At 70.7% G+C, this 47,826-nt stretch carries 55 protein-coding genes (1 of these 55 running past the window's edge); 32 read left to right on the forward strand and 23 right to left on the reverse strand.

Annotated features, from left to right (window positions below):
• The 7 genes from AB0M54_RS22580 to AB0M54_RS22610 all read left to right on the forward strand — a co-directional run.
• A protein-coding gene (locus AB0M54_RS22580; RefSeq protein WP_364473480.1) for an arginine repressor crosses the window boundary here: on the forward strand, positions 1 to 343 show its 3' portion. It extends 158 nt beyond the left edge of the window; 343 of the gene's 501 nt are visible here — the last part of the coding sequence; its start codon lies beyond the left edge, outside the window; its stop codon occupies positions 341 to 343.
• On the forward strand, positions 340 to 1,539 hold the full coding sequence (locus tag AB0M54_RS22585; protein WP_364323697.1) for an argininosuccinate synthase: 1,200 nt from the start codon (positions 340 to 342) through the stop codon (positions 1,537 to 1,539). Before AB0M54_RS22580 ends, AB0M54_RS22585 begins: the two co-directional genes overlap by 4 nt.
• Positions 1,536 to 2,957, forward strand: coding sequence for an argininosuccinate lyase (gene argH / locus AB0M54_RS22590; protein ID WP_364323698.1), 1,422 nt, complete (start codon positions 1,536 to 1,538; stop codon positions 2,955 to 2,957). The genes AB0M54_RS22585 and argH overlap by 4 nt, the downstream gene beginning before the upstream one ends.
• Positions 2,958 to 3,162: 205 nt before the next feature.
• Complete coding sequence (locus AB0M54_RS22595) at positions 3,163 to 3,354, forward strand: hypothetical protein (RefSeq protein ID WP_364323699.1); 192 nt, start codon at positions 3,163 to 3,165, stop codon at positions 3,352 to 3,354.
• Entirely contained in the window at positions 3,351 to 4,277 is a 927-nt protein-coding gene (locus AB0M54_RS22600; protein WP_364473482.1) for a hypothetical protein, read from the forward strand. The genes AB0M54_RS22595 and AB0M54_RS22600 overlap by 4 nt, the downstream gene beginning before the upstream one ends.
• A 15-nt stretch (positions 4,278 to 4,292) precedes the next feature.
• The gene (locus AB0M54_RS22605) at positions 4,293 to 4,817 is read left to right on the forward strand and encodes a sigma-70 family RNA polymerase sigma factor (protein ID WP_364473484.1); all 525 of its coding nucleotides are present in this window, start codon (positions 4,293 to 4,295) and stop codon (positions 4,815 to 4,817) included.
• The gene (locus AB0M54_RS22610) at positions 4,814 to 5,008 is read left to right on the forward strand and encodes a hypothetical protein (protein WP_364323704.1); all 195 of its coding nucleotides are present in this window, start codon (positions 4,814 to 4,816) and stop codon (positions 5,006 to 5,008) included. Before AB0M54_RS22605 ends, AB0M54_RS22610 begins: the two co-directional genes overlap by 4 nt.
• 90 nt (positions 5,009 to 5,098) lie before the next feature.
• On the opposite strand, the gene AB0M54_RS22615 is transcribed toward AB0M54_RS22610, so the two are convergent.
• The gene (locus AB0M54_RS22615) at positions 5,099 to 5,323 is read right to left on the reverse strand and encodes a hypothetical protein (protein WP_364323706.1); all 225 of its coding nucleotides are present in this window, start codon (positions 5,321 to 5,323) and stop codon (positions 5,099 to 5,101) included.
• Between the two features lie 70 nt (positions 5,324 to 5,393).
• Between AB0M54_RS22615 and AB0M54_RS22620 the strand changes: the two genes are divergently transcribed.
• The 3 genes from AB0M54_RS22620 to AB0M54_RS22630 all read left to right on the forward strand — a co-directional run bounded on the left by AB0M54_RS22620 (position 5,394) and on the right by AB0M54_RS22630 (position 8,642).
• The gene (locus tag AB0M54_RS22620; protein WP_364473486.1) at positions 5,394 to 6,026 is read left to right on the forward strand and encodes a TetR/AcrR family transcriptional regulator C-terminal domain-containing protein; all 633 of its coding nucleotides are present in this window, start codon (positions 5,394 to 5,396) and stop codon (positions 6,024 to 6,026) included.
• Between the two features lie 244 nt (positions 6,027 to 6,270).
• Positions 6,271 to 7,080, forward strand: a complete 810-nt coding sequence (locus AB0M54_RS22625; protein ID WP_364473488.1) for a tetratricopeptide repeat protein — start codon at positions 6,271 to 6,273, stop codon at positions 7,078 to 7,080.
• Positions 7,081 to 7,343: 263 nt separating this feature from the next.
• Positions 7,344 to 8,642 (forward strand): hypothetical protein, encoded by a 1,299-nt coding sequence (locus tag AB0M54_RS22630; protein WP_364473490.1) that lies wholly within the window; start codon positions 7,344 to 7,346, stop codon positions 8,640 to 8,642.
• A 20-nt stretch (positions 8,643 to 8,662) separates the two neighbouring features.
• Here AB0M54_RS22630 and AB0M54_RS22635 read toward each other — a convergent pair whose 3' ends face one another.
• Positions 8,663 to 9,208 (reverse strand): snapalysin family zinc-dependent metalloprotease, encoded by a 546-nt coding sequence (locus AB0M54_RS22635; RefSeq protein ID WP_364323714.1) that lies wholly within the window; start codon positions 9,206 to 9,208, stop codon positions 8,663 to 8,665.
• A 73-nt stretch (positions 9,209 to 9,281) separates the two neighbouring features.
• Between AB0M54_RS22635 and AB0M54_RS22640 the strand changes: the two genes are divergently transcribed.
• On the forward strand, positions 9,282 to 9,932 hold the full coding sequence (locus AB0M54_RS22640) for a hypothetical protein (RefSeq protein ID WP_364473492.1): 651 nt from the start codon (positions 9,282 to 9,284) through the stop codon (positions 9,930 to 9,932).
• A gap of 15 nt (positions 9,933 to 9,947) precedes the next feature.
• Here AB0M54_RS22640 and AB0M54_RS22645 read toward each other — a convergent pair whose 3' ends face one another.
• From AB0M54_RS22645 to AB0M54_RS22675, 7 genes are all read right to left on the reverse strand, one after another.
• Positions 9,948 to 10,805 (reverse strand): alpha/beta hydrolase, encoded by an 858-nt coding sequence (locus AB0M54_RS22645; protein WP_364473494.1) that lies wholly within the window; start codon positions 10,803 to 10,805, stop codon positions 9,948 to 9,950.
• A 60-nt stretch (positions 10,806 to 10,865) separates the two neighbouring features.
• A complete protein-coding gene (locus AB0M54_RS22650) occupies positions 10,866 to 11,111 on the reverse strand; it encodes a hypothetical protein (protein WP_364473496.1) in 246 nt (81 codons plus the stop codon).
• Positions 11,081 to 11,947, reverse strand: coding sequence for a ThiF family adenylyltransferase (locus AB0M54_RS22655; RefSeq protein ID WP_364473498.1), 867 nt, complete (start codon positions 11,945 to 11,947; stop codon positions 11,081 to 11,083). Before AB0M54_RS22655 ends, AB0M54_RS22650 begins: the two co-directional genes overlap by 31 nt.
• Positions 11,917 to 12,204 (reverse strand): hypothetical protein, encoded by a 288-nt coding sequence (locus AB0M54_RS22660; protein ID WP_364473500.1) that lies wholly within the window; start codon positions 12,202 to 12,204, stop codon positions 11,917 to 11,919. Before AB0M54_RS22660 ends, AB0M54_RS22655 begins: the two co-directional genes overlap by 31 nt.
• 3 nt (positions 12,205 to 12,207) lie before the next feature.
• Complete coding sequence (locus AB0M54_RS22665) at positions 12,208 to 12,471, reverse strand: hypothetical protein (RefSeq protein WP_364473502.1); 264 nt, start codon at positions 12,469 to 12,471, stop codon at positions 12,208 to 12,210.
• Between the two features lie 284 nt (positions 12,472 to 12,755).
• Positions 12,756 to 13,016 (reverse strand): hypothetical protein, encoded by a 261-nt coding sequence (locus AB0M54_RS22670; protein WP_364323723.1) that lies wholly within the window; start codon positions 13,014 to 13,016, stop codon positions 12,756 to 12,758.
• A complete protein-coding gene (locus AB0M54_RS22675) occupies positions 13,013 to 13,261 on the reverse strand; it encodes a hypothetical protein (RefSeq protein WP_364473504.1) in 249 nt (82 codons plus the stop codon). The genes AB0M54_RS22670 and AB0M54_RS22675 overlap by 4 nt, the downstream gene beginning before the upstream one ends.
• Before the next feature lie 52 nt (positions 13,262 to 13,313).
• Between AB0M54_RS22675 and ftsH the strand changes: the two genes are divergently transcribed.
• Together ftsH and AB0M54_RS22685 are read left to right on the forward strand one after the other, a co-directional pair.
• The gene (ftsH, locus tag AB0M54_RS22680) at positions 13,314 to 15,206 is read left to right on the forward strand and encodes an ATP-dependent zinc metalloprotease FtsH (RefSeq protein WP_364323727.1); all 1,893 of its coding nucleotides are present in this window, start codon (positions 13,314 to 13,316) and stop codon (positions 15,204 to 15,206) included.
• Between the two features lie 120 nt (positions 15,207 to 15,326).
• Entirely contained in the window at positions 15,327 to 16,328 is a 1,002-nt protein-coding gene (locus tag AB0M54_RS22685; protein WP_364473506.1) for a LysR substrate-binding domain-containing protein, read from the forward strand.
• A gap of 272 nt (positions 16,329 to 16,600) precedes the next feature.
• On the opposite strand, the gene AB0M54_RS22690 is transcribed toward AB0M54_RS22685, so the two are convergent.
• Together AB0M54_RS22690 and AB0M54_RS22695 are read right to left on the reverse strand one after the other, a co-directional pair.
• A complete protein-coding gene (locus tag AB0M54_RS22690; protein WP_364323731.1) occupies positions 16,601 to 16,957 on the reverse strand; it encodes a PRC-barrel domain-containing protein in 357 nt (118 codons plus the stop codon).
• 5 nt (positions 16,958 to 16,962) lie between these two features.
• Positions 16,963 to 17,433, reverse strand: coding sequence for a MarR family transcriptional regulator (locus tag AB0M54_RS22695; RefSeq protein WP_364323733.1), 471 nt, complete (start codon positions 17,431 to 17,433; stop codon positions 16,963 to 16,965).
• Between the two features lie 93 nt (positions 17,434 to 17,526).
• Here AB0M54_RS22695 and AB0M54_RS22700 point away from each other — a divergent pair, with 93 nt between their 5' ends.
• A complete protein-coding gene (locus tag AB0M54_RS22700) occupies positions 17,527 to 18,150 on the forward strand; it encodes an NAD(P)-binding domain-containing protein (RefSeq protein ID WP_364473508.1) in 624 nt (207 codons plus the stop codon).
• Positions 18,151 to 18,198: 48 nt separating this feature from the next.
• Here the strand turns inward: AB0M54_RS22700 and AB0M54_RS22705 are convergent, their stop codons facing one another.
• From AB0M54_RS22705 to AB0M54_RS22725, 5 genes are all read right to left on the reverse strand, one after another.
• On the reverse strand, positions 18,199 to 19,677 hold the full coding sequence (locus AB0M54_RS22705) for an alpha-N-arabinofuranosidase (RefSeq protein ID WP_364323736.1): 1,479 nt from the start codon (positions 19,675 to 19,677) through the stop codon (positions 18,199 to 18,201).
• Positions 19,678 to 19,680: 3 nt separating this feature from the next.
• On the reverse strand, positions 19,681 to 20,556 hold the full coding sequence (locus tag AB0M54_RS22710) for a carbohydrate ABC transporter permease (protein ID WP_364323738.1): 876 nt from the start codon (positions 20,554 to 20,556) through the stop codon (positions 19,681 to 19,683).
• A gap of 1 nt (position 20,557) precedes the next feature.
• Positions 20,558 to 21,496: a sugar ABC transporter permease gene (locus AB0M54_RS22715; protein ID WP_364473509.1), complete on the reverse strand. Its 939-nt coding sequence runs from the start codon at positions 21,494 to 21,496 to the stop codon at positions 20,558 to 20,560.
• Positions 21,497 to 21,522: 26 nt separating this feature from the next.
• On the reverse strand, positions 21,523 to 22,851 hold the full coding sequence (locus AB0M54_RS22720) for an extracellular solute-binding protein (protein ID WP_364323742.1): 1,329 nt from the start codon (positions 22,849 to 22,851) through the stop codon (positions 21,523 to 21,525).
• 84 nt (positions 22,852 to 22,935) lie between these two features.
• Positions 22,936 to 25,176 (reverse strand): bifunctional diguanylate cyclase/phosphodiesterase, encoded by a 2,241-nt coding sequence (locus AB0M54_RS22725; RefSeq protein WP_364323744.1) that lies wholly within the window; start codon positions 25,174 to 25,176, stop codon positions 22,936 to 22,938.
• Positions 25,177 to 25,259: 83 nt separating this feature from the next.
• Here AB0M54_RS22725 and AB0M54_RS22730 point away from each other — a divergent pair, with 83 nt between their 5' ends.
• The 3 genes from AB0M54_RS22730 to AB0M54_RS22740 are packed head-to-tail and all read left to right on the forward strand — an operon-like array spanning position 25,260 to position 27,157.
• A complete protein-coding gene (locus AB0M54_RS22730) occupies positions 25,260 to 26,462 on the forward strand; it encodes an MFS transporter (RefSeq protein ID WP_364473511.1) in 1,203 nt (400 codons plus the stop codon).
• 18 nt (positions 26,463 to 26,480) lie between these two features.
• Positions 26,481 to 26,768, forward strand: coding sequence for a metalloregulator ArsR/SmtB family transcription factor (locus AB0M54_RS22735; RefSeq protein WP_364473513.1), 288 nt, complete (start codon positions 26,481 to 26,483; stop codon positions 26,766 to 26,768).
• Entirely contained in the window at positions 26,768 to 27,157 is a 390-nt protein-coding gene (locus AB0M54_RS22740) for a VOC family protein (protein ID WP_364323750.1), read from the forward strand. The genes AB0M54_RS22735 and AB0M54_RS22740 overlap by 1 nt, the downstream gene beginning before the upstream one ends.
• A 30-nt stretch (positions 27,158 to 27,187) precedes the next feature.
• Here the strand turns inward: AB0M54_RS22740 and AB0M54_RS22745 are convergent, their stop codons facing one another.
• On the reverse strand, positions 27,188 to 27,907 hold the full coding sequence (locus AB0M54_RS22745; RefSeq protein ID WP_364473515.1) for a hypothetical protein: 720 nt from the start codon (positions 27,905 to 27,907) through the stop codon (positions 27,188 to 27,190).
• A 127-nt stretch (positions 27,908 to 28,034) separates the two neighbouring features.
• On the opposite strand from AB0M54_RS22745, the gene AB0M54_RS22750 reads away from it, so the two are divergent.
• Positions 28,035 to 28,664 (forward strand): DNA-3-methyladenine glycosylase, encoded by a 630-nt coding sequence (locus AB0M54_RS22750; protein WP_364323754.1) that lies wholly within the window; start codon positions 28,035 to 28,037, stop codon positions 28,662 to 28,664.
• On the opposite strand, the gene AB0M54_RS22755 is transcribed toward AB0M54_RS22750, so the two are convergent.
• Positions 28,612 to 29,415 (reverse strand): sugar nucleotide-binding protein, encoded by an 804-nt coding sequence (locus tag AB0M54_RS22755; protein WP_364323756.1) that lies wholly within the window; start codon positions 29,413 to 29,415, stop codon positions 28,612 to 28,614. The two genes, AB0M54_RS22750 and AB0M54_RS22755, sit on opposite strands and share 53 nt — an antisense overlap.
• Positions 29,416 to 29,507: 92 nt before the next feature.
• Here AB0M54_RS22755 and AB0M54_RS22760 point away from each other — a divergent pair, with 92 nt between their 5' ends.
• Together AB0M54_RS22760 and AB0M54_RS22765 are read left to right on the forward strand one after the other, a co-directional pair.
• Positions 29,508 to 32,600 (forward strand): GH92 family glycosyl hydrolase, encoded by a 3,093-nt coding sequence (locus AB0M54_RS22760; RefSeq protein WP_364473517.1) that lies wholly within the window; start codon positions 29,508 to 29,510, stop codon positions 32,598 to 32,600.
• A gap of 412 nt (positions 32,601 to 33,012) precedes the next feature.
• Positions 33,013 to 33,894 carry a phosphotransferase gene (locus tag AB0M54_RS22765; protein WP_364473519.1) on the forward strand — a complete coding sequence of 294 codons (882 nt, stop codon included), beginning with the start codon at positions 33,013 to 33,015 and terminating at the stop codon, positions 33,892 to 33,894.
• On the opposite strand, the gene bla is transcribed toward AB0M54_RS22765, so the two are convergent.
• The gene (bla, locus tag AB0M54_RS22770; protein WP_364473521.1) at positions 33,880 to 34,704 is read right to left on the reverse strand and encodes a class A beta-lactamase; all 825 of its coding nucleotides are present in this window, start codon (positions 34,702 to 34,704) and stop codon (positions 33,880 to 33,882) included. The two genes, AB0M54_RS22765 and bla, sit on opposite strands and share 15 nt — an antisense overlap.
• 83 nt (positions 34,705 to 34,787) lie before the next feature.
• Between bla and AB0M54_RS22775 the strand changes: the two genes are divergently transcribed.
• Both AB0M54_RS22775 and AB0M54_RS22780 read left to right on the forward strand, forming a co-directional pair.
• Positions 34,788 to 35,615, forward strand: coding sequence for a LysR family transcriptional regulator (locus AB0M54_RS22775; protein ID WP_364473523.1), 828 nt, complete (start codon positions 34,788 to 34,790; stop codon positions 35,613 to 35,615).
• On the forward strand, positions 35,612 to 36,514 hold the full coding sequence (locus AB0M54_RS22780) for a serine hydrolase (protein WP_364473525.1): 903 nt from the start codon (positions 35,612 to 35,614) through the stop codon (positions 36,512 to 36,514). The genes AB0M54_RS22775 and AB0M54_RS22780 overlap by 4 nt, the downstream gene beginning before the upstream one ends.
• Positions 36,515 to 36,567: 53 nt before the next feature.
• Here AB0M54_RS22780 and AB0M54_RS22785 read toward each other — a convergent pair whose 3' ends face one another.
• Complete coding sequence (locus AB0M54_RS22785; RefSeq protein ID WP_364323767.1) at positions 36,568 to 36,696, reverse strand: hypothetical protein; 129 nt, start codon at positions 36,694 to 36,696, stop codon at positions 36,568 to 36,570.
• Here AB0M54_RS22785 and AB0M54_RS22790 point away from each other — a divergent pair.
• Entirely contained in the window at positions 36,695 to 37,036 is a 342-nt protein-coding gene (locus tag AB0M54_RS22790; RefSeq protein ID WP_364323769.1) for a hypothetical protein, read from the forward strand. The two genes, AB0M54_RS22785 and AB0M54_RS22790, sit on opposite strands and share 2 nt — an antisense overlap.
• 1 nt (position 37,037) lies before the next feature.
• Here the strand turns inward: AB0M54_RS22790 and AB0M54_RS22795 are convergent, their stop codons facing one another.
• Together AB0M54_RS22795 and AB0M54_RS22800 are read right to left on the reverse strand one after the other, a co-directional pair.
• Positions 37,038 to 37,772, reverse strand: coding sequence for a Type 1 glutamine amidotransferase-like domain-containing protein (locus tag AB0M54_RS22795; protein WP_364473527.1), 735 nt, complete (start codon positions 37,770 to 37,772; stop codon positions 37,038 to 37,040).
• Between the two features lie 248 nt (positions 37,773 to 38,020).
• Positions 38,021 to 38,788: a CAP domain-containing protein gene (locus tag AB0M54_RS22800; RefSeq protein WP_364473529.1), complete on the reverse strand. Its 768-nt coding sequence runs from the start codon at positions 38,786 to 38,788 to the stop codon at positions 38,021 to 38,023.
• 272 nt (positions 38,789 to 39,060) lie between these two features.
• Between AB0M54_RS22800 and AB0M54_RS22805 the strand changes: the two genes are divergently transcribed.
• The 8 genes from AB0M54_RS22805 (at position 39,061) to AB0M54_RS22840 (ending at position 45,507) form a co-directional block, all read left to right on the forward strand.
• A complete protein-coding gene (locus tag AB0M54_RS22805) occupies positions 39,061 to 40,359 on the forward strand; it encodes an ABC transporter substrate-binding protein (RefSeq protein WP_364473531.1) in 1,299 nt (432 codons plus the stop codon).
• Positions 40,356 to 41,156, forward strand: coding sequence for a sugar ABC transporter permease (locus tag AB0M54_RS22810; RefSeq protein ID WP_364473533.1), 801 nt, complete (start codon positions 40,356 to 40,358; stop codon positions 41,154 to 41,156). The genes AB0M54_RS22805 and AB0M54_RS22810 overlap by 4 nt, the downstream gene beginning before the upstream one ends.
• Positions 41,146 to 41,949 carry a carbohydrate ABC transporter permease gene (locus AB0M54_RS22815; protein ID WP_364473535.1) on the forward strand — a complete coding sequence of 268 codons (804 nt, stop codon included), beginning with the start codon at positions 41,146 to 41,148 and terminating at the stop codon, positions 41,947 to 41,949. The genes AB0M54_RS22810 and AB0M54_RS22815 overlap by 11 nt, the downstream gene beginning before the upstream one ends.
• Positions 41,946 to 42,983: an ABC transporter ATP-binding protein gene (locus AB0M54_RS22820; RefSeq protein WP_364323783.1), complete on the forward strand. Its 1,038-nt coding sequence runs from the start codon at positions 41,946 to 41,948 to the stop codon at positions 42,981 to 42,983. The genes AB0M54_RS22815 and AB0M54_RS22820 overlap by 4 nt, the downstream gene beginning before the upstream one ends.
• A gap of 36 nt (positions 42,984 to 43,019) precedes the next feature.
• Complete coding sequence (locus tag AB0M54_RS22825) at positions 43,020 to 43,535, forward strand: hypothetical protein (protein WP_364473537.1); 516 nt, start codon at positions 43,020 to 43,022, stop codon at positions 43,533 to 43,535.
• Between the two features lie 289 nt (positions 43,536 to 43,824).
• A complete protein-coding gene (locus AB0M54_RS22830) occupies positions 43,825 to 44,286 on the forward strand; it encodes a type II toxin-antitoxin system PemK/MazF family toxin (protein WP_364323789.1) in 462 nt (153 codons plus the stop codon).
• A 29-nt stretch (positions 44,287 to 44,315) separates the two neighbouring features.
• Positions 44,316 to 44,882, forward strand: coding sequence for a hypothetical protein (locus AB0M54_RS22835; protein ID WP_364323791.1), 567 nt, complete (start codon positions 44,316 to 44,318; stop codon positions 44,880 to 44,882).
• Positions 44,875 to 45,507 carry a nucleoside monophosphate kinase gene (locus tag AB0M54_RS22840; protein WP_364323793.1) on the forward strand — a complete coding sequence of 211 codons (633 nt, stop codon included), beginning with the start codon at positions 44,875 to 44,877 and terminating at the stop codon, positions 45,505 to 45,507. The genes AB0M54_RS22835 and AB0M54_RS22840 overlap by 8 nt, the downstream gene beginning before the upstream one ends.
• On the opposite strand, the gene AB0M54_RS22845 is transcribed toward AB0M54_RS22840, so the two are convergent.
• Positions 45,481 to 46,227, reverse strand: a complete 747-nt coding sequence (locus tag AB0M54_RS22845; RefSeq protein WP_364473539.1) for a UDP-galactose-lipid carrier transferase — start codon at positions 46,225 to 46,227, stop codon at positions 45,481 to 45,483. The genes AB0M54_RS22840 and AB0M54_RS22845 overlap by 27 nt on opposite strands.
• Positions 46,228 to 46,286: 59 nt before the next feature.
• On the opposite strand from AB0M54_RS22845, the gene tyrS reads away from it, so the two are divergent.
• Positions 46,287 to 47,546: a tyrosine--tRNA ligase gene (tyrS, locus tag AB0M54_RS22850; RefSeq protein ID WP_364323797.1), complete on the forward strand. Its 1,260-nt coding sequence runs from the start codon at positions 46,287 to 46,289 to the stop codon at positions 47,544 to 47,546.
• The last annotated feature ends 280 nt before the right edge of the window (positions 47,547 to 47,826 follow it).

Consider the following 47,826-nt stretch of genomic DNA (forward strand, 5'->3'; position numbering starts at 1 on the left):
CGCGGTCAAGGTCAGCGGCGCCTACGTCATCCCGGAAGACGGCCGCCGCCCGCTGCGCGACGCCGAGCAGGCCCCGGCCCGGCTCATCCGCCTGCTGCGCGAGCTGCTCACCGGCGTCGACGCCAGCGGCAACCTGGCCATCCTCCGAACCCCGCCCGGTGCGGCCCAGTTCCTCGCCAGCGCGCTGGACCGCTCCGGGCTCTCCGACGTCGTCGGCACCATCGCCGGCGACGACACGATCCTCGTCGTGGCCCGCGACGTCACCGGTGGCAAGGCCCTGGCCGACAAGCTCGCCGACTGGGCCGGCCACGCCAACGACATCGTCGAAAGGAGCACCCCGTGAGCGAGCGGGTCGTACTTGCCTACTCCGGAGGTCTCGACACCTCCGTCGCCATTCCCTATCTCGCCGAGCAGGTGGGCGGCGAGGTGATCGCCGTCGCGCTCGACGTCGGGCAGGGCGGCGAAGACATGGAGGCCATCCGGCAGCGTGCCCTGGACTGCGGCGCGGTGGAGAGCGTCGTGGTGGACGCCCGCGAGGAGTTCGCGGCCGACTTCTGCCTGCCCGCGCTGCGCGCCAACGCCCTCTACATGGACCGCTACCCGCTGGTCTCGGCGCTGAGCCGGCCGCTGATCGTGCGGCACCTCGTCGAGGCGGCCCAGCAGCACGGCGGCACGGTCGTGTCGCACGGCTGCACCGGCAAGGGCAACGACCAGGTCCGCTTCGAGGTCGGCATCGGCGCGCTGGCGCCCGACCTGCGGGTGATCGCGCCGGCCCGCGACTTCGCGTGGACCCGGGACAAGGCGATCGCGCTGGCCGAGGAGAAGGGCCTGCCGATCGACGTGTCGCACAAGTCGCCCTACTCGATCGATCAGAACCTGTGGGGACGCGCGGTGGAGACCGGCTTCCTGGAGGACATCTGGAACGCGCCGATCGAGGAGCTGTACTCGTACACGTCGAACCCGGCCGAGCCACGCGACGCCGACGAGATCACCATCACCTTCGACCGCGGCAACCCGGTGGCGATCGACGGTGAGACGGTGACCCCGCTCGAGGCGATCACCGTGCTGAACCGCCGGGCCGGCGCCCAGGGGGTCGGCCGGCTCGACATGGTCGAGGACCGCCTCGTCGGGATCAAGAGCCGCGAGGTGTACGAAGCGCCTGGCGCGATCGCCCTGATCACCGCCCACCAGGAGCTCGAGAACGTGACCGTCGAGCGGGACGTGGCCCGGTTCAAGCGCACCGTCGACCAGCGCTGGGGCGAGCTCGTCTACGACGGTCTCTGGTTCTCGCCGCTGCGCGACGCGCTGGAGGCGTTCATCGCCGAGACGCAGGAACACGTGTCCGGCGAGGTGCGGATGACCCTGCACGGCGGCCGGGCGGTGGTCACCGGCCGGCGCTCCGAGGCCAGCCTCTACGATTTCGGGATGGCGACCTACGACACCGGGGACACGTTCGACCAGTCCCTCGCAAAGGGATTCGTGCAGCTCTGGGGGTTGCCGTCACGGATGGCGTCGGCGCGGAACAAGCGGCTCGCATGACTGATCGCACTTCTCTGTGGGGCGGCCGGTTCGCCGGTGGCCCGGCCGAGGCCCTCGCCCGGCTCTCCGTCAGCGTGCAGTTCGACTGGCGGCTGGCGCCCTACGACCTCGCCGGTTCCCGGGCCCACGCCCGGGTGCTGGCCGCCGCCGGGCTCCTCGATCCCGACGAGCTGGGCAAGATGCTCGCCGCCCTCGACGACCTCGAGGCGGCCTGCGCGTCCGGCGAGTTCCGGCCCACCGTCGACGACGAAGACGTGCACACCGCGCTGGAACGCGGCCTGCTCGAGCGGCTCGGGTCGCTCGGCGGCAAGCTGCGCGCCGGCCGGTCCCGTAACGACCAGGTCGCCACCGACCTCCGGCTCTACCTGCGCGACCACGCCCGCGGGGTGGCCGCCGCGGTGATCGAGCTGGCCGACGCGCTGACCGAGCAGGCGGCGCTGAACGTGGACACGCCGGCGGCCGGCATGACCCACCTCCAGCACGCCCAACCGGTCAGCTTCGGCCACTGGCTGCTGGCCCACGTCCATCCGCTGCTCCGCGACCTCGACCGGCTCGCCGACTGGGACCGGCGCGCGGCGATCTCCCCGCTCGGCAGCGGCGCGCTGGCCGGTTCGTCGCTGCCGCTCGACCCGGCGGCGGTGGCCAAGGAACTGGGCTTCACCGCCCCCGCGGCCAACTCGATGGACGCGGTGGCCGACCGCGACTTCGTGGCCGAGTTCCTCTTCGTCACGTCGCTGATCGGCGTGCACCTGTCCCGCCTCGGCGAAGAGGTGGTGCTCTGGACCTCGACCGAGTTCGGCTGGGTGGAACTGGACGACGCCTTCGCCACCGGGTCGTCGATCATGCCGCAGAAGAAGAACGCGGACATCGCCGAGCTCGCGCGGGGCAAGAGCGGCCGGCTGATCGGCGGGCTGGTCGCGGTGCTGACCATGCTCAAGGGGCTGCCGCTCACCTACGACCGCGACATGCAGGAGGACAAGGAGCCGGCCTTCGACGCCGTCGACACCCTCCAGCTGCTGCTGCCCGCGCTCGCCGGGATGATCTCGACGATGACCGTCCGGGTCGACCGTCTCGCCGCGTCCGCGCCGGTCGGCTTCTCGCTGGCCACCGAGGTCGCCGACTGGCTGGTCCGCAAGAACGTCCCGTTCCGTGACGCCCACGAGATCACCGGCCGGTTGGTGGCCCTGTGCGCGGCCCGGGAGTGTGAGCTGGAAGAGGTCACCGACGACGACCTGAAGACGGTCAGCGAACACCTCGACCCGTCGGTGCGCGAGGTCCTGTCGGTGCGTTCCGCGCTCGCGGCCCGCACGACGCCCGGCTCGACCGGCCCCGGCCCGGTGGCCGAGCAGCTGGCGATGGTGCAACACCGGCTGGACACCTGCCGGCAGTGGGCGATCGAGACGGTCGTCCCGCGGTGAGCAACGACGCCTCGGTCATCGCCCGGATGGCCGAGCAGGCCCGCGCCGAGGTGTCGGCCTAACCGCCGGGCGTGACCGTGCTGTCCGAGCCGAAGTAGTAGCTCGGGTCGGCCGGCTGGCGAACGGTGGGGTGGCGCCCGGGGACCCAACACTTCCGCCGGTCATCCGTCGTACCTGAGGAGACCGGAAAACAGAGGTGAGAGGGATGACGGACATGTACCTGCTCGCGGTGGTCCGGATGAAGGAACTGCGGCGCGAGGCCGAGCTGGCCCGGCGAGGAACTCCGGTCGCCCCACGGGCGAGCCGCTCACGGATCATGCTGGCACAGTGGCTGATGGCCATGGCGGCGCGGCTCTCGCCGGAGGTCGCCCGCAACGCGATGGGAGGCGCGCGATGACGGACGACGAGCGTGGCGTGATCGACGCGCAGGGGATGCTCGATCTGAGCCATCTGACCAGCCCCGATCAGCTGGCGGCGATCACCCGGATCAGCCGGGTCGGCGTGGTGGTCGTGCCCGAGTCCCTGGCCGGCGCGTACGCGGCCATCCCGGCCGAGGACGTGGGGTCGACGGTCTTCCTCCCGGACGGCGTGAAGCCCCGCGTGCACGTCGGCCCGCTGGTCGTCGGCGGGGACGGCATCGGCTCGCCCGACGAGATCCTGATCGTGGTCGGCGTGCTGGTCGTCATCGGCGCGGTGACCGGCGACCTGCCGCAGCGGATCAGCGTGGTCGGCTCGGTGTTCGCGCCCCGCGGCAGCGAGGCGGCGCTCGGCCGGGTGCTGGGCGGGGGAGTGGGGACGGTCAGCTACTACCGCCACCAGGAGGGTATCCGGGTCAAGACGCTGTCCGGCCAGATCCAGCTGTCCGGGTCGTCGCTGGCCAACCTGACCGGCGAGCCCACCGACATCCTGGTCGCGGCCGGCCAGTTGATCATCACCGGGGAGATCGGCGACGTCGGGTACGACCAGATCCTGATCGCCGGGCAGCTGATCGCCCCCGCGGCGGGCCAGGCCCAGCTCGAGGCCCGGATGGACGCCCAGGGCCAGGTGGTCTGGTACCGCTCGGCCGACCCGCGGGTCTTCCTGGAGGACGTCGAGCTCGGCCCCGGCTACTTCCGCCTGCTCGACCATCAGATCAGCATCATCGCGTTCGGCGCGGTGACGATCTCGGCCGGTGTCACGGCCGAGCTGCTGCGCGAGAAGGTGGCCGACGTGGTCCTGTTCGACGACGTCGTCGCGCCGGCCGAGGTCGTGCCGGCCCTGCAGGTGCTGACCACGATCGCCATGGGTCAGATCCGGGTGGCCGACGGACCGCGGCGCTGAGGTCCGGGTCGTCACATGGACCGCAGCGTGGAGTTCCGCAAGATCTACGACGCCCACCGGACCGCCGTGCACGCCTACTTCGTGGGCCGCACCGGCGACCGGTGGCGGGCGGCGGATCTGATGCAGGAGACGTTCCTGCGCGCCTGGCGGCGACTTCCCGAGCTGACCGGCCTCTCCGACGACGGGCAGCGGGCCTGGATCTTCACGGTGGCCCGCAACCTGTCGATCGACGAGCACCGCCAGTCCCGGACCCGCGCCGCGACCGACGCCGCCCTGCGCGCCGAGCCCGCCGACGCGGCGGCGCCGGCCAGCACTTCGGTGATCGCCGCCGAACGGGTGACGGTCGTGGCCGATTCCATCCGGCGGTTGCCCGAGCAGCAGCGCGTCACCCTGACCCTGGCCGCGGCCGGGGGCCTGACCAGCGCCGAGATGGCCACGGCCCTGGGCGTGCCGGCCGGCACGGTCCGCTACCGCCTGTCCGAGGCCCGCCGCGCCCTGGCCGAGGCCCTCCGCACCTACGACGACGTGGAGCAACCATGAACCTCGACGACGCCCTGCAGGCCTGGGCCACCCAGGAGGTCGCCCTGCCCGCCCCGGCCGCCGACGACATCTACCGCGCGATCGTGGCCACCCCTACCGGCCTGGACGCGCGCTGGTGGACAACGTTCTCGGCCCAGCTCGCCGCCAACGTGATGACCGGCACCCGCCCCCGCCGCCCGGTCCTCACCTGACGGCCGCCGGTCACGGCACCACGACGAGCCGGCCGCCCCCTGGATCTCTCCGCGCGAAGATCGAGATCTCGTGCGGCACCGCCGCCTTTACTACCGCTCCTGACCGAAGAACGCGGCGACCCGGCGCTGCCACGCGGCCAGAAACCGGGGAGGGCGGGCGGGCGAGTGGTTCCGCCTGCGGTTCAACGGGCGCTGCGAGCGGCCTTGGTCCGTAGTGCCCTGATGTCCGGCCGCCCGCTCGACATGCGCCGGAACCCCGGGAACGCGATGTGAGGCCCCGTGCAGCAGACCGCGGAACGAGTGCTTGGTTGCCATCGCCGACTCCTTCTCTATCAGTGATAGAGGGACTCTAGCACTGATAGAGTGACCCGCGGAGGTGGCACATTTGGCGCTGGATCGACAGCGGATCGTCGCCGAGGCCGTGGCGTTGCTGGACGCCGAGGGCCTGGACGGCGTGACCACGCGCAAGCTCGCCGCGCGGCTGGGGGTGCGGTCGCCGACCCTCTACTGGCACCTGCCGAACAAGGCGGCCCTGGTCACCGCGATCGCCGACGCGATCCTCGACCAGGAGTTCGGCGACCTGTCACCGCCCGACCCGGCTCAACCCTGGCCGGAGTGGTTGAGCGGCCTGGCCGAGCGGCTGCGCCGGGCGCTGCTGGCCCACCCCGACGGCGCCCGGGTCATCTCCGCCGCTCAGCTTTCCACCACCATGGCGGCGATCTCCGAGCAGGCAATGAGCACCCTGGTGGCGCGCGGCGTCTCCTTGCGCCAGGCCCGCGTGTCGGTCCTGACGGTCGAGCGCTTCACCGTCGGCCACGTCCTCGAGGAGCAGGCCCCCCGCCCCGACGCCGAGGCGCTGAAAGACTTCGACATGGCCGCCTTCACCGAGCAGCACCCCACCGTGATGGCCGCGCTGACCGAATACTTCCAACCTGCCCGCACCGTCGACGACGTGTTCCGCGACTGCCTGGACGTGGTCATCGCGGGCGCCGCGGCCAAGGCCGGTGCCACCGCCTGACGGGACATCCGCTCCGCGGCAACGAACCGGATGATCGTCCCTGTACCTGGTCGATCGTGGTCAGTACGGTCGAGGGGTGGACGACGCCGGTCCGAGGAATGCCGCTGATGCGCCGGCCGGATCGAGGTCTCCGGTTCCGGATGACTCGGAGCGCTGGGTGGACCGCTGGGCCGAGGTGCATCGGCTGGCGGTGGCCGGGCGGGAGCCGGTGATCGCGAGAAAGGCCGGGAACCGGGTGTCCCGGATGTGGCTGCCGCTGTCCCGGTTCGCGGCGGTCGAGGCCATCGCGTCGGCGACGCTGTCCTTCGGCCCGGACGCTGACGCCCTCTATTGCCTGGGGTGGGCCCAGCATGCGACCGGCCGGCGCCGGCCCGCCTTGGCCAGCTACGAGCAGGCTCTGCATCGGTACCGCAAGGCCGGCGACCGGGTCGGCGAGGCAGACACGTTGAACAACATCGGCATCGTCCACGACGGGCTCGGCGACCAGCAGCAGGCCCTGACCCACTACCGGCAGGCGTTGACGGCCGGAGGCGAGCGCGGCGACCACAGCTTCGAAGCGGCCGTCCTGAACAACATCGGCATGGTGCACTTCAGCCTCGGTGACCACCAGCAGGCCCTTTCCTACTTCCAGCAGTCGTTGCCCATCACCCGGGAACTCGGCGACCGCCTCGGCGAAGGCGCCGTCCTGAACAATGTCGGCCTGGTGCACGCCGGGCTCGGCGATGAGCAGCAGGCCCTGACCTACTTCCTGGAGGCCTTACGCATCAAGCGGGAGGGCGGCGACCGCGCCGGCGAAGCCACCGCCCTGGACAACATCGGCAGTGTCCACGCCGAGCTCGGCAACCAGCAGCAGGCCTTGACCTACTTCCTGCAGGCGTTGCCGATCCGGCTGGAGGTCGGTGACCGCGTCGGCGAAGCAACCACCCGGCGCAATCTGGCGACGACCTATGCGGCACTGGGGCTCTATTGGGCGACGTTACGCCAGCACGAAGTCGTCGCCGACCTCGACCGGCAGATCAGCGACCATGCTCGGCCGTCGGGCGCTGCCCCCTAGGTCAGGGGTCGTGGGTGGATCGGCTCCCGGTTGTCATGCCCGGTGAGCCGGTGGTGCTCGCCACTCAGACCGCCAACGTGGGCTCTGTGCGGCTCGCGGCGAAGCTGGGGTTTGGCGAGGTGGAGCGGTTTTGTGTCGGGGATGCCGAGCAGTGGCTCGGGATGTGGGCCCCGGGTAGTGAGAGCGTCAACAGACGCGGACGGTGACGGACGGGGTCGCGGATCGATAAGATCGTCGGACATCGATCGGAGGTCACCTTGATCATGTCTCGGAAGCTTGCCGCGGCCGCCATTGCTCTGGCCGGACCGTTTGTCGCCGCGCCGGCGGCGGAGGCCGCGCCGCCCGCCTGTTTCGACCGCACCGCCTCGACCACCTTCGAGGAGTCGCGGATCGACACGCCCGCGCTGCCCGGCGGTCAGCAGGTGCCGTCGGCGCTGGTGGAGGCGGGCGGGTTCACCTCCTATGTGGATGGTCTGCGGGCGGAGCTGTGCCGGGCCCGGTCGGTCGCCGCCGCCGAGCGGGTGCTCAACCAACGCGGCCGGGTCCTGTGGCACGACGCGGTGGAGCGGGCTCAGGGCCGGCTGTGGATGGGCACGATCGAGAGGTACGACGACCGTCCGCTCTACTGGGCCCGCCTGGTGGGTACGCGGGACCTGCGCCAGTGGCGGCCGTCGTTCGCCGTTTCCGATGGTGATCGCGCCGCTCTGTTGCGTACCTTCGAATATGCCTCGCGCGGAATCACCTCGAACGCCTTCCCGAACCGCGAAGCGGTGACGAAAGTCCTGGTCAGCGGCTTCGACCCGTACCAGCTGAACAATGAGATCCGGCGCTCCAACCCGTCCGGCGCGTCGGCGCTGCAACTGGACGGTGTGACGTTCAAGGCGGGGCGGAAGACGATCCAGATCCAGGCTGTGGCGCTGCCGGTGACCTGGTCCGGCTTCAACGCGGGGATCGTCGAGGACGCGTTCGGCCCGCATCTGGCCGGGGACAGCGGCGGGCAGCGGGCCGACCTGATCATGACGATCAGTCAGGGCAACCGCGGCACCATGAACATCGAGCAGTGGGCGGCGGCCTGGCGCGGCGGCAACCCGGACAACAACAACGAGGGCACGCCCGAGCCGATCCCGCCGGCCGCCGGCTGGCCGCAGCCCGACCCGCAGCCCGAGTTCATCGAGACGACGCTGCCCTACCAGGCGATGATCGACGCGCGGACCACCCCGTGGCCGACCCGCCTCAACCAGCAGATCTGCGAGTGGGCCGCGGCTGACCGCCCGACCGGGCCGGTGACCTGCAAGACCACCGGACCGACCCCGGGCGGGCAGGCCCAGTCCGGCGGTGGCGGCAACTACCTCTCGAACGAGAGCATGTACCGCTCCAACCGGCTGCGCCTGGCCCTGGGCGCGACCGACATCCCGGGCGGCCACCTGCACATCTCGGCGCTGGTCTACCCGGCCGACCCGCTGGTGGTCATCGACCAGGCCTTCGCGGCCGACCGGGCCCAGACCATCGAGCAGACGATCGCCCTGGTCAAGGCGGCGGGCGCCAGCCGCGCCGGGGCATGACCCTGCTCGCCGAGGCCGGGCTATCGGGCGAACCCGCCCCACCACGGGACCGGGTCGCCGACGTCGTGGGCGGCGAAGAAGTCGCTGACCTCGGCGACCTCCTCGGCGTCGGGCTGGTCGTTGACGCAGTCCGCGCCCGCCCAGGCGCCCGACATCACCTTGGCGCACGGGCTGCCCGGCCCCAGGTCGGGCAGCGACAGGATGTGGCCCAGCTCGTGCACGGCGATCCGGGACGGCCGGTAGACCTCGGCGTCGCCGACCTCCAGGTAGACCCAGCCGCGCCCGGCGCCGTTGATGTAGACGTGCGAGCTGGTGCCGTTGGCCGTCTTGTACTCCTTGACCCGCAGCGCCGCCGGCGTGTCCTGCTCGACGAACCGGATCGTCGGCACGCTCGTGTTCCAGACCTCCATCGCGTCCCGCACGGCATCGGTGTAGGAGCCGGCCAGCAGCAGGTCGATGGCGATGACCTCGGGCTCCGGTTCCGCCGCGCTCGCCGGGCCGCCGAACCCGACCAGCGCGGTGCAGGCCAGGACCACGGTCGACAACAGGTTCAGGGCTCGAGCCACGACGCCTCCTCAGGGATCGACCAACGTCGCTAGAGCGTAATGGTCATCACCAAATGGGGCCTAGGCTCGCGCCGTGGTCAAGACGCGGTTCGTGGACGAGGGGCGGTGGCTGAACGCGTTCGCCGGGGAGTTCCTGGTCGCCTGCCCGCGATGTGCGGCCGTGGCTTCGGTGCGGCGGGACTGGGACGACGAGCGGCGGCGCTGGTGCCCGGCGTCGGTGGTGTGCCCGGGGTGCGGGTTCGCCCGGCGGGAACCGGCGGAATGGGCCGGGCCGGTGTGCGTCCGGGCGCGGTGCCGGTGTGGCGGGTTCAGTCGTCCGCTGCGCGCCGGCCAGCACCTGCCGGCGGCGCCGCGAGCCCGGACGATGAACGTGACCTGCGACGACTGCGGTCACGTGACGACGGCGGCCGTCACGGTGCACTCCCGTGGGGTGCCCGGCGCGCTGGTCGACAGCTGCTTCGGCCTCCCGCTGGCGTTGCGGACGCCGTGCGCCGGCCTCACGCTGTGGGCGTTCAACGCGGCGCACCTGGCGTACCTGAAAAGCTTTCTGGGTGCCGATCTGCGCGAGCGCCAGAGCGGGGCCTACAGCCGCTCGGTGGTGGCCCGGCTCCCCGGCCGGCTCAAGCAGGCCAAGCACCGCGACGAGGCCCTGCGGGCGATCAGACGTCTCGAAGGCGTGGTTCTCGGCGCGGGTGGCCGGGGAAACCGCCTCGCGCTTGGCTGATGCACCCGACCCGACCTACGGCTGATCGAGCACACCGCGCAGCGTGGCGGCGAACTCGGGGGGCTTGCCCGCGTAGCCGAATTGGCCACCGAGGAAGCCGCCGTGGTGCGACGGGAAGACCACCGGCGCCAGGCCGAGCTCGGCGGCGATGGCCCGGGCCGTACGCGCGGTGTAGGTGTCGCCGGTCTCCTCGCCGACCGCGATCACGATCCGGGTCGGCGCGGCCGTGAGCGCCGGCACGTCGAGGCGGTAGTCGGTGACCGCCCACGAGTTCTTCGACAGCAGCGGGTCGTCGCGGTCGCCGTCGTCCTCGGCCGGCAGCCCGAACGCCGCCGGGTCGGGCACGGGCTGCGCGAAGTACTCCTCGGTGAACTCACCCGGCCACGACGTCATCGCGATGAACGCCGCCATCCCGGGGCCCCGGCCGCCGGCCTCGTACGCGTCGTTGAAGGCGGCCCGGCCGCGATCGGCGAGAGCGGCGTCGGGCAGCACGTTGTTGATCGGCGGCTCATGCGCCACCAGCGTCGCCACGTCCGACGGGTGCTTGGTGACCAGTTCCAGGGCGGTCACCGCGCCGCCGCTGCTGGCGAAGACGTCGACCGGTCCGAGGCCGAGCTCCGCCAGCAGCAGGTGCAGGTCGGCCGCCTGCTGCGCCGGCGTGTTGTCGAGCCGGCCGTCGGTGCGCTTGCTGCGGCCGAGACCGCGCGGGTCATAGGTGATCACCGTACGGTCGGTGAAGTGTTCGGCCAGCGCGCCGAAACCCTCCGCGGACATCGGCTGCCCGATCATCAGCAGCGGCCGGTGCGGGCCGTCGGCCGGGCGGACGTCATAGACCAGGTCGGCGCCGGGAACGGCGAGAGTATGCGTCTCCATGCCGAGACCCTACGGCCGATAGGCGCGTTCCCGCAGGTGGTAGAGCTCGGCAAGGCTCGGTCAGGTGTCCTCGGCGGAAACGCGTTGTCCCGGCGTCGCGGGGTGGCGGCGGATCGCGGTCATGGACGTCGGGTCGGGCGTCGCCGGCCGCCACGCCCGCTCGGCGTCACCGGTGATCAGGACCAGGCCGTGCTGTCCCTCGCCGTCCATCACCACGACGGCGCCGCCCGGACGTACGCCGATCGCCTCGCTCGTGATCGCGCCGACCCGGGCACTCACCTCGTCGTCCAGGGACAGCAGCTGCACGGCCTGCGGCGCCGTTCCCGCTTCGGCCCGCGGCCACGGGCCGTCACAGCCCTGGCAGAGCGGACGGGCCAGCCAGGCCGACTCGGTGGCCCGGACCCGGCACATCTCGTGGCACCGGGTGCAGGCGATGTCCGCCCGGCCCACTCCTGGTTGCCGATCAGGATCTGGATCACCTGCTCGGCCATCATCCCGCCGAGCACCGCGGCCGACGTCTGGATGGCCGGGATGATCGACACGCTCTCGGCCGTCCGGGCGTAGGCGCGGCAGGAGCCGGACGACTGCCGGCCCGGGTTCAGGCACCGGTAGCAGACCGCGCCGCTCGTCCCGAGGAAGGCGGAGAGGTTGAACTCGGCGGCGGCGAACCCGCCCTCGACCATCACCCGGCCGTGGATGCGGGACCGCTCGGCGAGCCAGGCCCGGGCCGACACACTGTCCACCGCGGACACGACCACGTCGGCCCAGCGGATCACCCCGTCGCCGGCGGTCTGCACGAGCGACTCGGCGTAGCGCACCGACGGGTCGGCCGCGGTCGCGCAGACCGCGGCCCGGTTGGCGACCACCGGCGCCTTGCCGAGCCCCAGCCGGGCGACCTCGTCGCCGGTCGGGAAGAACGGCGAGCGGGTGGCATTGCGCTCCTCGAACGCGTCGTAGTCGACGAGCAGCAGGTTGCCGACCCCGCTCAGAGCCAGGTTCTGCACCACGTTCTGGCCGAGCGCGCCCAGCCCGACGACGGCCACGCGCGCCGCGTTGAGACGGGCCGGGTCGTAGCCGGCCAGCATCGAGCGGCTGTGCCGATCGACGCCGGTTACTTGACCTTGTGCTTCTTGCACGTGCACGATCCGACCTCCATCCCGGTCAGGTAGCACCGGGCCTTGGGTTTGACGAGGGCTCCGGTGATCTCGAAGTCGACCGGGGGCGAGGACGGCCCGTCGAAGGGCTGCTGCGCCGGCCCGATCGGGTTCGGCTGATCGGTGCGGTGGAGAACGACAAACCCGCCCTCCACCTCGGCCGGGGGCCTGCTCCGCCGTCGCACCAGACCGGCCACGACAGCGACCGCCAGGAACAGCAGCAGCACCAGGAGCAAGACGTCCATGTGCTAGCGCCCGGTCTTCTTGTCCGGGGGCTTCGGCGGCTTGGTCGGTTCGGGTTCGGGACCGGACAGGCTGAAGGAGTCGACCTTGTACTGCTGGTCGCCGTCGGTCAGCCAGATCTCCATCGGCATGACCTCGCCGGGAGCCGGCCGGGGAACGCGCACCACGCCACCCAGCACGGGCTGACCGTCCAGGCGCCACAGCACCTCGGCCGGGGAGTCGGTCGAGACCGAGCACCGGTACTCCGCCTCGTCGGGGAGAGCGGACACGACCACGACAGCCGTGGCCGGCCGTCGGCCGGCAGCCGGTCATTGATCAGGGACACCAGGTTGAAGTAGCCGCAGAGGACCGATCCCACGATCACCGCGCCGACGACGATGAGAAAGATGGCCAGCCGCGAGGATCCCCCGGGCGACTCGGGGTCGCGGATCATCGTGCGCAGCCGGGCGAGCCGTTGCCGGGGAACGTCGAGGTCGGTCACCTCGGGGCCGTGCGACGCGGCCGGTGCCGGGCCCCTGATCGGAACTGAGGATCTCGAAGTCGAGGTCGCCCATCAGAAGAACTCGATCCGCTGATCCTGTCGCGGCTCGGACTGGGTGATGATCTCGAAGCCCGAGGACTCGGTGGTGTCGGTGGCGGTCAGCCAGAGCGGCAGCCGCGGATAGACGATCGACGGGTCGAGCGGGCGGTCGCCGTAGTGCTTGCGGTGGTATTTGATGGCCTCGCCGTTCCACCCGACGTAGCCGCCGCCGCGGCCCTTCTCGTCCCAGTTCAGCATCCGGGTGATGTGCATCACCAGGTGTCCCAGCGTCACGTAGCCGCGCTGGTCCTTCCACAGCGCGGCGTGAACCGGCCCGGACCGATCAGCGTGGGGATGCGGAACACCAGGTGGTAGGTGCTCGCCCGGCCGGCGTCGGTGGCGTTCTGGATCGGCCGCCGGCGGACGGCGAGGTCGTCGCCGGAGGCGTACGCCGTGGACGAGAACGTCGCGCACTGCATGTCGGCGAGGACGTCGAAGTCGAAACGACGCCGCTGGAGCATCTCGGCCGGCTTGGGCATCACACGGCTCCCTACGTTGGCGGCCGGGGTCGGAGCGGGGTAAACCGGGATCATGACTGCACCCGCGCCGGACGAGCCGAAACCCTGGCGCGTGGAGGGCGGGCCGCCCGAGCGGCCACGCCGGCCCTGGGTGCGGCTGGTGGTGATGCTGCTCGCGCTGCTGGCGCTCAACTGGATCGTGACGTCGGTGCTGCTGCGCCCCGAGCCGCGGGTCACGGTGTCGTACACGTTCTTCGTCACCCAGGCGCAGCGGGCGAACGTCGACGAGATCACCTCGACGGGTGACACCATCGAGGGCACGTTCCGCGAGAAGGTCGCGTACACGCCTTCGGGTCAGAAGAAGAGCGAGCAGGTCGACCGCTTCACCACCGAGCGGCCCACCTTCGCCGCCGACAACCTGTTCGCGCTGCTCCAGGCGCACGGCGTGGCGGTCAACGCGCACCCGCCGGACGCCCCCGCGCCGATCTGGCAGCAGCTCCTGCTCGGGTTCGGACCGGCCCTGCTGATCATCGGGCTGATGGTGTGGTTCTTCCGGCGGGCGGCGGCGGGCGCGGCCTCGGGCATCGGGGGATTCGGGCGGTCACGGGCCAGGCTGTTCTCGCCCGAGGGCGGGGCGCGGACCACCTTCGCCGACGTGGCCGGCATCGAGGAGGTCGAGCAGGAGGTCACCGAGATCGTCGACTTCCTGCGCGACCCTTCGCGATATCGCCGCCTCGGCGCGCGGATCCCGCACGGCGTGCTGCTCTCCGGGCCGCCGGGCACCGGCAAGACGCTGCTGGCCCGGGCGGTGGCCGGTGAGGCCCGGGTGCCGTTCTTCTCGATGTCCGCGTCCGAGTTCATCGAGATGATCGTCGGGGTCGGCGCGAGCCGCGTACGCGACCTGTTCGAGCAGGCCAAGAAGGTGGCGCCGGCGATCATCTTCATCGACGAGCTGGACGCGATCGGGCGGGCCCGCGGCGGCGCGCAGTCGCTCGGTGGCAACGACGAGCGCGAACAGACACTCAACCAGATCCTCACCGAGATGGACGGGTTCACCGGGAGCGAGGGCGTGGTGGTGCTCGCGGCCACCAACCGGGCCGAGATCCTCGATCCGGCGCTGCTGCGGCCCGGCCGCTTCGACCGCCGCGTCACGGTCAGCCCGCCCGACCTGGCCGGGCGGGAGCAGATCCTTCGCGTGCACACGCGAGGCGTACCGGTGGATCCTGATGTCGACCTTGCTTCGATCGCGTCGAGCACGCCCGGGATGGTCGGGGCGGATCTCCGCAATCTGGTCAACGAGGCGGCGCTGCTGGCGGCCCGGCGGCGGCACGAGACGGTCACCGCGGCCGACTTCGGCGACGCGCTGGAGAAGATCGTCCTGGGTACGGTGCGCGGCATCATGCTCACCCCGGACGAGAAGGAGCGCACCGCGTTCCACGAGGCCGGCCACGCTCTGCTCGGCATGCTGACGCCGGGCGCCGACCCGGTCCGCAAGATCTCGATCATCCCGCGCGGCCAGGCGCTCGGGGTGACCTTCCAGAGCCCCGACACCGACCGGTACGGGTATTCGCGTGCCTACCTGCGCGGCCGGATCGTCGGCGCGCTGGGCGGGCGGGCCGCCGAGGAGGTCGTCTTCGGTGAGGTGACGACCGGCGCCGAGAGCGACCTCGACCAGGTCAGCAACATCGCCCGGCAGATGGTCGGCCGGTGGGGCATGTCGGAGGCGATCGGCCCGGTGACCGTGCTGCCGCCGCCGGGGAGCGAGTCGCCCTTCGGTCTGGACGGTGTCGCGCCGGCCACCCGCGAGCTCGTCGACCGGGAAGTGCGCGCCCTGGTGGACGAATGTTACGACGATGCGGTCAGATTGTTACGCGAGCACCGGGACCAGCTCGATCGCCTGGCCCGGGCCCTGCTGGCGGCCGAGACCCTGGACATGACGGCCGCCTATCAGGCGGCCGGGTTGTGACCGCTAACAGGGGAGTCGTGTCCGGCAGGTTTCTCAGTTCTTACGCCTTGACTACAGAATTGTTAGCGATAACACTTCTTCGCAGCGGAGCCGATCGATGCTGTCGAGGAGGTCCCTCCCATGACCCACCGAAGCGGACACCTGACCAGTGCCGACCGGAACACGCCCGGCGTCGTCCGGGCCATGTCCGACGGGGTCGCGGCGGGACGCCTGGAACTGCGGCAACTACGGTTCTTCGTCACCGTCGCCGAGGAGCTCCACTTCGGGCGGGCGGCCACCCGTGAACACATCGCGCCGTCCGCGCTGACCACCCAGCTGCAGCGGCTCGAGCGCACCCTGGGCGTGCTGCTGGTCGATCGCACCGGCCGGCAGATCTCCCTGACCGCGGCCGGCGCCCGCTTCCTGATCGAGGCCCGGCAGATCCTGGAACACGTGGACCGGGCCGCGATGGTCGCGCTGGGCGCGGCCCTCACCCCGCCGACGCTGCGGATCGGGGTGCTCGACGAGGGCTACGACGCGATCCGCCCGGTGCTGCGCACGATCCGCGCCACCCACCCCGACCTGGAGATCCACCAGGTGACCGCCGGGGTGCCGGAGCAGTGCCGGCTGCTCGCCGACGGCCGCCTCGACGTGGGTGTCGGCCGGGTGACCGGGGCGACGCCCGCGCTGGCCTCCGAACTGTTCCGGCTCGACCCCCTGGGCGTCCTGGTCCGCGCCGACCACCCGCTGGCCGGCCGGTCCGCGGTGCCGGTCGCCTGCCTGCGCGACGAGACGCTGCTGCTGGCCGACGACGACCGCGCCCCCGAGTTCAACGAGTTCGTGGCCGACATCTGCCGGGCCGCCGGCTTCTTCCCGGCCATGTTCCCCGGCAGCGTGCAAAACGTCCGCGCCGCCGCCGACCTGGTCCTGCAGGGAACCTGCGTCGCCTGCGTCCCCGGCTCGGTGGCCGCCGGCGCCGGCGCCGACCTGGTCTGGCTGCCGCTGGAGCCGGCCGTTCCGCACTACCCGTGGTCCTTGCTGTGGCGCGCCCAGAACCCGTCCCGCCACGCGGTGGCCCTGGTAGCGACGGCCCGCCGCCTCTGCGACGAAAACGGCTGGCGCTCAGTAGGCCTAGCCAGCTGATTGTCTGTTCGCCGGGATCCAGGTCAAGGTCAAGGGCCTGATGTCGTAGCTGGGTGGATGGTGCAGACCGTCGCTCCCGCCGAGGCCGGGCGCGCGGCTCCAAGGCCGTGACCGGCCAGAACAGAGCCGCGCACCCTTCATTCTGCGTGCGTGGCCATCCTTCAGGCGCTACGCGCCCATCTCGGCCAACGTGCTCGCCGGATCGGCCGGGTGCTGTTCGGCGCCAGGCTGCAGGGGCCGCCGTCCGGCTCGGCGGGGAAGGTGGGTGGGGGTCAGCGGCGGGCCAGGCGGCGCTCGCCGCCGACGCCGGTCTGGTAGGGCAGGTCGTAATGGGCGAAGACCGCGGGCTCCTCGGTGGCGGTGAGTTCGCCGTCGAGGTCGATGCTGGGGGCGTCCCCGATGAGCTTCTTGCCGTACTGCACGCGGATGGCGGCCGGCTTGACCGTGGCGCCGGCCAGCGGGACGAAGACCAGGCGGTGCCGGCCGATGAAGCCGACCCGGACCGTGGCGAAGGCCGGCTCGTCGGTGCCCGTGTCGACGTACACCGCCTCGAGTTCGCCGATCTTGTTGTCGTCGGGGTCGATGACCTTCTCGCCGCGCCAGTCGCGCAGGTTTTCAGCGGGGAACATGCACGTCAGGTGCCCGACGGCGGGTCGAGGGAAACCAGGCGTTGGCGCACCTTGTCGCTGATCGTGGTCAGCGTCCGCAACTCGGCCTCGGTGAGGTGGTCGATGAACGCCTCGCGGACGTCGGCCACGTGTCTCGGGGCGGCGGCTTCGACCAGCTCGCGGCCTTTCGGGGTGATCGCGACGACCGTACCCCGCTGATCGGTTTCGCACTGCTCGCGCGTCACCAGGTCGCGCTTCTCCATCCGGCTCAGGTGCTGGGAGAGGCGGCTCTTCTCCCAGTGCAGCAGCCGGCCGAGCTGGAAGGGCCGCAGCCGGCCGTCGGGCTCCTCGGAGAGGTGGGCCAGCACCTGGTAGTCGGCGCTCGAGAGGCCGTGCCGGGTGCGTAGCTGCCGTTCGAGGTAGTCGGCCAGGTCGTCCTGCATTGTCATCAGGCCGCGCCAGGCTCGCTGTTCCCGATCGTCGAGCCATCGTGTCATGGGCCTCACTCTACCGAACTGGTTGACATGTTAACCAGCGGCGATCTAGCATCTAGTTCACACGTTAACCAGTTGCGGAGGCTGACCCACGTCATGACCACCATCAGCATCATCGGCTCGGGCAACATGGCCACCGCCATCGGCACCCGGGCGGCCAAGCACGGTCACACCGTCGAACTCATGAGCCGCGACGCCGCCAAGGCTCAGGCGCTCGCCGACCGGATCGGCAACGGAGCCATCGTCGGCGCGTTCGGCGCGAGGCCGGCGGGTGACATCGTCATCGTGGCCGTCCGGTACGCCGGCGCGGCCGACGTGGTCGCGCACTACGGCGATGCGCTGGCCGGCAAGATCCTCGTCGACATCACCAACCCCTTCAACGCCGACGCGACGGGCCTCGTGACCACCCCGGGCGACTCGATGTCCCAGCGGATCGCCGCGGTCGCCCCCGAGGGCGCACACGTCGTGAAGGCCTTCAATACGGTCTTCGGCGGCGTCCTGGCCGAGGAGAAGCCCTTGGACGGGTTCTTCGCCGGCGATAACGCCGAGGCCAAGGCACGGGTCTCGGCGTTTCTGGAGAGCCTGGACATCCGGCCCCTCGACGCGGGCGGGCTGGAGATGGCCCACGCCCTCGAATGGGCCGGCATCCTGCTGGTCGGCCTGGCCCGCAACGGCGCCGGCTTCGACATCGCCTTCGGCGCCGGGGTTCCTGGGCAGTGAGTGCCGGACGGCGGCCGCCCGTGATGCGCGGCCGCCGTCGCCGCGGGTTCAGCTGAGCTGGAACATGTTCCAGCTCAGGGGCGGGAGCACGGCCTGGAGGCGGCCGCCGTCGAGCTTCGGGTCCTCGCGGCGCTGGGGCGTGACCCGGTCGGGGGCGTCGATCGAGTTGATCGCGTCGGGGTCCTCGTCGGACAGTGCCGTGTGGGTCGCGGTGGCGACGGAAACGGCACGGAGGTCGACGTCCAGCTGCAACGACTCGGACTGCGAGCGGTTGACCGCGAAGATGACGATGCCCGAGCCCGAGTCGACCGCCACCGCGTCGAGCAGCGGCACCTCGCCCTGCTCGGCCGTCTCGTGCACCGGCGACGCCGGCTCGATCCGCAGCACCGTGCCCCGGCCGAAGCGCGCGGTCAGGGCGATCGGGTGGAAGCTGGCCTGCCGCCAGGCCGGCCCGCCGGGCTCGGTCATGATCGGGGCGATCACGTTGACCAGCTGGGCCAGGCAGGCGATCTTCACCCGGTCGGCGTGCCGCAGCAGGCTGATCAGCAGGTTGCCGACCACCACGGCGTCGGTCACCGAGTAGACGTCCTCGATCAGCCGCGGGGTCGTCTCGATGGCCAGGTTCTTCTCGCCGGCGAAGCGGCTCTGGTACCAGACGTTCCACTCGTCGAACGAGATGTTGATCTTCTTCTTGTGCCGCCCGACCGCCCGCACGTGGTCGGCCGTCGACACCACCGCGTCGATGAACCGGTCCATCCCGGCCGCGCAGGCCAGGAAGCTGTCCCGGTCGTCGCCGTGCTGCTGGTAGTACGCGTGCATGGAGACGTAGTCGACCGCGTCGTACGCCTCGGTCAGCACCGTGTTCTCCCACGAGCCGAAGGTCGGCATGCTCAGGTTCGAGCTGCCGCAGGCGACCAGTTCGATCGTGGGGTCGACCTGCCGCATCGCCTTGGCCGTCTCGTGCGCCAGCCGGGCGTACTCGTCGGCGGTCTTGTGTCCGATCTGCCAGGGTCCGTCCATCTCGTTGCCGAGACACCAGAGCTTGATGTTGTACGGATCCCCGCCGCGCCGGTCCGACCACGCCGTGCCGCCGGGCACGTTGCAGAACTCGACCAGGTCCCGGGCCGCGTCGATGCCCCGCGTGCCCAGGTTGACCGCCATCATCGGCTCCACGCCCACGGCGGACGCCCACGTCATGAACTCCTGGACGCCCACCTGATTCGTCTCGATCGAGCGCCAGGCGAGATCCAGCCGCGAGGGCCGATCGGCCTGCGGGCCGATGCCGTCCTCCCAGTTGTAGCCCGACACGAAGTTGCCACCGGGGTAGCGGACCAGCGGGACACCGAGCTCCCGCACGAGATCGGCCGTGTCCTGCCGGAACCCGTCGGCGTCGGCGGACGGGTGCCCGGGCTCGTAGATGCCGGTGTAGACGCAACGGCCCATGTGCTCCACGAACGATCCGTACAGGCGGGGGTCGACCTCACCCACCCGGAACGACGGGTCGACGGTGAAGGAGGCGTTGAGCATGGATCACCCTTTCAGGCCGGTGCCGGCGATGCCTTCGACGATGTTCTTCTGGAAGAGCAGGAAGACCGCGACGAGCGGGATGGCGCCGAGCACGGCCGAGGCCATCACGTCCGCGTACCGGATGCCGAACGAGCCCTGCACGGTGGCCAGACCGACCGGGATCGTCATGATGTCCGGATTGCTCAGCACGAGCAGCGGCCACAGCAGATCGTTCCACGACTGGACGAAGGCGAAGATGACAACCGCGGAAACGGCCGGCCGGGACAGCGGCATGATCACCCCGCGGTAGATCCGCCAGAAGCCGGCGCCGTCGACCCGGGCCACCTCGTCGAGCTCGCGCGGGAGGCCGTCGAAGAACTGCTTGAAGATGAACACCGCGATCGCGGTCGGGATCTGCGGCGCGCTGACCGCCCAGAAGGTGTTCAGGATGCCGAGCGAGTCCATCTCGCGGAACTGCGGGATGATCAGCACCTGGCCGGGGATCATGATGCCCGCCAGCACCAGGAAGAACACCGCGTTGCGGTACTTGAACCGCAGCCGGGACAACGCGAACCCGGCCATGCTGGCCACGATGACCACGCCGAGCGCGGTGATCGTGGAGATGATCAGGCTGGAGCCGAACCAGCGCAGGATGTCGGTGTCCCGCAGCACCCGGCCGAACGCGTCGAAGGTCGGGTTGTCGATCAGCCACCGGGTCGCGGTGGTCTCCTCGTTGGGCTTGAACGCGGTGTCCAGGGCCCAGGCGATCGGGATCAGCCAGATCAGCGCGAACGCGATCAGCACGCCGGCGCAGACCCGGTTGAAGATCTTGGTGCGGGAGTCGGCCCGCGCGATGTCGGCCCGGACGGCGGCGGGCCGCTCGGGAGCTTCGACGGCCATCTCAGGCCCCCTTCTGCTGGCGGCGGACGATCCCGAACCAGACGGCGGAGACCGCCAGGATGACGACGAAGAACAACATCGACGCCGCGGCCGCGTAACCGGTACGGAAGTTGGTGAAGCCCTCGTCGTAGATGTACTGGAGCACCGATCTGGTGGCGAAGTTCGGGCCACCCTGGGTCATGATGTACATCTGGTCGAAGACCTTGAGGGACGCGATCACCTGGAGCACCACCACCAGCGTGGTGGTGCGGCCGAGCAGCGGGACGGTGATCCGCCAGATCTGCTGCCACGGGGTGGCGCCGTCCATCGCCGACGCCTCGTAGAGGTCGCGCGGGATGTCCTGCAGGCCGGCCAGGTAGAGCACGAAGTTGAAGCCCAGCGTCCACCAGATCGTGGTGATGGCCAGCGACGGCATCGCCCAGTTGGGGTCGCCCAGCCAGTTCGGCGCGGTCATCCCCAGCTTGGCCAGGCCGGTGTCGAGCAGGCCCAGCTCCGGCGTGTAGAGGAAGATCCAGATCAGCGCGACCACGGCCGACGGCAGGATGTACGGCATGAAGAAGGCCAGCCGGAAGAACCAGCGCCCGTGCCTGGCCCGGTCGGCCAGCAGCGCGAACACGAAGGCCAGGATGATCAGCGGCGGCGTGGTCAGGATGGTGAACCAGACCGTGTGCCACAGCCCCGACCAGAAGTCCGAGCTCTGGAACGCCTCGGCGTAGTTGCCGAAGCCGGCGAACGTGCCCAGGCCGGGCTTGACCAGGCTGGTGTCGAAGAAGCTCATCACCAGGCCGTAGACGCCCGGCCCGATGATGAAGGCCAGGTACAGCACCAGGAAGGGCGCGAGGAAGCCGATGGCCGGCAGGCCGTTGCCCTTCGGCCGGGTCGATGGCTCGGACGCCGATGTGCCGCTTCGCGGGCGTACCGCGGTTTCGGTGGTGGACACCGTCGTACCCCCTTAGCTGGGCTTACTTAGATGGGCGAAGCCGTTTCGGCGAGGTTGGTGAGCGCCGAGCGCATCTGCGCGAGCGCGACGGCCGGCGGCTGCTGTCCGTTGAGGACGGTGGCGATGTTGGAGCCGGTGACGATCTCGAAGTTCGAGCCGGAGCCGGAGTACCAGCCGTCCGGGTCGTACACCGCGCCCTCGGCCGCGGCCGCGTAGTTGGCCTGGGGCTGGAGCGCCTTGAACTCGGCGCTGTCCCGGAACGGCAGCCAGGCCGGCACGTGCCCGCCCTCGGCCCAGGTCTTGCTCTGGTCCAGGAACGACTTGATCAGGCCCAGGGCGCGCAGCTTGCGCTCCGGGTCGGGCCGGTGCTGCTTGGGGATCACCAGCGTGTGCGAGTCGGCCTGCACCGCGTACTTGTCGCCGCCGTACAGGTTGGGGAAGAGCGTCATCGAGAACGGCGTCTTCGCGGTCTGGAAGGTGGAGATCTCCCACTCGCCCTGGAAGTAGAACCCGGCCTGGCCGGTGGCGAACGCGGCGACCGAGCCCGCGTAGTCCAGGGTCGGCGGGACGATGCCGCTGGAGGTGAGGCTCTGCATGAAGCTCAGCACCTGGGTGGCCTTGGCGTCGTCGATCACCACCCGGCGGCCCTCGTCGGCCAGCACCTCGCCGCCGAGCTGGCCGTACCAGGACTGGAACATCCGCCACGGCGTCGAGGTGTCGGCGGTGATCGCGACGACCCCGCCGTACGCCTTGGTGACGTCCTTGGCCTTGGTGAGGGCCTCGGTGAACTTCTCCGGGCTGTCCAGCGGGATCAGCGCCCCGGACGAGTCGAGCAGTCCGGCCTTCTCGCAGATGTCGGTGTTGTAGAACATCACGAACGGGTGGGTGTCCAGCGGGACCGTGTACGCCTTGCCGTTCACCAGCCCCGCGTTCCAGGCTGTCTGGTCGAGCTGGGCCGGGGTGATGCCGACCTGGGCCAGCTCGTCGAGCGTCAGCTCCTCGAGCAGATCGGAGGCGACCAGGGTCTTGGCCCGGGTGAGGTGGGCCACGGCCATGTCCGGCGGCTTCCCGCCCAGCGTGGCCAGCGACAGCTTCGTGTAATAGGGATTGCCCCAGGACAGGGTCACGGCCTTGAGATCGATCGCGGGGTTGGCCGCGCGGTACGCGTCGACCATCGACGTCATGCGGACGCCGTCGCCACCGCCGAAAAGATTCCAGTACGCGAGCGAGCCGGCCGCGTCACCGCCGGTGCCGAGCCCGCTGAGCACCGGCGTCGAACAGCCGGCCAGGGCCGCTCCCGCGCCCAGGCCGATCGCTCCGCGCAGCAGGGCGCGCCGGCTCAGATAGCTGGTCATGGCCAGACTGTGCCGCTGGTCTCACAAGGCACGCCAGACTAGGTGACTCTCGAAACAGAGAACGCGCGAACGCGATTCGAGAATTTACGACGATGTAGAGGACATTTGCCTCAGGAGGTCATCGATCCGGTCAGCTCTCATCGGCCGGGCGAAATGGAATCCTTGCGCATATCGATAGCCGACCTCGAACAACCGCGAGGCTTGTGAAGCCGTTTCCACGCCCTCGGCGATCGCGCGGACGCCCAGCCCGTCGGTGATCGCGATCAGCCCGTCCACCACCACCGCCTGCGGGCTCCGGTCGGTGACACCGGCGACGAACGACTTGTCCACCTTGAGCACGTCGACCGGGCAGGTGACCAGCAACGACAGTGACGACTGGCCGGTGCCGAAGTCGTCCAGGGCCACCCGCAGGCCCATCTCGTGCAGCTCGCGGACCGCGTCCAGCCCGGCGCCGGTGCCCAGCACCGCGGTCTCGGTGACCTCGGCCAGCAGGTGGCTCGGGGCCAGGCCGGCCGCGGTCAGCATCGCGGCGACCGAGGCGGCGAAGCCCGGTTCGTGCAGCTGCCGGGCCGAGATGTTGACGCTGACGGTCTCCGGCGCCGAGCAGCCGTGCCGCTCCTGCCAGATCGCGGCCTGCGCGATCACCCGCTCCAGGATCCAGCCGCCCAGCTCGATGATGAAGCCGTTGCGCTCGGCCAGCGGGATGAACACGTCGGGGGAGACCGGGCCGTGCTCGGGGTGATCCCATCGGACCAGCGCCTCGACGCCGGCCACCCGGCCGTGCGGCAGCTCGACGATGGGCTGGTAGGCCAGCGACACCTCGTTGCGCGCGATCGCCTGGCGCAGGTCGGCGGCGAGCCGGGCGTCCACGTCGGCGACCCGGTCCATGATCGGGTCGAACCAGGTCCACCGGCCGCCGCCGCTGCGCTTGGCGGCGTACATCGCCACGTCGGCCCGCCGGATCAGCTCCTCGGGGCTGTCGCCCGGCGCCGACTCGGTGGCGCCGACGCTGACCCGGGCGACCATCTCGTGCCCGTCCAGCAGCAACGGCCGCTGCACGTGCTCGACCAGCCGTTGCAGCAGCGCGGCCACCTCGCCGTTGCTCATGCCGGGCAGCAGCAGGGTGAACTCGTCGCCGCCGAGCCGGGCCACGGTGTCCGCGGCGCGCAGGCCCTCGTGCAGCCGCCGGGTGACCGCCCGCAGCAGCGCGTCGCCGGTGCCGTGCCCGAGCCGGTCGTTGACCTCCTTGAAGTCGTCGAGGTCGAGCAGCGCCAGGTGGAACCGTTCGCCGGTGGCCAGCCGGCCGGTGACCTTGGCGGCGAACATCGTCCGGTTGGCGGTGCCGGTGAGCGTGTCGGTGGTGAGCAGCCGGCTGTTCTCCCGCAGCACGGTGATCTGCCGGATCACCACCAGGGCGGTGCTCACCACGGTGGCCACCGTGATCAGCCGGCCCGGGGCGCCACCGTCCGAGGTGAGCAGCAGCGTGTCCATGGCGGCGATGGCGACGTACGGCAGCACGCTGAACCGGCGGGTGGACGGCAGCACCGCCGGGGTGCTCGGCGGTGTCGCGGCCAGCTGGCGGTGCGCGGCCAGGACCACGCCCAGCAGGGCGATCGGCACGGCCAGCAGGGTCGCGGTCAGGTGCGGGTGCCCGTTGACCAGCGGCAGCGCGCCGCCGCTGACGGTGCCCAGCGCCATCCCGATCGAGAGCAGGCGCAGCGCGTCCCGGTCCAGCCCGCCGTTCCCGGCGAACGCCACCTTGATGAACGCGATGATCGACACCGAGGCGGTGGCGAACACACACAGGAGGGGCACCACCGAGCCGGTCTGCTCCGACCAGGTGGACATGCTCCGGAGCGAGAAGTGCCACAGCGCCACGCCGCTGACCAGCACGACGATCCCGGCGTCGAGGCCGAACCGGGCCCACTCGCTGCCGCTGCGCCGACCGGCCGGCAGCCGCAGCAGCGCCCACATCGCGATGGCCAGGGCGCCCATGTACAGCAGCGAGCTCTGCGCCCCGATCTTCTGGGTCGGCGCGCCGTGGCCCAGCGCGTCGTACGCGTTGGAGATCACGCCCGCGAACAGCAGCCCGTTCGCCGACCCGATGTGCCGCCAGAAGCGGCGGACCGGTGCGGGCAGGGTGCTGCGCCGGGCCACCTTCAGGCAGGAGTACGCGGCCAGCGGCGTGATCGCCGCCGGTGGCAGCCAGCCGAGCAGCGGCGCCGACCACGCGTGGGCCAGGCCGATCCAGAACCAGGCCATCGCGAAGGCGAGCAGGACCGCGCCGGCCACCACCGGCGCCGGTGTCTTCCTGACCAGCCGCATGGTCCTCAGATCGGCAGCCCGGCCCGGTCAGGCAAGCAGAACGAGGATCGCTTCCCGGACCGCTTGCTGAGACGATCACGCCCGTGAGCACTTCGCCGTCCGTCGAGACGATCCAGCACCGCGCGATCTCGGTCGTGATGGCCTCCCAGGTGTTCAGCGGCGCCGGCCTGGCCGCCGGGGTGACCGTCGGCGGGCTGCTCGCCGCCGACATGCTGCACACCACCAGCCTGGCCGGCCTCCCGAGCGCGCTGTTCACCTTCGGCTCGGCCGGGACCGCGCTGGCCGTCGGCCGGCTGTCCCAGCGCCTCGGCCGCCGCGCCGGGCTGACCGCGGGCTATGCCGCCGCGGCGATCGGCGGCGCCGGGGTCGTGCTGGCCGCGGCGATCGACACCATTCCGCTGCTGCTGGTGTCGCTGCTGGTCTACGGGGCCGGCACGGCGACCAACCTGCAGGCCCGCTACGCCGGCACGGATCTGGCCGGCCCCGGGCGGCGCGGTCGCGCGGTCAGCTCGGTGCTCGTGGCGACCACGCTCGGGGCGGTCGCCGGGCCCAACCTGGTCGGGCCGACCGGCCGGTTCGCCGAGTCCCTGGGGATCCCCGCCCTGGCCGGCCCGTTCCTGCTGGCCGCGGTGGCGTACGCCGTCGCCGGTCTGATCCTGTTCGTGCTCCTGCGTCCGGATCCGCTGCTGGTCGCCCGGGCCCGGATCGCCGAGGCCGCGCCGCCCGGCCCGCGCTCGGCCACCGGGGTCATGGCCGGCGCCGCCACGATGGTCCTCACCCAGCTGGTCATGGTCGCGGTGATGACCATGACGCCGGTGCACATGCAGGCCCACGGCCACGGTCTGGAGGCCACCGGCCTGGTCATCGCGGTGCACATCGCCGCCATGTACCTTCCGTCGCCGATCACCGGCTTCCTGGTCGACCGCTTCGGGCGTACCCCCGTCGCCGTGGCCTCAGGAATCACCCTGCTCGCGGCCGGGGTGGTCAGCGCGACCGCCCCCTCGGACTCGGTGGCCCTCCTCACCCTGGCCCTGGCCCTGCTCGGGCTCGGCTGGAACCTGGGGCTGGTCGCCGGCACGGCCATGATCGCCGACGCCGCCTCACCGCGCGTCCAGGGCAACGTCGACCTGCTGATCGCCCTGTCCGGCGCCGGCGGCGGCATCACCAGCGGCTTCGTCATGGCGGCGACGTCGTACGCCACCCTCTCCATCGCCGGCGGCGTGCTGGCCCTGGCCGTGATCCCGTTCGTGGCCGTTTCCGGACGGGCCTTGATAGGCAAGCCGTGACTTGCCTATAGTGCTGGGGTGGACGACGCCCCCGACCTCTGGAAGGCGCTGGCCGACCCGACCCGGCGGAAGATCCTCGACGAGTTGGCCGACCGCGACGGCCAGACCCTGTTCGAGCTCTGCGGCCGGTTGACCATGAAACACCAGATGGGCTCCTCCCGGCAGGCCGTCTCCCAGCACCTCGACGTGCTGGCCGCGGTGGGCCTGATCAGCACCCGGCGCGAGGGCCGCTACAAGTTCCACCACCTGCACACCGAACCGCTCGAGCGCCTGACCGACCGCTGGCGCCCCGCTAAGGAGACCTGATGCGCATCACCGTCACCAGCATCCTCGTGCCCGACCAGGACGCGGCGCTGAAGTTCTACACCGAGAAACTCGGCTTCGTGAAGAAGACCGAGATCCCGCTCGGCGAGGCCAAATGGCTGACCGTCGTCTCACCGGACAACCCCGACGGCGTCGAGCTGGTCCTCGAGCCGGACGGCCACCCCGCCGCCAAGCCGTGGAAGGAGGCCCTGGTCAACGACGGCATCCCGTACACCTTCTTCGCCGTCGACGACGTCCGCGCCGAGCACGCCCGGCTGACCGCCCTGGGCGTCCGCTTCACCCAGGAGCCCACCGAGATGGGCCCGGTCACGACGGCCGTCTTCGACGACACCTGCGGCAACCTGATCCAGATCACCCAGATGTCGTCGTGACAATCCAATCCAAGATCAAGAGCCGAGGGCCTACTTCTTGAGCCGGCGGCTGCCGGCGTGCCAGTCCTCGACCTTGCCCGTCTCCTGCTCCGTGACACCCGACGACGGCAGCTGCAGCTGCTCGCGCAGGCTTCGCTTGAGCTCGGCGAACCCGGGGAACCGGGCCAGGCCGATGACGTGATCCCACAGCTCGGCGGCCTGCTTCTCGTCGGGCAGCCGGCTGATCACCGGGCCGAAGAACGCGACACCGCCGGGCGGCTCGAAGTGCACGATCGGCGTGCCCACATCCTTGCCCGTCAGCGACAGCGCCTCGTCCGACTCGGCCTGGATCTCCGCGTCCCGGGACGGGTCGTCGAGGAACTCGACCAGCGAGGCGGGCAGGCCGGCCTCGGCGAGCGCGGCCGCGGCGAGGTCGGGCGTGCCCTGCCAGCCGGGCGCCCGGCTCTCGTCGGGGCCGGTCTCGTGGATGCGGGCGCCGAACGCGGCGTACAGGGGTCCGATCGCCTCGCGACCGTGCTTCTCCCGCACCGCCGAGGCCACCCGCAACAACCGCAGCCCAGCCTGGTGCTGGGCCTCGTACTCCGGCGGGAAATGGCTGTCGTAGTCGAGGTGCGCGTTGATCAGGCGCAGCGAGATGAACCGCCAGTCGACCGTGTAGTCCCGTTGGGCCCGCACGATCCGGATCCACTTGCTCGTCATCCACGCGAACGGGCAGATCGGGTCGAAGTAGAAGTTGATGTCAGATCCCATGGCTGTCACCTTTCCACGCCGACCGGGCGCCGGCCCGGGACGGCGTGTGTGAATGCCGACCGGCTGCGCGCCGAGCGCACCGGATGGACTGGTGCCGCCGCCCTGGCCGCTGCGTAGGGTTCGGGGCATGTCGGAGATTGGTGCGGTGACCTACCCCTGGCTGGAAGCTCCCGCGTCCGCGGTCGCCGAGACGGCCCGTGAGTTGCTCGGGTGGCGGCTTGCCGCCCATGGCGTGACCGTGCGGCTGACCGAGGTCGAGGCGTACAGCGGGCTCGGTCTCGACCCGGCCTCGCACGCACATCGCGGGGTCACCGGGCGCAACCGGGTGATGTTCGGCCCGGCCGGCATCCTGTACGTCTACCAGATCTACGGCATGCACTTCTGCGCCAACGTGGTGTGCGGGCCGGAGGGCGACGCGGCGGCCGTGCTGCTGCGGGCCGGCGCCGTGGTCGACGGGCTGGAGACGGCACGGCAGCGCCGGCCCGCCGCCCGGGGCGATCACGATCTGGCTCGCGGTCCGGCCAAGCTGATGCAGGTGCTCGGGCTGGACAAGTCCGCGTACGGCACGTCGCTCATCGACGGCACCGGCCCGGCCCGGCTGACGCCACCCGAGTCGGCGGTGACGATCGAAGCCGGCCCGCGCGTCGGCGTGACCAGCGCGCATGACGTCCCGTGGCGCTTCTGGGTGAAGGACGACCCGACGGTCAGCGCGTACCGGCGGGCAGAAATTCGTCCACGCCGCGCAGCCGCGTCCTGAGCACCGATCGGGCCTTCGCGATGTCCAGCCGCACGTCGGTCGGCAGGCGCAGCTTCAGCGAGTCGATGGTGCCGGTGCGGAGCCGTGAAGGGTCGAGGCCGTCTCGCGAAGCGATGCGTACGCCCAGGTCGTAGCGATTGATCGGATCGGCCCCGGCCACGTTGAGGATGCCCGCGTAGTCGGAGGCAGCCAGCTCCAGCAGCGCGTCGGCGAGGTCCTCGACGTGCACCGGCTTGCGGATCATGTCGGTGAGCAGCACGCCGTCGAAGCGCCCGGCCACCATGTCGTGCACCAGCGTCTCGTGGGCACCGTCGCCACCGCCGACGATCATCGACGTGCGCACGACCGCCGCGTCCGGCCGCAGCCCGCGCACCGCCGTCTCGGCGGCCGCCTTGGCCGCGCCGTAGGCGTAGAGCGGATCCGGCGTCTCGGTTTCGTCATATTCGCGGTCCGGCCGGCCGGGGAAGACGGCGTCGGTGGACACGTGGACCAGCCGAGCGTCGACGGCTGCGGCCGCCGCGGCGACGTGCGCGGCGCCGTCGGCCATCACGGTCCAGTCGGCACGAGCCGACGCGGTGTGGATCACCGCATCCGGGCGAACCGACCCCAACAGCGAAAGAACGTTCGTTCTCTCTCGGACGTCCAGCCCGAGCGACCGCGACGTCCGCACGATCTCGTGACCGGCCGCAGTGCCACGCGAGACGAGCCGCCGTCCCAGGTATCCGGTCGCCCCGGTGATCAGAATCCGCACGAAGCCCAGTTAACAGTATTGACAGTGCTCTATAGCGGTGTAGTTCTATAGACACTCACCAATTGGTGACAACGATGTCAAGGACGGCCCCCATGCGTCGTACCCTCGCTTGTCTCGCGTCTCTCGTCCTCACCGTCGGCAGCCTGGCCATCACCACCACGCAGGCCCAGGCCGCCGACCTCCCCCTCACCCAGCACGTCAACCCGCTGATCGGCACCGACGACAGCAACTCGCCCAACCCGGTCGGCGGCGGCGCCGGCGGGAGCACCTTCCCGGGCGCGACGGTGCCGTTCGGCATGGTCCAGTTCTCCCCGGACACCCCGACCGGATCACCGTCCGGCTACCGCGACCGGGACCGCACGATCGAGTCGTTCAGCCTCACCCACTTCAACGGGGCCGGCTGCCCGAACAACGAGGACCTGCCGATCCTGCCGATCACCGGCAACCTCGGTAACTCGCCCGGCAACAGCTGGACCAGCTACGCGTCGGCGTACACCAAGTCCAACGAGGTCGCTCAGGCCGGTTACTACTCCAACCGGCTCGACAAGTACGGCACCGGCGTCGAACTCGGCGCCACCAAGCGCACCGGCGCGATGCGGCTCACCTTCCCGGCCACCACCGCCGCCCGGGTGCTGATCAACGCCAGCCGCTCGGCCACCGGCGACCGGGCCGGCAACGCGACGATCAGCGGCAACCGGGTCTACGGCGAGCACACCGCGGGCGGCTTCTGCGGCGGCGGCACGTTCCCGATGTACTACTCGATCCTGTTCGACCGGACGCCGAGCAGCGTCGGCACGTTCAACGGCGGCACGATCAGCAACGGCTCGACCAGTGTCAGCGGCAACCAGGCCGGCGCCTTCGTCACCTTCGACACCACCGGCAACCAGGTGGTGAACGCGACCGTCGGCATCTCCTTCGTGAGCGTGGCGAACGCCCAGAACAACGCCACCGCCGAGGCGGCCGCCTTCAACACCGTACGCGGCAACGCCGACGCCGCCTGGAACACCGCCCTGAACCGGGTCCAGGTCACCGGCGGTTCCGCCGCCGACCTGCAGAAGTTCTACACGTCGCTCTATCACGTGCTGCAGAACCCGAACCTGTCCAGCGACACCAACGGGCAGTACCGCGGCTTCGACCAGGCCGTGCACACCGCCGGCCATCCCGTCTACCAGAACTATTCCGGCTGGGACATCTACCGCTCGTGGGCGTCGCTGGTCGCGCTGATCGCCCCCGACGTGATGACCGACATCATGAAGTCGATGGTGCTGGACGGCCAGCAGGGCGGTCTGCTGCCCAAGTGGTCGCACCAGACCCGCGAGGACTTCGTGATGCCCGGCGACCCGGGTCCGATCATCGTCGGGTCGGCGTACGCCTTCGGGGTCCGCGGCTTCGACACCGCGGCCGCCCTCGACCTGATGAAGAAGAGCGTCGCCGGCGGCGGGCAACAGGGCTACGTGCTGCGCGGCAACTACGCCACCTACAACGCCAACCGCTACATCCCCGGCAACCCGTCGGAGACGCTCGAGTACGCCAGCAGCGACTTCGCGATCGCCCAGTTCGCCAAGGCGGTCGGTGACACCGCGACCTACACCAGCGCGTCGACCCGCTCGCAGAACTGGCGCATGATCTTCAACGGCGAGTCGGGCTACATCCACACCCGCGACTCCGGCTTCACCTGGCCGCTCAATCCCGCGCAGGAGAGCCCGTACGTCGAGGGCAACGCCGCCCAGTACACCTGGATGGTCCCGCACAACCTCGGCGGCCTGGTCAACGCGATGGGCGGTCCCGCCACCGCGGCGCAGCGCCTCGACCACCACTTCACCGAACTCAACGGCGGCCTGGTCCGGCCGTACTTCTACATCGGCAACGAGCCCGAGCACAACGTGCCGTGGACCTACAACTACGCGCGCCGACCGGCCGGCGCCAGCGACGCGGTCCGCCGCGTGATGAGCGAATCGTTCACCACCGGGGCGGGCGGCCTCCCCGGCAACGACGACCTCGGCGCCACCTCGGCCTGGTACGTCTGGTCGGCGCTCGGCATGTATCCCGTGACGCCCGGCGCGGACACCCTGGCCCTGCACGGCGCGCTCTTCCCCAGCGCCGTCATCAAACGGTCGGCCGGCGACATCACGATCACCGGTGGCAGCAGCGCCAACCGCTTCGTGCAGTCGGTCAGCCTGGGCGGCTCGTCCGTCGCCAAGAGCTGGATCCGCTATCCCGACATCGCCGGCGGCGGCACCATCGCGTACACGATGGGTGGTTCCGCGTCGACCTGGGGAACGCGTGCTGAGGACGTACCCCCCAGCTTCGCCGACGGCGCGACCCAACCGCCCGCGGAACCGGACCTCGGCCCCAACCTGCTCCAGGGCCGGAGCGTGACCGGATCGGCCGGCTGCAACAGCGCCGAGGCCGCCGCCAAGGCGGTCGACGGCGCGATCCGCGGCAACAGCAAGTGGTGCTCGTCGACCACCCCGCTGCAACTCCAGGCCGACCTGGGCTCGGCGCAGACGGTGACGGCGTTCGTGGTCAAGAACGCCGGCCTGGGCGGCGAGGGCACCAACTGGAACACCGGCGGCTTCACCATCTCGACCAGCACCGACGGCGCGTCCTGGTCCACCGCGGTCACCGTGACCGGCTCCCGGGCCAGCCGCTCCTACCAGCCGATCCCGGCCCGGACGGCCCGGTACATCCGGCTCGACGTGACCGCCGCGACCAACGACGGCAGCGGCACCGCGCGCGTCTACGAACTGGAGGCCTTCGGGGGAGCGAACGCCGACGTGGCGCTCCGCAAGCCCGCGACGGCCGACTCCTCGTGCGCCGGCGAGGGCCCCGAGAAGGCGGTCAACGGCAGCTGGCTGGCCGGCTGGACCGACAAGTGGTGCTCGACCTCGGCGGCCAAGTGGCTGCAGGTCGACCTGTCCACCCGCCAGCGCGTCGGCTCGGTGGTGATCCGCCACGCGGGCGCCGGCGGCGAGTACCCGACCTGGAACACCCGGGACTTCGACGTGCAGACCTCCGACGACGGGAGCAACTGGACGACCCGGGCCCAGGTGCGCGGCAACACCGCCGATTCGACCACAACGTCGATCGGGGCGGACGCTCGCTACGTACGTGTGAATGTGGTGACGCCTGCTCAGGACGGCAACACCGCGGCCCGCATCTACGAACTAGAGGTACGGGCGTAATCACCCGGGATGGGCGGAAGGTCCCGTTCCGCCCATCCCGGGGCTTCAAGATCAAGAGCTTGATGTCGTAGCTGTGTGGGTGGTTCTGACCGTCGCTCCCGCCGGGGCCGGCCACCCGGCTCCTGGCCGCTGGCGCGTCCAAACCAGAGCCGCGCGGCCTTCATTCTGAGTGAGTGGTTGCGCTCCTCAAAACCCCTCCGCCGCCCCTTTGCTCTGAGCGCATATAGGCACCACCCCGGTGACGTGCGCATAGTGCTGAGAGCAAAGCGACGGCAGAGGGGGTCGCGGGACGGCTTTCCGGGCGAGGCTCCGGCCATCCACGCCGACCGCGCCGCGCAGGTGCCCGGCCATGATCGGTCAGCGCGAGGATCGGCGCGGAGCTCCGGGCGGACGGCTCGCTAGCGTGTGGGGCGTGGAGGTTCCGGGGTGGGTTTCGGTGGTTTGTGGTGGGCGGGTGGCGGCCGGCGGGGATCAGCTGCGGTGCTGGGGGATCAGCGAGACGTGGCGCGTCCGGTGGGATGACGGGTCGACCGCGATCGTCAAGCGGGGCGCCGGGGAGGAAGCTCTGGCGCTCGATGTCTACGAGCAGCTGCTGATTCCGGGCGGGATCGCGGCGCCACGGCTGATCGCGTCGCATCGAGGGGACGGGTTTGTCGTCCTGATGTTCGAGGATGTCGGGCGGTTTTCGTTGGCGGAGCAGCCGTCCGAGGGCGGTTGGCTGGCGTCGGCCCGGTTGCTGGCGCGGCTCCGGCACGGGGCGCGGGGGCGGGTGGGCGCCGCCGGGCGGTTCCGGTTCGCGGCGGGCGAGATCTCTGACACGTGGGTGCGGGCCGGCGCCGCGCTCGCCGCGGTGCGACCGGATCTCGCCGGCGCCCTGGACGGTTGCGGGCCGTTGCTCGCGCCGAATTTCCGCCGGCTGGCCGGGACGGTTCCGGAGACGATCGTCCACGGCGACTTCGAGGCGAAGAACATCGTGCTGACCGGGGCCGGGCCCTGCGCGGTCGACTGGTCGTCCGCGCAGGTCGGCGCCCACCTCGGTGATCTGTACAGCCTGGTCCGCGAGGCGAAGCCGGCCGACGAACTGATCGCCGCCTACGCCGACGAGTGCGCCCGGCTCGGCGCGCCGGCGGCCGACCTGCGGTGGCAGCTCGCCCTGGGCGGGGTGGTGTGGACCCTGCGAGCATTGCGGTGGGTGCTCGAGGAGGGCATCCACGTGGTGCCGGAAATGCTCACATGGATCGATGAGCTGGTCGAGCGGGCCGGCAACGTCACCGAGGAGCTACGGGCGGCGTAGCTGGGCCAGGGCCAGCCTGGTCGCGTCGGCGATCAGCTTGTCGTCGGTCGCCGCGCCCGCGTCGTCGTGGGTGGTGAGCACGGTCAGCACGATCGGCGCGCCGGTCGGTGGCCAGAGGACGGCGATGTCGTTGCGCGTTCCGTACGCCGCGGTCCCGGTCTTGTCGCCGACCGTCCACCCGGCGGGTACCCCGGCCCGGATGGTGTTGTCGCCGGTGGTGTTCGCGCGCAGCCACGCGACCAGCTGTGCGTGATCCCGGGAGCAGCCCACGGCGTACGCCCGGAGGTCGGCCCCGAGCGCCCGCGGCGTGCTGGTGTCCCGCCGGTCGCCCGGGACCGCCGTGTTCAGGTCGGGCTCGATCCGGTCCACCGACGTCACCCGATCGCCGATCAACCGGAGTTCGCGCTCCAGCCCGTCCGGGCCGCCGAGCTCGCGGAACAGCAGGTTCCCGGCCGTGTTGTCGCTGACCGTGATGGCGGCCGACGCGATGTCGCCCAGCGGCATGCCCTCGTCCACGTGCAGCGAGGTGATCGGCGAGTAGTCGACCAGGTCGGCCCGCGTGTAGTGCACGATCCGGTCCAGGTCGGCGTCCGTCGTGTTGTCGAGCACGGCCGCCGCGGCCAGCGCTTTGAACGTGGACGCGTACGCGAATCGCTGGTCGGCTTGGTAGGTCACGGTCCGTCCGGTGCCGGTGTCCACGGCGTAGACGCCGAGCCGTGCGTCGTGGTCGGCCTCGAGGCCGGCGAACGTCGGCCCCGGCGCCACCCCGAGCGAGAGGACCAGACTGATCAGAGGTACGAGTGCGGTCATGCCGGAAACCCTGCCGGTGGCGTCGTCATGCCGTCCAAGACGAAAGCGGCACGTTCCATGCTGATCTGGCATAGTCGCCGCTCATGGACCTGGTCGCCGCGAGCCGCGCGTTCGTCGCCGTCGCCCGGCACGGCAGCTTCACCGTCGGCGCGGCCGCCATCCGCGTGCCGCAGTCGGTGGCCAGCCGCCGCGTCGCCGCGCTGGAGTCGCACCTGGGCGGCGACCTGCTCGACCGCACCAGCCGGGTGCTGACACTGACCGAGTTCGGCGCCGACCTGCTGCCCGCGGCGCGTCGCCTGGCCGACCTGGCCGACGCCCTGGAGCACGACGCCGAGCGGGCCCGGCGGCGCCCGTTCCGTCTGGCCGTGCCGGCCATCTGCCCGCCGCGGGAGCTGGCCCTGCTCGCCGCCGAGGCCCGCGAGCAGGGCCTCCACCTGGAGCTGTCGACGGCCGCGCCGGGGGAGGGCGCCGCCATCGCGCCGGTCCCGCCCGACGTGGCGACCTGGTCGGTGCCGCTGGGCCTGGCCGCGATGCGTGAGCCGGTCACCCACGTCGAGAACCTCAAGCATCGGGCGGGTACGGGGTTCCGCACGATCTGGATCCAGCCCGAGGACGACGTCCCGCACGTCCGGGACCGCCTGACCCGCCTCGGCGCGAGCGTCGGCCTGCGCCCGGCCCAGATCGTGCTGGCCACCTCGCTGGTGTCGGCGGCCGCGGAGGTGCTGTCCACCGAGGACCTGCTGCTGTGCTCGGCCGCGCAGGCCACCGACCTGGGGTTGCGATGGGGTCCGATCGGGGAGCTGACGCTGGCCCGTGGCTACGATGCGATCGCCGGGCCGCGCGCGACACTGGACCGCGTCCGGCGGTTGCTTCGGGGTCCGGTGGGACGTGCGTTGGGGGTTCCGTCGTGAGCACGGCACGGGTCTTCCGGGAGGCCCGAGAGGTCTTGGACGACGCCGGCCTGCGCGGCGGTTTCCTGGTGCGTGACCTGGATTCCGGCGAGGAGCTGGGGCTCGAGCCGGACGCGGTGTTCCCGGCGGCGTCCCTGATCAAGGTGCCGCTGGCGGTGGCCGTGCTGTCGCTGGGTGAACGCGGCGAGCTCGATCTCGCGGCGCCGGTGACCGTGCCGCCCGACCCGGTGGCGGCGCCGGGCCCGCCCGGGCTGATGCGGTTCCGCCATCCGGCCACGATCGCGGTCGAGGATCTGCTCTACCTGAGCGTGGCCCTGAGCGACAGCGTGGCCGCCGACGCGTTGTTCGCGCTGACGCCGCCCGCGGTGGTCGCCGACGAGCTGAGGCGGCTCGGCGTGGACGGGATCGCGGTCCGGCACCGCACGCTCGACCTGATGGACACGCCGGCCGAACACCTGCCCGCCGGCCACGCCCACCTCGCCCACGAATTGGCGATCGGCGCGGGCACGGCCGGGCAGGGTCATCCGGTGCCGCAACTGGACGTGAGCCGGGCCAACGCGGCGTCGGCGCGGGCGTTCACCGACCTGCTGTCGGCAATTTGGCGGCCGTCGAAGATCAGCGACTTCGCCGCCTCGCGGGTGCGCGAGCTGATGTCGTTCAACGTGCACCGGCAGCGGCTGGCGCCCGATCTCGCCTCGGACGCGTCCCGCTGGTCCTCCAAGACCGGCACGCTGCTGACCATGCGGCACGAGATGGGGGTGGTCGAACACGCGGACGGCTCGGCGTACGCGATCGTGGCCCTGACCGAATCGAGGGTGCCGGCCGTGGTCCAGCCCGCCGCGGAAGCCGCCATGGGCCGGGTGGCGCGCCTGTTCCGCGACCTGCTGCGCTCCTCCTAGGCCGGTTTCCGAACCGGCCAGGGCTGCGGCGTGGCCGGGTTGTCAACCCGGCCTCAGCAGCCGCCGCTGATCAGCCGCACCGCTTCCGCCTCGGTCAGGGCCGGGGCGGGCAGTGGATGCGCGGCGGGCGCCCGCAGCCCGTCCAGCACGAAGCCCAGGTGTCGCCGCCACCTGCCGGCCATGCTCGACCGCGGCGCCGGAGCGATCCTGCTGTCGACCGGCTTGAGCGGCCTGCGCCCCATGCCCATGCTGGGCAGCCTGGCCCCCGCCTCGGCGGCCATGCGCATGTACGGCCTGACGCTGCACGACTCGGTGGCCGCCGACGGCGTCTTCGTGGGCACGCTGACGATCGGCGGCCTGGTCGCCCGGGGCGAGATCCACCAGATGTTCAGCTCCCGGCCCGGCGGCGACGCCCTGGAGACGCTCGACCCCGACGCCATGGCCGACACCGCGTGGCAGATGGTCACCGCCCGCGGCCCGGCCGAGCACGTCTTCATCACGCCGAGCCTCGCCACGGTGTAGTTCAGGGCTGAAACAGCTTCCAGTTCCCCTCGGAGACGACCCGGGCCACCCCGTCGACCACGCAGATGGCGGTCTGGTCATCGATCGCATAGGTCGGAGCCGGAATCCGGGCCGCCCACTTCTCCGCGTTGGCCAGGGAGGCGTCCGGGTGGTGCTCGTGGTCCAGATGGGGAATCACCGCGAAGTCCACGAGCCCCGCCCCCTGCCCCGTGACCAGAATCCGGTCGACGTCCCCGTCCGGCGTACCGAACACGACGTTCTCCGACTCGAGCGGCCCACCGTTCCCCCGAGGCGGTTCAACATAGGTCTCGACAAACGTGGACGTGGCCGCGATGGCCCCCGCGCTGACCCCCACATATACCGCCTCGTCCCGCAGCGCGTGCAGCAGCCCGCCCAACCCCGACCGCCGCATCCACTCAGCCAGAAACAGCGGATCACCGCCCCAGACCAGCAGCGCGTCGGCTTCCCGGACCGCCGGCACCCAGGCCGCTTCATCAATGTGGGGCAACACCGTCAGTTCCAGAATCCCCAGCGATTTCCACCCCAGCCCCGCCAGCGACGCCGCCCCTTCACCGGCAATCGCCTTCCAGGCCATGGCCGGCCCGCCGGGAAAGGGATAGATGCCAGTCAGAACAATGAGCGCGCCGGCCTCTTCGATCGGTTTGCCCAGCAGCCCGACCAGCGCGTCACGAATGCTGTCGTTCGATACCCCGGACGAGGTGAGGAGTGCTCTCATGCCCTCACCTTGCCCCGCCCACGCACCCGGCGCATGTAGTACTCGCCGTGCGGGCGCCCTGTGGACAGTTCTCCAGAACGTCGATTTCGAGCGCTACGGTGACGCCCACCCAGTGATGGGCGGGGGAGGTGGCGGCGCGCGCGAGATGTCAACTTCGATTTCCGGCTCCGCGACGCCGCGCCCGGGGACGGCGGCGCTGCGCTCGGTAACAGCCGGGCCGCGCTCGGGAACGGCGCGGGCCGTCGCAGTCAGCCGACGAAGTCCTGCGTGAACCAGACCAGGCCGTCGTCGCGGGTCACGGCCAGGCCGATGCGCTTGAAGTCGCCGTTCAGGAGGTTCTTGCGGTGGCCGTCGTTGGGCGGGGTCTCGGCCAGCATGCTGTCGGTGATGCGGTTGGCGGCCTCGATGATCGCGGACCGGCTCGCGCCGCTGGAGCGGAAGCCGATGTTCTCGCCGGCCGTGCGGAACTGGACGCTCTGGTTGTTGAAGCGCGGGCCCAGGTCGGCCTCGCCTGAGCAGCGGTGGCTCAGGCCGCAGCCGTTGCTGAGCATGGCCTCGTTGTGCAGCTCGGAGGCCTTGGACAGGGTGGCGTCCAGGGTCAGGGCGCCGCGGCCCTCGTCGGCCCGGGCGGCGTTGATGTGGGCCAGGACCGCGTCCAGGACGGCGTCGCCGGTCGGCGGCACGTTCACCGTCGGGGCCTTGCGCTTCGGCTTCGACGACGTCGCCTTCGCCTTCGGGGAGGGCTTCTTCGGCGGGACGACCGGTCGGGGTTCGGCGGCCGGCGGCTTCGAGGCCGGCGAGGTGGTCGGCGCGGTGGTGGGCGCGGTGGTCGGCGGCGGGGCGGCCGACGACGGGTCGTCCTCAGGAAGAGCGGGTGGGGCGGGGGCGAGCTGGGCCGAGTTGGTGGCCTGGGTGTCGCCGGCGTGGCGCTGGAGGCCGGCGAACGTGAAGCCGGAGCCGATCACGACGGCGGTGGCGCCGGCGATCAGCAGGTGGGGGACGCGTGAGGTGGACACGGCGCCACTATTCGCGGACCCCGCGGCCGCGGCGCGACGGCACAGGAGTCCTTAAGGCTCCCCGCAGGCTGATCTAAGGGCTGTGAGCTGGTTGTTGCTTTGAAGGGTGACCTCGCACGGACCTGGAGCCCGCGGGAGCAAACGGTCTGGACCACGACGGACGCGGGCATATCCATCTCTTGGCTTTGATCTTGGTACGAAGCTCACAAGCTGACAAACCGCAGTGACGCCCATAGATTGATCCCCAACCGTCACGACGAAGGGGATCGGCGATGACGATTTCGCGCCGCGCTCTGCTGACCGCCCTGGCCGCCACTCCCGTGCTGAGCGCCTGCGGCGGCGTTTCGACCACCGGGACCACGGGTTCCGGCGGCATAACCCTGATGTCCAACCAGTTCAGCCCGGTCGAGGAGAAGCAGCGCTTCGAGCAGATCCTCAAGAAGGCCCCGGTGCCGGTGGCCTTCAACCAGGTCGAGACCGGCATCTTCGCCTCCACCCTGACCACCCAGGTGGCGGCCAAGAAGGTGCAGATCAGCGTGGCCGGCGCGCTGCACGGCGACCTGGCGCCGCACTCCGACCGGCTGACCGACCTCGACGACCTGCTCGGCACGCTGGGCGACCGGGGCTTCCCCCAGGAGCTCACCGACCTGGCCAAGCTGGGCGGCGGCACCACCAAGTACATCCCGTGGATGCAGGCCAGCTATGTGCTGGCGGTGAACAAGAAGGCGCTCGAGTGGCTGCCGTCCGGCGCCGACGTGCAGAAGCTGACCTACGACCAGCTGCTCGACTGGGCGACCAAGGGCCGGGCGGGCAACGGCGGCAAGCCGATCCTCGGCATCCCGGCCGGCGTGAAGGGCCTCTACCACCGGTTCTTCCAGGGCTTCCTGCTGCCGAGCTTCACCGGCGGGCAGATCACCACGTTCCGCAGCGCCGAGGCGGTCACCGCGTGGGAGTACATGAAGGAGCTGTGGGCGCAGACCGCGCGGGGCTCCACCAACTACGACAACCTGCAGGAGCCGTTGCAGCGGGGCGAGGTGCTGGTCGGTTTCGACCACGTGGCCCGGCTGGTCGGGGCGCCCGGTGACAAGCCGGATGATTGGCTGATGGTGCCGGCGCCGAGCGGGCCCAAGGGGCTGGGCTACATGCTGGTGCTGGCCGGTCTCGGCATCCCGCAGGGCGCGCCCGACGTGGCCAAGGCCAAGCAGGTGATCACCGCGCTGACCACGCCGGATGTGCAGCTCGAGGTGCTCAAGCAGAACGCGTTCTTCCCGGTCACCAACGCGCCGGTCCCGGCCGACCTGCCCGGCGCGGTCGGGCTCGCGCAGAAAGCGATCAAGGGCCAGCGGGAGGCGCCGAACGCGATTCTGTCGCTGCCCCCGGTCGGGCTCGGCGCGCGGGACGGTGAGGTCGGCCAGATCTTCAAGAACTGCTTCAAGGAGATCTGCCTGGACGGCAAGCCGGTCCGGCAGGTCCTCGACGCGCAGGCCACCGAGCTGAACAAGATCCTGGCCGAGCTGAAGATCCCGTGCTGGCAGCCCGACCCGGCCGGCGCGGAGTGCAAGGCCGGATGAAGAAGCTCTGGCTGATCCTGCCGTCGATCCTGTTCATGGCCGCGCTGTTCGCGTGGCCGCTGGTCAGCGGTGTGCTGCAGGCGTTCTCCGAGCCCGATTCGTTCAGCCGGATGGTCGACGACCCGTACTTCTGGGAGGCCGCCCGCAACACCGCCCTGCTCATCGTGGTGCTCATCCCGCTCCAGTTCGTGCTGGCCATCACCATGGCGCTGCTCCTGCGGGAGAAGCCCCGGCTGGCCGGGCTGCACTTCTACCTCTGGGTGGTGCCGCTGGCGATCAGCGACCTGGCCGCCGGGCTGGTGTGGCTGTCCATCTTCACCGATCGGGGCTACCTCAACTCGGTGCTCGATCATCTGGGGATCGACTCGTACGCGTGGCTGTCGGTGGAGAACCCGGGGACGATGTTCCTCGCCGTGCTGATCGCCGAGCTGTGGCGGGCCACCTCGCTGGTCTTCGTGATCGTGGTGGCCGGGCTGCAGAACGTGCCGCGCGACTACGACGAGGCGGCCGCGGTGCTCGGCGCGACCTACTGGCAGCGGGTCCGCCACGTGATCCTGCCCCAGTTGCGGCCCAGCCTGCAGGTGGCGCTGATCCTGCGGACGATCCTGGCCCTGGAGGCGTTCGCGGTGGCCCAGGCGCTGACCGGGCGCAGCTTCCCGCTGCTGGTCGGCGAGACCTACCAGTGGTACTACACGCTGCAGAACCCCAACGTGGCCACCGCGATCGCGCTGGTCGTGCTGATGCTGTCGATCGTGGCGTCGATCGGATACCTGAGGGTGATGCGCGGTGCTCGGTAAGCGCTGGGTGGTCCAGCTTCTGTGCGTACTCGTCTCGCTCTTCATGGCCGTGCCGATCTACCTCATCGCGCTGGCCGCGTTCACCAGCCGCGAGGCGCTCAACCAGTTCCCGCTGCCGCTGCTCCCGACCTCGTTGTCGGGCGAGACGATGGGTACGTTCCTGCGCTCCACCGGCATCGTCGGCGGCCTGATCAACTCGGTCACGATCGGGCTGAGCACGGTCGTGCTGGCGCTCGCGATCGGGTTGCCCGCCGGGTACGCGCTGGCCCGTTACGCCTTCCGCGGCAAGGACGTCTACCAGCTCGGCCTGCTGCTCACCCGGGCCCTGCCGATCGTGGTGCTGTCCGTCCCGCTCGGCCGCACGTTCCTCGACCTCGGGCTCTACGACACGTCGTACGGCGTGACCCTGCTGCACACCGCGCTCGCCCTGCCCACCACGATCCTGATCACCTCGGCCATCTTCCTGGGCGTCTCGCACGAGCAGGAGGAAGCGGCGATGATCTTCGGGGCGACCCCGCTGGCCGCGTTCGTCCGGGTGGTGCTGCCGCAGGCGCTGCCCGGGATCGCCGCCTCGGCCCTGTTCACCTTCGTGCTGTCCTGGAACGAGGTGCTCGGCGCCAGCATCCTGACCCTCGGCCGCCGCACGCTGCCCGCTCAGCTGCTGGCCACGCTGGCCGACTCGCCGCTGGCCTTCCGGTTCGCCGGCGGGCTGGCGCTGGTGCTGCCGGCGCTGATCTTCATCCTGATCGTGCGGCGCTATCTGCTCAACATGTGGGGGACGACGCTCCGATGAACGTGACCGTCAGCAACCTGGTGAAGACCTACCCGTCGGGCCACCGGCGGGCCACCGACAACATCTCGCTCTCGGTCGAGGACGGCGAGTTCCTGGTGCTGGTCGGCCCCAGCGGCTGCGGCAAGACGACGCTGCTGCGGATGGTCGCCGGCCTGGAGACCCCCGACTCGGGGACGGTCACCATCGGCGGGCGGGACGTCACCGCCCTGCCGGCCCGGGAGCGCGGGCTGTCGATGGTGTTCCAGTCGTACGCGATCTTCCCGCACCTCAAGGTCCGGCAGAACATCGGTTTCGGCCTGACCATGCGCAAGGTCCCGCCGGCCGAGTGGTCTTCTCGGGTCCAGCGGGCGGCGGAGCTGCTGGATCTCGGCGACTACCTCGATCGCTATCCGGCCCAGCTCTCCGGTGGCCAGCGGCAGCGGGTGGCCGTGGCCCGGGCCATCGTGGTGGACGCCGATGTGCTGCTGATGGACGAGCCGCTGTCCAACCTGGACGCCCTTCTGCGCATGCAGTTCCGGGCCGAGCTCAAGAAGATCGTCGGGCGGCTGGGTACGACCACCCTGTACGTCACGCACGACCAGGCCGAGGCGATGTCGCTCGGCGATCGGGTCGCGGTGATGCGCGACGGAACGATCGCCCAGCTGGGTACGCCGATGCAGGTGTACGCCGAGCCGGCCGAGCAGTTCGTCGGCGGTTTCCTCGGCGCGCCGCCGATGAACTTCTTCCCGGCTCTGGTCCGCGAAGGCCGCCTCGTCGTCGACGACGTCGCGTTCGACGGCGCCCCGGACGGCTGGGAGGACCGGAAGGTGCTGGTCGGCATCCGCGCCGAGAATGTCGGTGTCGACGGGGACATTCCGGGCGAGGTCGAGGTGGCCGAGCCCACCGGGGCGACCACCCTGCTGACCGTCCGGTGGGCCGGCGGCGAGCTCAAGGTCCAGACCGCGTCCGGCTTCACCGGGTCGTCCGTCGGCCTGACGTTCCCGCCGTCCGCGTTGCGATTCTTCGACCCGGACACATCTCTCGCCCTCCACTAGGGACATCCGTTGCCACTGTCACCTAGCGTGTAGGACGTGGACACGGATGCCGTCTTAGACCTGTTCGCCGTCGTCGTCGCGGTCGTCGCCCTGAGCGTCACCGCCCTGCTCGCCATCCGGCAGATGCGCACGTCCGCCGCCGGCTACGCCCTGCCCGTCGTGCTGCAGATGTTCGACCAGTTCCGCGGCGAGGAGTTCTTCGCCGCCCGCGAATACGTGCTGGACGTGCTGGCCAAGGAGTTCGATCCGCCGCTGCCGTTCCGCGACCTGCCGCCCGAGGTGCGCAGCCAGGTCCGCATGGTGGCCGGCCGCTACGACGACCTCGGCAAGCTGGTCGCCCACCGGGTCGTCGACCCCGAGCTGGTGATCGGCGGCAACGGCACCGCGATCCGCCAGGTGTGGGCCGCGGTGGCGCCCTTCGTCCGCCAGGAGCGCGCCGTCTACGGCACGGCCACCTGGATCTACCTGGAAGACCTCGCCAACCGAGCCCAGGCCATGCCCCCGCGCGACATCTACGCCAAGTTGGGCCTCCAGCACAGCGCCGAGCTGTAAATACCCAAGATCAAGAGCATGTCGTAGCTGGGTGGGTGGCACAGACCGTCGCTCCCGCCGAGGGTCGCTCCGCTCCACGTGCGTAATTGGTCACCCTTTCAAACCCGCACCGCCCGACATGCCGAACCACAAGGCTAGGCCGCGTACCCACCGCACCCACTTAGTCAACCCCGCGCAGGACCGCAGAGTCCTCCCCGCGCAATAAGGGCGGAGAGGCGGTCAAGTCGCCGGATGCCAGGGCTGCCACGCGTCGATGTCGGGATGCATCCGTCAACCGTAGAGTGCCTCCGTGGCCATCAACATCAGCGGCATCGCCAGGCGCGTCGCCGAGAAGCTCGCACCGGCGCGCAAGTCCGCGCCCAGGCACGTCCCGACGGCGGACCGCGGCCGGCGGGTCGAGTACGCCCCGAACCTGGACGGCGACGCCGATCCCGGCGAGATCGTCTGGACCTGGGTCAAGTACGAGGACGACCCGCGGCAGGGCAAGGACCGGCCGGTGCTCGTGGTCGGCCGTGACGGCCGTACCCTCCTGGGCCTGATGCTCTCCTCGCAGAGTGAGCGCGACGGCCAGCGCAACTGGTTCGGGCTCGGCCCGGGGTCGTGGGACCGCGAGAACCGGCCGAGCTGGGTCCGGCTCGACCGGGTGCTCGAGGTCGACGAGGACGGGATCCGCCGCGAGGGCGCCGTGCTCGACCAGCCGCGCTTCGATCAGGTGGCCGTCGAACTGCGCCGCGACTACGGCTGGGCATGATCACGAGAGCACTGGGTTAGTTTTGTCGTATGGAACAAGCGGACGTGATGGTCGGATTCGGTGGCAAACAGGCATGGATCGCCGTACGCGATGGTGACCCTTCATCGATCATCGCCGCGCTGGGCCTGCGTGACCTGGGGGAGATCCGCTGGCGCGACGGCATCGACCTGGCCCACCTGACCGACAACCGGGTGGCGGTCACCCCGCCGATCGACGGCTGGGCGCTGGCCGTCGGCCGCCGGTTCCTGGTCGCCACCCCCGACCTGCCGGCGCTGTCCAAGGAACTCGATACCGAGGTGCAGTTCTTCGCGACGCATCGGGTCACCGAGTCGCACCGCTGGCAGCGCGCCGCCCACGGTCAACTGATCAGGGCGTTCGGGTACGTCGGGCAGACCGGGGAGATCACCTCGTGGCACGGCGACCCTGACCCCGCCGAGCGTGACGCCGGGCTACCCGGCACCATGAACGACGACACCACCGTGCTGGTCGCCGAGCAAGACGTGCTCAGGGTCGCCGCTGCTTGGAGCGTCGACCCCACCACGATCGGCGGCCGCGTGGCACCGGGACCCCTGCGGATGGGATCTGTCGATGCGTAAGTACGTGATCATGGGTGTGCAGGGCAGCGGCAAGGGCACCCAGAGCAAGATGCTGTGTGCCGCGTACGAGATGGTGCACCTCAGCGTCGGCGACCTGTTCCGCTGGCACGTGCAGAACCACACCAAGCTCGGCGCCCAGGTCAAGCGGACCATGAACGCCGGCGAGCTGGTCGGCGACGACCAGGTGCAAGAGGTGGTCCGCTGGCGCCTCGACCAGCACGACTGGAACTACGGCTTCGTCATCGACGGGTTCCCGCGCAACGCCCGGCAGGCCGAGTTCTTCATGGAGTCGTACGACATCGACGCCGTCATCCACCTGGAGATCCCGGACGACGAGGTGCGCCGCCGGGTGCTCAGCCGCCGGCTCTGCCCGAACTGCGGCATGGACTACAACCTGATCGCCGACCGCCCGTCCGAGGAGGGTCGCTGCGACATCTGCGGCCACGAGCTGGTCACCCGGCCGGACGACACGCCCGAGGCGCTCGACGCCCGGCTCCGCGACTACCACGAGCAGACCCGGCCGGTGCTGGAGCTGTTCGGGCGCAAGGAGCCGGTCCTCAACATCGACGCGCGGCCGCCGGCTGACGACGTACAGGAATCAATCCGGAAGGTCCTCGGTCTTTAGCCGGGCCTCGATCGCCTCGCAGACCTTCTCGACCACCGCGAACCGGGCGTAGTGCTTGTCGTCGCCGGCGATCACATGCCACGGCGCCCAGGTCGGGTCGGTGCGCTCGAGCATCTCGTTGATCGCGATCTCGTAGGTCTCGCGCTTCTGCCGGTTCCGCCAGTCCTCGTCGGTCAGCTTCCACTGCTTGAGCGGGTCGTTCGAACGCTCCTCGAAGCGCCGTAGCTGCTCCTCCGGCGACACGTGCATCCAGAACTTGACGATGATCATGCCCTCGGCGACCAGGGTCCGTTCAAATTCCACGATCTCGTTGTACGCGCGGGACCACTGCTCCTTCGTCGCGAAGCCCTCGACCCGCTCGACCAGCACCCGGCCGTACCAGGACCGGTCGAACACGGCCATCCCGCCCCAGCCCGGCAGCTTGGGCCAGAACCGCCACAGGAAGTGGTGCCGCTTCTCGTCGTAGGTCGGGGCGGCGAACTGGGACACCCGGACGAACCGCGGGTCGAGCGGCGTTACCAGCCGCTTGATCGCGCCACCCTTCCCGGACGCGTCCCAGCCCTCGAAGACGCAGGTCAGCGGCGGTCCGATCGGGGTGTTGAGCTGACCGCCCAGGGTCAGCCGCAACCGGAGGAGACGCTGCTGCGCCTCGGCCAGGCGGGCGACCGCCTTCTTCTTGCTGATCTCGTACGGCGGCGCGGGGTTGACGAGGCGACTCATCGCCTCAGCATGGCGAAACCCGATGTGATCCGCACCTGGCCGTGCGCGACAATTCCCCGGTGACTTTCGTAGACGACCTGCAGTGGCGTGGCCTGATCCAAGACTCGACCGACCCGGAGACGCTCCGGCCGGCGCTCGACGACGGGCAGCTGACGTTCTATGTCGGCTTCGACCCGACCGCCGCCTCGCTGCACGTCGGGCACCTCATGCAGGTGCTCACCGCCCGCCGTCTCCAGCAGGCCGGCCACCGCCCGTTGCTGCTGGTCGGCGGGGCCACCGGTCAGATCGGCGACCCGCGGGAGTCGAGCGAGCGCACGCTCAACCCGCCCGAGGTCGTGGCCGAGTGGGTGCAGCGGATCCGCGACCAGCTCGCGCCCTTCCTGTCGTACCAGGGTGAGAATGCCGCGACCCTGGTCAACAACCTGGACTGGACCGGGCCGACCTCGGTGATCGAGTTCCTGCGCGACGTCGGCAAGCACTTCCCGGTCAACAAGATGCTGGCCCGCGACGTGGTGCGCAACCGGCTGGAGAGCGGCATCAGCTTCACCGAGTTCAGCTACCAGCTGCTCCAGGCCAACGACTTCTACGAGCTCCATCAGCGGCATGGGTGCGGGCTCCAGTTCGGCGGGTCCGACCAGTGGGGCAACATCACGGCGGGGGTCGACTTTGTCCGCCGCCGGGGCGCCGGGCCGGTGCACGCGTTCACGACACCGCTCGTGCTCAAGGCGGACGGCACGAAGTTCGGCAAGAGCGAGGGCGGTTCGGTCTGGCTCGACCCGGCGATGACCTCGGCGTACGCGTTCTACCAGTTCTGGATCAACGCCGACGACAAGGACATCTCGAACTACCTCCGCTACTTCTCGTTCCAGTCCCGCGCCTCGCTCGAAGCGCTGGAGGAGGAGGCGGTCGCCAAACCTCAGCTTCGCTCCGCTCAGAAGGCTTTGGCGTACGAGCTGACGTCGCTGGTCCACGGCGTTGCTGAGGCCGATCAGGCCGTGGCGGCGTCGCAGGCGCTGTTCGGGCGTGGTGCTCTGGCGGATCTGTCTTCCTCGACCCTGCGTGCCGCGTTGTCCGAGGCCGGTCTGGTGTCGGTGCCGGCGTCGTCGCTGGCCGTCGGCCAGCTTCTGCAGCTCGCCGGCCTCGCGAAGAGTGGGGGAGAGGCGCGGCGGACGGTGGCCGAAGGTGGGGCATACGTGAACAACGAGCGCGTTACCGACGCCGAGGCTCTCGTTCCCGCTTCCGCTCTGTTGCATGGGCGCTACCTGGTGTTGCGGAAGGGCAAGCGAACGTTTGCCGGCGTCGAGGTTCTGCCCTCCTGAAACGCGTTTTCCCAGGTCGGGGGCCTGTGACCGCGGTCGCAGCCCCCCGATTTGGAGCCCCGGGAAACCCCATGTAATGTTCTCTCTGCCACCAGGGAAACGGGCGAGCCGCGGAGGGTAAAACCACTGCAGCGGCCGTCCTGGAGGTCACCCCGAGGATCTAGCCTTTAAATGAGGCTGATAACTTGGTGTGTGGTTGTTCTTTGAGAACTCAACAGGGTGCTTGATAAGCCAGTGCCAATTTATGGCGAGGTTTTGTTTTGCCTCGCGATTCCTTTGG

The sequence above is a fragment of the Actinoplanes sp. NPDC051470 genome (assembly GCF_040682035.1).
Lineage (GTDB): Bacteria > Actinomycetota > Actinomycetes > Mycobacteriales > Micromonosporaceae > Actinoplanes.

What these genes read in the sequence shown, in the direction of transcription:
- AB0M54_RS22745 (WP_364473515.1), bottom strand. Translation starts at nt 27,907, where the DNA reads ATGGGATCTGACATCAACTTCTACTTCGACCCGATCTGCCCGTTCGCG.
- AB0M54_RS22610 (WP_364323704.1), top strand. Translation starts at nt 4,814, where the DNA reads ATGAACCTCGACGACGCCCTGCAGGCCTGGGCCACCCAGGAGGTCGCC.
- bla (WP_364473521.1), bottom strand. Translation starts at nt 34,704, where the DNA reads ATGACCGCACTCGTACCTCTGATCAGTCTGGTCCTCTCGCTCGGGGTG.
- AB0M54_RS22820 (WP_364323783.1), top strand. Translation starts at nt 41,946, where the DNA reads ATGAACGTGACCGTCAGCAACCTGGTGAAGACCTACCCGTCGGGCCAC.
- AB0M54_RS22685 (WP_364473506.1), top strand. Translation starts at nt 15,327, where the DNA reads ATGACCCACCGAAGCGGACACCTGACCAGTGCCGACCGGAACACGCCC.
- AB0M54_RS22615 (WP_364323706.1), bottom strand. Translation starts at nt 5,323, where the DNA reads ATGGCAACCAAGCACTCGTTCCGCGGTCTGCTGCACGGGGCCTCACAT.
- AB0M54_RS22775 (WP_364473523.1), top strand. Translation starts at nt 34,788, where the DNA reads ATGGACCTGGTCGCCGCGAGCCGCGCGTTCGTCGCCGTCGCCCGGCAC.
- AB0M54_RS22605 (WP_364473484.1), top strand. Translation starts at nt 4,293, where the DNA reads ATGGACCGCAGCGTGGAGTTCCGCAAGATCTACGACGCCCACCGGACC.
- AB0M54_RS22600 (WP_364473482.1), top strand. Translation starts at nt 3,351, where the DNA reads ATGACGGACGACGAGCGTGGCGTGATCGACGCGCAGGGGATGCTCGAT.
- AB0M54_RS22720 (WP_364323742.1), bottom strand. Translation starts at nt 22,851, where the DNA reads ATGACCAGCTATCTGAGCCGGCGCGCCCTGCTGCGCGGAGCGATCGGC.
- AB0M54_RS22700 (WP_364473508.1), top strand. Translation starts at nt 17,527, where the DNA reads ATGACCACCATCAGCATCATCGGCTCGGGCAACATGGCCACCGCCATC.
- argH (WP_364323698.1), top strand. Translation starts at nt 1,536, where the DNA reads ATGACTGATCGCACTTCTCTGTGGGGCGGCCGGTTCGCCGGTGGCCCG.
- AB0M54_RS22645 (WP_364473494.1), bottom strand. Translation starts at nt 10,805, where the DNA reads ATGGAGACGCATACTCTCGCCGTTCCCGGCGCCGACCTGGTCTATGAC.
- AB0M54_RS22795 (WP_364473527.1), bottom strand. Translation starts at nt 37,772, where the DNA reads ATGAGAGCACTCCTCACCTCGTCCGGGGTATCGAACGACAGCATTCGT.
- AB0M54_RS22690 (WP_364323731.1), bottom strand. Translation starts at nt 16,957, where the DNA reads ATGTTCCCCGCTGAAAACCTGCGCGACTGGCGCGGCGAGAAGGTCATC.
- AB0M54_RS22675 (WP_364473504.1), bottom strand. Translation starts at nt 13,261, where the DNA reads ATGCCCAAGCCGGCCGAGATGCTCCAGCGGCGTCGTTTCGACTTCGAC.
- AB0M54_RS22625 (WP_364473488.1), top strand. Translation starts at nt 6,271, where the DNA reads ATGTGGCTGCCGCTGTCCCGGTTCGCGGCGGTCGAGGCCATCGCGTCG.
- AB0M54_RS22740 (WP_364323750.1), top strand. Translation starts at nt 26,768, where the DNA reads ATGCGCATCACCGTCACCAGCATCCTCGTGCCCGACCAGGACGCGGCG.
- AB0M54_RS22845 (WP_364473539.1), bottom strand. Translation starts at nt 46,227, where the DNA reads ATGAGTCGCCTCGTCAACCCCGCGCCGCCGTACGAGATCAGCAAGAAG.
- AB0M54_RS22805 (WP_364473531.1), top strand. Translation starts at nt 39,061, where the DNA reads ATGACGATTTCGCGCCGCGCTCTGCTGACCGCCCTGGCCGCCACTCCC.
- AB0M54_RS22785 (WP_364323767.1), bottom strand. Translation starts at nt 36,696, where the DNA reads ATGGCCGGCAGGTGGCGGCGACACCTGGGCTTCGTGCTGGACGGGCTG.
- AB0M54_RS22710 (WP_364323738.1), bottom strand. Translation starts at nt 20,556, where the DNA reads ATGGCCGTCGAAGCTCCCGAGCGGCCCGCCGCCGTCCGGGCCGACATC.
- AB0M54_RS22630 (WP_364473490.1), top strand. Translation starts at nt 7,344, where the DNA reads ATGTCTCGGAAGCTTGCCGCGGCCGCCATTGCTCTGGCCGGACCGTTT.
- AB0M54_RS22595 (WP_364323699.1), top strand. Translation starts at nt 3,163, where the DNA reads ATGACGGACATGTACCTGCTCGCGGTGGTCCGGATGAAGGAACTGCGG.
- AB0M54_RS22725 (WP_364323744.1), bottom strand. Translation starts at nt 25,176, where the DNA reads ATGCGGCTGGTCAGGAAGACACCGGCGCCGGTGGTGGCCGGCGCGGTC.
- AB0M54_RS22660 (WP_364473500.1), bottom strand. Translation starts at nt 12,204, where the DNA reads ATGGACGTCTTGCTCCTGGTGCTGCTGCTGTTCCTGGCGGTCGCTGTC.
- AB0M54_RS22705 (WP_364323736.1), bottom strand. Translation starts at nt 19,677, where the DNA reads ATGCTCAACGCCTCCTTCACCGTCGACCCGTCGTTCCGGGTGGGTGAG.
- AB0M54_RS22840 (WP_364323793.1), top strand. Translation starts at nt 44,875, where the DNA reads ATGCGTAAGTACGTGATCATGGGTGTGCAGGGCAGCGGCAAGGGCACC.
- AB0M54_RS22835 (WP_364323791.1), top strand. Translation starts at nt 44,316, where the DNA reads ATGGAACAAGCGGACGTGATGGTCGGATTCGGTGGCAAACAGGCATGG.
- AB0M54_RS22790 (WP_364323769.1), top strand. Translation starts at nt 36,695, where the DNA reads ATGCTCGACCGCGGCGCCGGAGCGATCCTGCTGTCGACCGGCTTGAGC.
- AB0M54_RS22760 (WP_364473517.1), top strand. Translation starts at nt 29,508, where the DNA reads ATGCGTCGTACCCTCGCTTGTCTCGCGTCTCTCGTCCTCACCGTCGGC.
- AB0M54_RS22695 (WP_364323733.1), bottom strand. Translation starts at nt 17,433, where the DNA reads ATGACACGATGGCTCGACGATCGGGAACAGCGAGCCTGGCGCGGCCTG.
- AB0M54_RS22750 (WP_364323754.1), top strand. Translation starts at nt 28,035, where the DNA reads ATGTCGGAGATTGGTGCGGTGACCTACCCCTGGCTGGAAGCTCCCGCG.
- AB0M54_RS22810 (WP_364473533.1), top strand. Translation starts at nt 40,356, where the DNA reads ATGAAGAAGCTCTGGCTGATCCTGCCGTCGATCCTGTTCATGGCCGCG.
- ftsH (WP_364323727.1), top strand. Translation starts at nt 13,314, where the DNA reads ATGACTGCACCCGCGCCGGACGAGCCGAAACCCTGGCGCGTGGAGGGC.